The organism is Sporosarcina sp. USHLN248 (assembly GCF_037144575.1).
Classification (GTDB): domain Bacteria; phylum Bacillota; class Bacilli; order Bacillales_A; family Planococcaceae; genus Sporosarcina; species Sporosarcina contaminans.
This window is the reverse complement of record NZ_JBBCZC010000004.1, coordinates 57672-115342: the sequence shown is the minus strand read 5'-3', so window position 1 is coordinate 115342 and position 57671 is coordinate 57672. Positions and strand designations below refer to the sequence as shown.

Annotated in this window: 46 protein-coding genes (1 of these 46 only partly in view); all 46 read right to left on the bottom strand. The window is 41.5% G+C overall.

Annotated elements, in window-relative coordinates; genetic code table 11:
- A protein-coding gene (gene miaA, locus WFH04_RS02860) for a tRNA (adenosine(37)-N6)-dimethylallyltransferase MiaA (RefSeq protein WP_336822545.1) crosses the window boundary here: on the bottom strand, nt 1–250 show its 5' end (the start). The gene continues 701 nt to the left of window position 1, outside the view; the window shows 250 of its 951 coding nt (coding positions 1–250); its start codon is at nt 248–250; the stop codon falls past the left edge of the window.
- On the bottom strand, nt 247–1161 hold the full coding sequence (locus tag WFH04_RS02855) for an alpha/beta fold hydrolase (protein WP_336822544.1): 915 nt from the start codon (nt 1159–1161) through the stop codon (nt 247–249). The genes miaA and WFH04_RS02855 overlap by 4 nt, the downstream gene beginning before the upstream one ends.
- A gap of 8 nt (nt 1162–1169) precedes the next feature.
- Nucleotides 1170–2804, bottom strand: coding sequence for a glycerol-3-phosphate dehydrogenase/oxidase (locus WFH04_RS02850; RefSeq protein ID WP_336822543.1), 1635 nt, complete (start codon nt 2802–2804; stop codon nt 1170–1172).
- Nucleotides 2805–2818: 14 nt separating this feature from the next.
- On the bottom strand, nt 2819–4315 hold the full coding sequence (glpK, locus tag WFH04_RS02845) for a glycerol kinase GlpK (RefSeq protein WP_336822542.1): 1497 nt from the start codon (nt 4313–4315) through the stop codon (nt 2819–2821).
- A gap of 28 nt (nt 4316–4343) precedes the next feature.
- A complete protein-coding gene (gene mutL, locus WFH04_RS02840; protein ID WP_336822541.1) occupies nt 4344–6215 on the bottom strand; it encodes a DNA mismatch repair endonuclease MutL in 1872 nt (623 codons plus the stop codon).
- Between the two features lie 24 nt (nt 6216–6239).
- Nucleotides 6240–8810: a DNA mismatch repair protein MutS gene (gene mutS / locus WFH04_RS02835; RefSeq protein WP_336822540.1), complete on the bottom strand. Its 2571-nt coding sequence runs from the start codon at nt 8808–8810 to the stop codon at nt 6240–6242.
- A 183-nt stretch (nt 8811–8993) separates the two neighbouring features.
- Complete coding sequence (gene cotE / locus WFH04_RS02830) at nt 8994–9542, bottom strand: outer spore coat protein CotE (RefSeq protein ID WP_381479823.1); 549 nt, start codon at nt 9540–9542, stop codon at nt 8994–8996.
- A gap of 189 nt (nt 9543–9731) precedes the next feature.
- Nucleotides 9732–10166, bottom strand: coding sequence for a YlbF/YmcA family competence regulator (locus tag WFH04_RS02825; RefSeq protein ID WP_336822539.1), 435 nt, complete (start codon nt 10164–10166; stop codon nt 9732–9734).
- Nucleotides 10166–11716, bottom strand: a complete 1551-nt coding sequence (miaB, locus tag WFH04_RS02820; RefSeq protein WP_336822538.1) for a tRNA (N6-isopentenyl adenosine(37)-C2)-methylthiotransferase MiaB — start codon at nt 11714–11716, stop codon at nt 10166–10168. Before miaB ends, WFH04_RS02825 begins: the two co-directional genes overlap by 1 nt.
- Before the next feature lie 359 nt (nt 11717–12075).
- The gene (locus WFH04_RS02815; RefSeq protein ID WP_207961955.1) at nt 12076–12345 is read right to left on the bottom strand and encodes a stage V sporulation protein S; all 270 of its coding nucleotides are present in this window, start codon (nt 12343–12345) and stop codon (nt 12076–12078) included.
- A gap of 88 nt (nt 12346–12433) precedes the next feature.
- The gene (locus WFH04_RS02810; RefSeq protein WP_336822537.1) at nt 12434–13231 is read right to left on the bottom strand and encodes a TIGR00282 family metallophosphoesterase; all 798 of its coding nucleotides are present in this window, start codon (nt 13229–13231) and stop codon (nt 12434–12436) included.
- A gap of 160 nt (nt 13232–13391) precedes the next feature.
- Nucleotides 13392–14948, bottom strand: coding sequence for a ribonuclease Y (rny, locus tag WFH04_RS02805; protein WP_336822536.1), 1557 nt, complete (start codon nt 14946–14948; stop codon nt 13392–13394).
- Between the two features lie 276 nt (nt 14949–15224).
- Nucleotides 15225–16289, bottom strand: a complete 1065-nt coding sequence (recA, locus tag WFH04_RS02800; RefSeq protein WP_336822535.1) for a recombinase RecA — start codon at nt 16287–16289, stop codon at nt 15225–15227.
- Nucleotides 16290–16468: 179 nt separating this feature from the next.
- Nucleotides 16469–17722, bottom strand: a complete 1254-nt coding sequence (locus tag WFH04_RS02795; RefSeq protein WP_336822534.1) for a competence/damage-inducible protein A — start codon at nt 17720–17722, stop codon at nt 16469–16471.
- Between the two features lie 2 nt (nt 17723–17724).
- On the bottom strand, nt 17725–18303 hold the full coding sequence (pgsA, locus tag WFH04_RS02790; RefSeq protein WP_336822533.1) for a CDP-diacylglycerol--glycerol-3-phosphate 3-phosphatidyltransferase: 579 nt from the start codon (nt 18301–18303) through the stop codon (nt 17725–17727).
- Between the two features lie 84 nt (nt 18304–18387).
- Complete coding sequence (locus WFH04_RS02785) at nt 18388–19278, bottom strand: helix-turn-helix domain-containing protein (RefSeq protein ID WP_336822532.1); 891 nt, start codon at nt 19276–19278, stop codon at nt 18388–18390.
- A gap of 17 nt (nt 19279–19295) precedes the next feature.
- Nucleotides 19296–20093 (bottom strand): YmfK family protein, encoded by a 798-nt coding sequence (locus tag WFH04_RS02780; RefSeq protein WP_336822531.1) that lies wholly within the window; start codon nt 20091–20093, stop codon nt 19296–19298.
- 244 nt (nt 20094–20337) lie between these two features.
- On the bottom strand, nt 20338–21066 hold the full coding sequence (gene ymfI, locus WFH04_RS02775; protein WP_336822530.1) for an elongation factor P 5-aminopentanone reductase: 729 nt from the start codon (nt 21064–21066) through the stop codon (nt 20338–20340).
- A 2-nt stretch (nt 21067–21068) separates the two neighbouring features.
- Nucleotides 21069–22367, bottom strand: a complete 1299-nt coding sequence (gene yfmH, locus WFH04_RS02770; protein ID WP_336822529.1) for an EF-P 5-aminopentanol modification-associated protein YfmH — start codon at nt 22365–22367, stop codon at nt 21069–21071.
- 4 nt (nt 22368–22371) lie between these two features.
- The gene (yfmF, locus tag WFH04_RS02765) at nt 22372–23637 is read right to left on the bottom strand and encodes an EF-P 5-aminopentanol modification-associated protein YfmF (protein WP_336822528.1); all 1266 of its coding nucleotides are present in this window, start codon (nt 23635–23637) and stop codon (nt 22372–22374) included.
- 173 nt (nt 23638–23810) lie between these two features.
- Nucleotides 23811–24776 carry an ABC transporter permease gene (locus WFH04_RS02760; RefSeq protein ID WP_336822527.1) on the bottom strand — a complete coding sequence of 322 codons (966 nt, stop codon included), beginning with the start codon at nt 24774–24776 and terminating at the stop codon, nt 23811–23813.
- Nucleotide 24777: 1 nt separating this feature from the next.
- Nucleotides 24778–25824: an ABC transporter permease gene (locus tag WFH04_RS02755; protein ID WP_336822526.1), complete on the bottom strand. Its 1047-nt coding sequence runs from the start codon at nt 25822–25824 to the stop codon at nt 24778–24780.
- A complete protein-coding gene (locus tag WFH04_RS02750) occupies nt 25814–27367 on the bottom strand; it encodes an ABC transporter ATP-binding protein (RefSeq protein WP_336822525.1) in 1554 nt (517 codons plus the stop codon). The genes WFH04_RS02755 and WFH04_RS02750 overlap by 11 nt, the downstream gene beginning before the upstream one ends.
- A 165-nt stretch (nt 27368–27532) precedes the next feature.
- Entirely contained in the window at nt 27533–28603 is a 1071-nt protein-coding gene (locus WFH04_RS02745; RefSeq protein ID WP_336822524.1) for a BMP family lipoprotein, read from the bottom strand.
- A 162-nt stretch (nt 28604–28765) separates the two neighbouring features.
- Nucleotides 28766–29494 carry a GntR family transcriptional regulator gene (locus WFH04_RS02740; protein WP_336822578.1) on the bottom strand — a complete coding sequence of 243 codons (729 nt, stop codon included), beginning with the start codon at nt 29492–29494 and terminating at the stop codon, nt 28766–28768.
- Between the two features lie 321 nt (nt 29495–29815).
- On the bottom strand, nt 29816–32155 hold the full coding sequence (locus tag WFH04_RS02735) for a DNA translocase FtsK (RefSeq protein WP_336822523.1): 2340 nt from the start codon (nt 32153–32155) through the stop codon (nt 29816–29818).
- A 955-nt stretch (nt 32156–33110) separates the two neighbouring features.
- Nucleotides 33111–34778 carry a ribonuclease J gene (locus tag WFH04_RS02730; RefSeq protein WP_336822522.1) on the bottom strand — a complete coding sequence of 556 codons (1668 nt, stop codon included), beginning with the start codon at nt 34776–34778 and terminating at the stop codon, nt 33111–33113.
- Nucleotides 34779–35766: 988 nt separating this feature from the next.
- The gene (gene dapA / locus WFH04_RS02725) at nt 35767–36657 is read right to left on the bottom strand and encodes a 4-hydroxy-tetrahydrodipicolinate synthase (protein ID WP_336822521.1); all 891 of its coding nucleotides are present in this window, start codon (nt 36655–36657) and stop codon (nt 35767–35769) included.
- A gap of 67 nt (nt 36658–36724) precedes the next feature.
- On the bottom strand, nt 36725–37759 hold the full coding sequence (locus WFH04_RS02720) for an aspartate-semialdehyde dehydrogenase (protein ID WP_336822520.1): 1035 nt from the start codon (nt 37757–37759) through the stop codon (nt 36725–36727).
- Between the two features lie 157 nt (nt 37760–37916).
- Nucleotides 37917–38507, bottom strand: a complete 591-nt coding sequence (locus WFH04_RS02715) for a dipicolinate synthase subunit B (protein WP_336822519.1) — start codon at nt 38505–38507, stop codon at nt 37917–37919.
- A gap of 19 nt (nt 38508–38526) precedes the next feature.
- A complete protein-coding gene (locus WFH04_RS02710; protein WP_336822518.1) occupies nt 38527–39306 on the bottom strand; it encodes a dipicolinate synthase subunit A in 780 nt (259 codons plus the stop codon).
- Nucleotides 39293–39568: a YlmC/YmxH family sporulation protein gene (locus WFH04_RS02705; RefSeq protein ID WP_336822517.1), complete on the bottom strand. Its 276-nt coding sequence runs from the start codon at nt 39566–39568 to the stop codon at nt 39293–39295. Before WFH04_RS02705 ends, WFH04_RS02710 begins: the two co-directional genes overlap by 14 nt.
- A gap of 95 nt (nt 39569–39663) precedes the next feature.
- A complete protein-coding gene (locus tag WFH04_RS02700) occupies nt 39664–40887 on the bottom strand; it encodes a M16 family metallopeptidase (RefSeq protein ID WP_336822516.1) in 1224 nt (407 codons plus the stop codon).
- A 261-nt stretch (nt 40888–41148) separates the two neighbouring features.
- The gene (pnp, locus tag WFH04_RS02695) at nt 41149–43269 is read right to left on the bottom strand and encodes a polyribonucleotide nucleotidyltransferase (RefSeq protein WP_336822515.1); all 2121 of its coding nucleotides are present in this window, start codon (nt 43267–43269) and stop codon (nt 41149–41151) included.
- A gap of 331 nt (nt 43270–43600) precedes the next feature.
- Nucleotides 43601–43870, bottom strand: a complete 270-nt coding sequence (gene rpsO, locus WFH04_RS02690; protein ID WP_239429857.1) for a 30S ribosomal protein S15 — start codon at nt 43868–43870, stop codon at nt 43601–43603.
- Nucleotides 43871–44004: 134 nt separating this feature from the next.
- Nucleotides 44005–44949, bottom strand: coding sequence for a riboflavin biosynthesis protein RibF (gene ribF / locus WFH04_RS02685; protein ID WP_336822514.1), 945 nt, complete (start codon nt 44947–44949; stop codon nt 44005–44007).
- Between the two features lie 84 nt (nt 44950–45033).
- On the bottom strand, nt 45034–45948 hold the full coding sequence (gene truB / locus WFH04_RS02680) for a tRNA pseudouridine(55) synthase TruB (RefSeq protein WP_336822513.1): 915 nt from the start codon (nt 45946–45948) through the stop codon (nt 45034–45036).
- A 69-nt stretch (nt 45949–46017) separates the two neighbouring features.
- Entirely contained in the window at nt 46018–46365 is a 348-nt protein-coding gene (gene rbfA, locus WFH04_RS02675; protein ID WP_336822512.1) for a 30S ribosome-binding factor RbfA, read from the bottom strand.
- 21 nt (nt 46366–46386) lie between these two features.
- A complete protein-coding gene (locus tag WFH04_RS02670) occupies nt 46387–46665 on the bottom strand; it encodes a DUF503 domain-containing protein (RefSeq protein WP_336822511.1) in 279 nt (92 codons plus the stop codon).
- Nucleotides 46662–49013: a translation initiation factor IF-2 gene (infB, locus tag WFH04_RS02665; protein WP_336822510.1), complete on the bottom strand. Its 2352-nt coding sequence runs from the start codon at nt 49011–49013 to the stop codon at nt 46662–46664. Before infB ends, WFH04_RS02670 begins: the two co-directional genes overlap by 4 nt.
- Nucleotides 48961–49338, bottom strand: a complete 378-nt coding sequence (locus WFH04_RS02660) for a YlxQ family RNA-binding protein (protein WP_336822509.1) — start codon at nt 49336–49338, stop codon at nt 48961–48963. Before WFH04_RS02660 ends, infB begins: the two co-directional genes overlap by 53 nt.
- Nucleotides 49335–49613 carry an RNase P modulator RnpM gene (rnpM, locus tag WFH04_RS02655; protein WP_336822508.1) on the bottom strand — a complete coding sequence of 93 codons (279 nt, stop codon included), beginning with the start codon at nt 49611–49613 and terminating at the stop codon, nt 49335–49337. Before rnpM ends, WFH04_RS02660 begins: the two co-directional genes overlap by 4 nt.
- A 19-nt stretch (nt 49614–49632) precedes the next feature.
- Nucleotides 49633–50859, bottom strand: coding sequence for a transcription termination factor NusA (gene nusA / locus WFH04_RS02650; RefSeq protein ID WP_336822507.1), 1227 nt, complete (start codon nt 50857–50859; stop codon nt 49633–49635).
- A 22-nt stretch (nt 50860–50881) separates the two neighbouring features.
- Nucleotides 50882–51358 carry a ribosome maturation factor RimP gene (gene rimP, locus WFH04_RS02645; protein ID WP_336822506.1) on the bottom strand — a complete coding sequence of 159 codons (477 nt, stop codon included), beginning with the start codon at nt 51356–51358 and terminating at the stop codon, nt 50882–50884.
- A gap of 169 nt (nt 51359–51527) precedes the next feature.
- Entirely contained in the window at nt 51528–55844 is a 4317-nt protein-coding gene (locus tag WFH04_RS02640) for a PolC-type DNA polymerase III (RefSeq protein ID WP_336822505.1), read from the bottom strand.
- Between the two features lie 99 nt (nt 55845–55943).
- Nucleotides 55944–57647 carry a proline--tRNA ligase gene (locus WFH04_RS02635; protein ID WP_336822504.1) on the bottom strand — a complete coding sequence of 568 codons (1704 nt, stop codon included), beginning with the start codon at nt 57645–57647 and terminating at the stop codon, nt 55944–55946.
- Between the last annotated feature and the right edge of the window lie 24 nt (nt 57648–57671).

Sequence of the window (57671 nt, the reverse complement as noted above, 5' to 3'; positions counted from 1 at the left end):
TTACATTCTCTTGATATTCCGCAACCGAAAAAGCCTCTGTCGCCTCTTTTATATCGAAAAGATAATGTGGAACCCCCTGTTTTTCTTCTTCAGTTATTTTAGCGGTGCCGATATTCAGTCCTTTATAGACTTGCATAGCATCTCCATTAATGATTTCTCCGCCAATTCTCTTAGACAAGTCAACGCTCAATGCCGTTTTCCCAGATGCTGTCGGACCGACTATGGCGATGACGAAAGGTGATGTAGTCATTTTCTCTCTATCCATTTCTTAATAAACTCAAAAACTTCTTGCCGATTCGTTTCGTGCAGCATTTCATGGCGCCCTCCAGCATAAAGCATGACAGTGACATCCTTCAATCCTGCTTGATCATATTGATCCGCTACTTTGTATATCCCTTTGCCAAATCCTCCTACAGGATCATCTTCTCCTGATAATAAAAGAATCGGCAAGTCTTTTGGCATATACTCTATGTTTTTCATCATATGGATTGTGCCAATTCCTTCAAATAGATTGATGAAAAATTGCGTCGTTGGCACGAAGCCGCAAAGCGGGTCTTCAATATATTTTCCGACGGACGCCTTATCTCTTGATAGCCAATCAAATGGTGTTTCAGCATTTTTAACAGTCTTGCTATAATTGCCAAAGACGAGCGAATTCAATAGTACATCAGGCTTGTCTGCACCACTCATTTTCCTTCTCAACATCGCTAGCGCTTTTCCTGCTTTACGGCTCCATTTTGGATCATTTCCAGTGCCCGAGCAAATAAGCATATCCAACTTATCTCCGAATAATTGTGCATAGCGGCGAGCAATGAATGACCCCATACTATGGCCGAATAAAATAAATCGGTTTGCAGGGATGATTGTTTTAAAATGCTCAATAATTTCATTTCCATCTTCTACAATACGATCAAACCCTATGTTATCGCCAAAATGCCCCAAATTTCCAGCTTTTAATGCGGTTTGTCCATGGCCTCTATGATCATGTCCTGAAACTGCATAACCGTTTGAGCATAAATATTCCATGAATGGCTCATAACGGCCGATATGTTCTGCCATACCGTGAAAAATATGCACATGTCCGATTAGCTCTTTTTTCGGTTTCATCCAAACAGCATGAATGGTACAGCCATCTGACATTCGTATATTGACTTCATTCAATCGTCCGCTCACTCCTTCCCTTCCGCTATCTGGATTTGGAAATCCAATTCAGTTGCATAGCGCTTCTTTTCCTCTTCAGAGTAAGAAAGAAGATTTGCCATATAATTGATAACAGCCTCTTTATATTGCTTTACATGATCAATTTCAAAATATAATGCACCTTTTCGGCGAATGAGGTAGTCTGCTGGTGTTACAACCGCTTCATAGTGGATTCCATACATAATTTCCGCTCTCCATGAAAGTGGCAAATCAGATTTTTCCACGGATAGGGCATGTGCATAGTTAAATAAAATATCAACGTTCGTACCATAAGTAGATGAAAGCTTTCGACCTTCCTCTTTCGACAGTGAAAAAAGTCCGGCCTCATTCGTTTTACTATCCAAGAAACTTTGGAAATGTTCCTCATTGTCAAACTCTCCACCCGATAACCGTAATTGCTCTGTCACACACGGGTTAAATGATTGCGATGGAAAACGATCGACAATACGGTCAACAACATGCTCAGCCATTTTTCGATAGCCTGTCAGTTTCCCCCCGGCAATTGTAAGAAGACCTGTATCCGCTTCCCAAATTTCATCTTTTCTTGAGATTTCGGAAGCATCTTTTCCTTCTTCATAGATTAGCGGCCTAACTCCCGCCCATGTCGACTCTACATCTTCTCTCTTCACTATCGTCGAAGGGAACATATAACGCAATGCTTCCAGCAAATAGTCAATATCCTCGGAAGTTGCAACCGGCCGTGCAGGATCGCCATCATAAAAAGTGTCAGTTGTTCCGATATAGGCCTTTTTCCCTCTTGGAATGGCGAAGATCATCCTACCATCAGGCGCATCGAAATAGACTGCTTGACGCAAAGGGAATTTTATCCGATCAATAACGATATGAACACCTTTCGTCAAACGCAAAGTTTTGTCGTTGGACATTTCGTCTTTTTTCCGTACTTCATCTACCCATGGGCCAGAAGCATTGACGACAACTGTCGCATCAATTGAAAACATTTCGCCATTCAGCATATCCTTTACAAGCGCACCAACAACCTTGCCGTTATAATAGTTGAATTGCTCCATCTTCGCGTAATTTAAACAGAGTGCCCCTTTTTGAACGGCTTTCTTCATTGTTTCAATTGTTAAACGTGCGTCATCTGTTCTATACTCCACATAATGCCCGCCGCCTAATAAGCCTTCTCTTTTCAATAACGGCTCCATTTCAAGTGTTTCCTCAGCAGTCAACATTTCACGACGTTCTTCTTTTCTCACACCAGCCAACTTATCGTAAACAAATAACCCGGCAGCTGTCGTCAATTTTCCGAAAGTGCCTCCTTTATGAAAAGGGAGCAGCATGCGTTCAGGTTCAGTTACATGTAGTGCGTTATGATAAACAATATCCCGTTCCTTGCCGGTTTCGGATACAATTTTCAATTCGAACTGCTTCAAGTACCGCAATCCTCCGTGAACTAATTTCGTCGATCGGCTGGAAGTTCCTGCTGCGAAATCTTGCATATCAATTAAAGCGACGGACAGCCCTCTCGTAACGGCATCCAGTGCAATTCCTGCCCCGGTAATTCCTCCACCGATCACCAATAGATCAAATTGGTAGTCGCGCATAAATTGTTTTACTTTTGGCCTTGTAATTGATGACAACATTGTACGCCCTCCTTCTAATCCATTTTAAAGACACGCGCCGCTTCCACTGCTTTTTTCCAACCTGCATAAAGTCCATCCCTTACACTGCAATCCATCGAAGGAGAGTATGTTTTTTCCTTGGACCATAATGCTTGGATTTCTTCCAACGAACTATAGAAATTCGTAGCAAGGCCAGCTAAATAGGCAGCTCCTAAAGCCGTCGTTTCCAAATAAGCGGATTGCTCCACATCAATTTGCAATAGATCGCTTTGAAATTGCATAAGAAAGGAGTTGGCAACCGCGCCACCATCAACTCGTAACACTTCAATTTTCTTTCCTGCATCCTTTTCCATCGTCATTAATACATCTTTCGACTGGTATGCCAAGGATTCTAATGTCGCACGAATGAAATGCTCTTTCTTCGTACCGCGGGTCAATCCGAAAACCGCTCCTCGTGTATCGGAATCCCAATAAGGGGTTCCAAGACCGACAAAAGCTGGGACGACATAAACACCATCAGTTGATGGAATGCGTTCCGCATACATTTCTGAGTCTTTAGCATGCTGCAACATTCGCATACCATCTCGTAACCATTGAATTGCTGAGCCCGCGATGAACACACTACCTTCCAATGCGTAAGTTACTTTCCCATTTAAACCGTAGGCTATCGTTGTCAATAAACCATTTTCAGATTGAATAGGTTGCTCCCCTGTATTCATTAACATGAAGCAGCCTGTTCCATAAGTATTTTTAGCCATACCCTCTTGAAAACATGCTTGGCCGAATAATGCGCATTGCTGATCCCCCGCCGCACCAGCAATTGGAACCGATGCACCAAAAAATACTGACGGATCGGTATGGGCATAAACTTCGGATGACATGCGGACTTCGGGAAGCATGCCCATCGGTATAGACAGCAAATCACAAAGCTCCTTATCCCATTTCAACTCATGGATATTAAATAGCATTGTCCTCGAAGCATTGGAATAATCCGTTACATGGACTTTGCCATTCGATAATTTCCATATTAAAAACGAGTCGATCGTTCCAAAAAGCAAATCGCCTTTTTCAGCTTTTTCTTTCGCGCCTTCCACATGGCTGAGGATCCATTTTAATTTAGTTGCTGAGAAGTATGGATCAAGTTGCAATCCTGTTTTATTGCGTATTGTTTCTTCATGCCCGCCATCTCGCAATTCATCGACGATTTGCTGTGTTTGCCTTGACTGCCAAACGATCGCGTGATAGACCGGCTGCCCTGTACGCTTATCCCAAACGACCGTCGTTTCTCGCTGATTAGTAATGCCGATGCCTGCAATGTCCTCAGGCTGGTAGCCTCCTTCTGTCAATACGGAAGCAATAACAGACAGTACTGATCCCCAAATTTCATTGGCGTTATGTTCAACCCAGCCAGGCTTCGGAAATAATTGAGTAAATTCTCGTTGTGAAGTTCGGACCATTTTTCCTTCTTTATCAAAAAGGATTGCTCTTGTGCTTGTCGTTCCTTGGTCAATCGATAGAATAAATTTCCCCACTCCATCTTCACTCCCTATCCTTTTGCGTTTACATAACGCGTTTAAACATCTTTTCAATTTCATATGTTGAAAAATGAATGAGTACAGGTCTGCCATGTGGACATGTATACGGGTTTTCAGCTTTGGATAAATCCGACAACAGCCTTTCCATATCGGCAATCGTTAAATAGTGATTCGCTTTGATGGACTTTTTGCAGCTCATCATAATTGCTGTCTCTTCCCGGAGTTTCCCAATATCGATTTTCTTTACATCCAACACTTGCTCGATCAATTCTTCAATAATTGCAGTTTCTTCTCCTTTTGGGAACCAAACAGGATGCTCCTTCACCGTATACGAAGAAGGGCCGAACTCTTCCAAATAAACTCCTACATCATTCAACTTTTCCATATTCTCTTCAATTATCGCTTTGTCATTTCCTGCATAATGGAAAATAAGAGGCATCATTAGCATTTGACGTTCACTCTCATCCGCTTTACCCAATTTATCTCTGAAATATTCATATTTTATCCGCTCTTGTGCAGCGTGTTGATCGATCATATAAAAACCATCTTCATTTTGTGCAATAATATACGTTCCATGGACTTGTCCGACTGGAACTAAAGAAGGAAAATCATTTGCTGCTTCTTCTTCAATTTCTTCCTGCACAATTTCTATTGGTTCTTTCTCTTCATATACATATTCCGGCTGCACTTGCTGCGGTTCTTCTTGAATAACCGGTTCTACATTGTTGTACATACGCTCATCCAATTTCTTTTCCGCTTGAACGATTAGTGCTTCATTCTTTTCCTGCGGTTTTGGAGCTGCGCTTCTGAATGTGTTTGATGGTGCTGTTTGTTTCATTTCGTTCCATATCGTTCTTTGCTCGGACATTATTTTTGGTGCAGGTTCTCGCTTTATTGCATCAGGAATAATGACCGTTTTTTTAATCGCCTCGTTGACAGCCGTTTTAATGAGATTCAGCAACTCCCCCTCTTTACTCATTCGAATATGTTGTTTTGCAGGGTGAACATTGACATCTGTTAAAAAAGGATCTGCCGTTACGTTAATGACGGATATGGGGTATCGGCCGATTGGCAAATACGTATGCATGCCATCTAACACAGCTTGATTGACAGCATAGCTTTTCACCCATCTGCCATTCACAATTAGTGTAATGTAGTTTTTGGATGCCCTTGTCATTTCCGGCAATGTAATGAAGCCATCTATTGCATAATCGGCATTCTCTCCTTGGAATGGGACCATTTTACGAGCAACCGCCATTCCATATATATCCGATAGTACTCGACGCTGATCGCCTGTACCGGCAGTTTGCAAGATGACTTGATCATGATGGGATAATTTAAAGGCGATATGCGGATGGCTAAGGGCCAATCGGTTTACGATATCTATCGAATGACCTAATTCGGTTTGAATCGTTTTCATATATTTTAGCCTTGCAGGAGTATTATAGAATAGCTGTGAAATTGTCATATCAGTGCCTTTCCTAAAAGCGGCATGTTCTTGCTTTGTCACCGCTCCTCCGTCAATTTGGACCCGCGTCCCTTCGTGTTCTCCATCTGACGTCCACAATTCCACTTTTGAAACGGAGGCGATACTCGCTAACGCTTCTCCGCGAAAACCTAACGTGCGGATTCTGAAAAGATCATGTTCATTTGATAGCTTGCTCGTTGCATGGCGTTCAAAGGCACGTGTTGCGTCTGTTTTCGACATTCCTTTTCCATTGTCCGTAACTCTGATCGAGGTTAGTCCTGCTTCTTTCAGCGATATTTCGATCGATGTGCTCTCCGCATCAATCGAATTCTCTATTAACTCCTTTACGATAGAAGCAGGTCTTTCCACTACTTCTCCTGCCGCTATTTTATTGGATAGCGCATCGTCCATTACGGAAATGACATCCATTGAAATACCTCCTTCCCCGAATTATTATTTTACTTCTTGTTTATCTTTCAGTTTCATTTTCCAGTTATAAATGGTTTGCATTGCTTGCATTGGAGTCATATTCATTAAATCAATTTGTTCGATTTCATTGATGACTTCCAATTGCGTTTCAGATGCTTCTACTATTTGTTCTTGTCCGTCAAAAAATGATAATTGCTCGGCACCGTGGTCTGACATCACTTCTAATTCTTTACTTTCGAATGTAACGAGCAGTCGTTTTGCCCGCTCGATAATCGGTTGCGGCAAGTTGGCTAATTCAGCGACGTGGATTCCATAGCTTTTATCTGCCGCCCCTGCCATTACTTTATGTAAAAACACGACTTTTCCATCTTGTTCGATAGCGGCGACATGGACATTGGTCAGTTTTTTCAGCTCTGTATCTAAATGGGTCAGTTCATGATAGTGCGTGCTGAATAATGTATTCGCACCGATTTCGTCATGGATGTATTCCATCATTGCTTGTGCCAGTGACATTCCGTCATATGTCGAGGTTCCTCTTCCGATTTCATCGAACAGCAATAGACTATTTGCCGTTGCGTTGGCGATTGCATATCTTGATTCCATCATTTCCATCATGAAAGTACTTTGTCCTGAAGCTAAATCATCAGCAGCTCCGATGCGGGTGAAAATTTGATCGGTTATCGGTAACAATGCTGATTCACAAGGAACAAAGCATCCAATTTGGGCCATAATAACCGTTAATGCGACTTGGCGCATGAATGTACTTTTACCTGACATATTTGGACCGGTAATTAACAGCATATTCCCATCTTCGGTCAAACTACAAGAATTCGGAACGTACAAAGAATGATCCATCATTTTTTCCACTACAGGATGTCTGCCATTTTTTATTTCAAGTGCATGTCCCTTATGGAATTTTGGTCTGACAAACTGGTACTTTTCTGATACTGTAGCGAATGATAGAAGGACATCCAATTCCGAAAGAACACTTGATAGCTGCTGCACTGTGCGGATATGTGCTTTCATTTCATCCCGAACTGAACAGAATAACGCATATTCCAATTCTTGGCTGGCTGCATCTGCATTCAAGATCAAATCTTCCTTCTCTTTCAGCTCCGGAGTAATATAGCGTTCTGCATTTGCCAATGTCTGCTTGCGCTCATAGCGTGACAAATCCGCTAAATGGATATTCGATTTCGTTATCTCTATATAATAACCAAAAATGCGGTTATAGCCGATTTTCAAATTTTTAATACCGGTTCTTTGACGTTCATTTTGCTCCAATTCAGCAAGCCATTCTTTCCCATGCTTTGATGCTTCTCTATATTGATCTAACTGGGCATCGAAACCATCTTTAATAATTCCTCCTTCTTTCACAGAAAGGGGAGGCATTTCCGCGATCGATTTCTCTAATAAATCAAGTGCGGTTTCGCAGCAATCAATCTTATTTGCAAAATGAGTTAAGTTTCTTGACTTTGATTGCTGAAGGGCTTGTTTGATTGCTGGCACTTTTCGCAATGAATTTCTTAATTGCGATAGGTCCCGTCCACTGGCGCTTCCCATAGAAATCCTACCCGACAGACGCTCTAAATCGTACACTTCTTTTAAATTTTCTTTTAGCTCTTCCCTTAAGAAATAATCATCAATTAAATCCTCTACTATATTCAGTCTTTCTTCAATTGCATTTTGATTCGAAAGTGGTTGATGAATATAGCTTTTCATTTTCCTTGCACCCATTGCGGTTACCGTTTCATCCAACAACCAGTAAAGTGTTCCTTCCTTGCCTCCCGTACGAATCGATTGGACCAATTCCAAATTTCTCATAGAGTTAGCATCGATTGACAGTTTTCCTGACTTTTGAATGTACTCAAATGGCTGTAAATGATCTAACGCAGACTTTTGTGTCCTTTTCAAATAGGCGATTAGCATTTCACAGGATTCTCGTATGGAAGGGGGCAGCTGTTCTGTAAGCTCGGCGGAAAGTTGCTCCCCTTCTCCTTCTTCGATAGAAAGGACGATATTTCGTTTGCTCATACTGTCGCTCAATACAATATGAAGCCGCTCACGCACGACTAATTCCCTCATCGAAAGGGCTTCGACTTCACTAATTAGCGTCCTCTCGTCTCCTGTAACGATTTCGACTTTCCCTTCCCCTGTCGATAAATCTACATACGATAAAGCGAAACGATTAGCTTCAATTTGATCGACCGCTCCGATGAAGTGATTTGTGCGTGTATCTATGCTCTTTCCTTCCGTAATGGTACCGGGTGTAATTATTTTTACAACCTCTCGCTTAACGATTCCTTTTGCTACTTTCGGATCCTCTGTCTGTTCGCAAATTGCTACTTTATGTCCTTTGCGAACGAGTGTTTCAATATATCCTTCAGCTGAATGAAAAGGAACGCCGCACATCGGAATTTTTTCCGCTCCACCGCCGTCCCTGCTTGTCAATGTTATTTCCAAAATATTTGCCGCTTCGACAGCATCCGTAAAAAACATTTCATAAAAATCACCTAACCTGAAAAAAAGGAAGGCGTCTTTATATTCGGCTTTTACTTGCAAATATTGCTGTATCATTGGTGTATATGTAGTCATGCTCCAACCTCACTGCATTTCATTATTTTCTCTTATTATAGCAAAACCGTTCCTATCAAAGTAGTGAATCGGTTAGACAGATTACGCCACTGTTTCCATCTTTCTTTACTTCCATTGTCCAAAAGTGAAAAATGGTAGGATTTCATTTTTGCCGATAAGAAAAAGCCGGTTGCTCCTCCCGGCTTAAAACGGACCTGATCCTTTGTCTCTTCCTTGTTCGTGATGATGGTGCTTCTCATCTTTCTCCTCATCTCGGTTATGTGAAGAGCTTTCATCTCGTAGTGGCCATTCCTCTTCAAAATGATGTGGATGTACAGAAATGCAAACTTTCGTTTCACCGACTACTTCTGCGATTAATTCCCTTTCTACTTTAATGACAAACTTCTCCCCGCAATCGGAAATAAGTGCTTCTGTGCAGTTTGGATGCTGTGCGACATTGACAATGATTTCTTCGTGTCCAGATGTCGGTTCATCACGATAATGAAGCCGGATCCGATCTTTGTAAGGTACCGATTCCGAATAGACGGAGGTTTTAGAATGATCGTGGTGGGAATACCAAACATTGACATCGAACTTCCCGGTCACTTCAATGTATCGGCCAACCTTTTTTGCCTGATGGGTATGGTTGATGACCCAGCAACCCAATATGCTGGAAGGCTTATTCGGCGGCTTTAAGGATACCGTTGACTCGGTCCGTTTTTTTCCTTTTGCGATGACTGCCTTCGTAACAATTTGTCGTAAGTTTTTCAGTTTTTTTCCTCCTTCATTGACTTCTATTTATCCTATGCAACAAGAGCCCAGAAAGTGAAAAAAAACAGCAATGAATTTAATTGTTTCAAATATCACTATTTATGATTTCAATTTTGCAACATAAAAAGCTCAGAAGGGGGGATCCTCTGAGCTTTTTATGTTGTAGTATGATTACGATAAAGATTTACGTTGCGTATTTTCAACGTAAGATCCTGTTTCGCCTTTAAGAACGTTGCCGCCAGTCGATTCAATAATTTCATCTGTTACGCTGTTTGCAATCGTCGTGGAAACTAATTGCAACAAATCATTTACTTCTACCTGAGATTGCTTGAATTCTTGTACAATTGGAACTTCATCAATTTCCTCTTGGATTTTTTCTATTTTTCCTTCGATAATTGCAAGTGCTCTTTCCTTTTCATATGCTTGGAAATTCACCGCTTGTGTTTGCAATGATTTCAAGCTCGCAATTTTTTCACGGATTTTTTGATTTTCGTTGATTTGCGCTTCCGCACGCTTAAAGAATTCAACTTGCTCCGTGTTAGCGATCATATGTGCAATTTCTCGCGCTTTAGCAATGATCTCATCTTTTGTATATAGTTTTTCCATTATGACATCACCTTATCCTCTTCTACGACGCCAATGTATTCGCCGTCGAGTGACCATGTTTTGGCCTCTGTTATTTTTACCTCTACTATTTCTCCGATAACGGATCGCGGAGCTTTAAAATTAACAAGTTTGTTTTTCTCAGTGTATCCAGATAACACTTCAGGATTTCTTTTGCTCTCGCCTTCGACTAATACTTTCACGATTTTTCCTTTGTATGGTTTCATCGCTTCTGCTGACATTTCATTTACTAATGCGTTGAGTCGTTGAAGTCTTTCCTTTTTCACTTCCATTGGAATATTATCGACCATTTTTGCTGCAGGCGTTCCTTCCCGTGGAGAGTAAATATAAGTGTAAGCCATTTCAAATCCGACTTCCTTATATAGGGACATCGTTTCTTCAAATTGTTCTTCTGTCTCATTTGGGAACCCAACGATAATATCTGTTGTTAACGTAACATTCGGTATTGCAGCTTTAATTTTGCGTACAAGTTCCAAATAGGATTCACGGGTATACTTCCGTGCCATAATTTTTAAAATGTCGCTTGAGCCGGATTGAACTGGCAAATGAATATGGTCGAGCAAATTTCCGCCTTTCGCCAATACTTCAATTAAATGATCGTCAAAATCTCTTGGATGACTTGTCGTGAAACGAATTCTTGGAATATTGATTTTACGAAGATCGTCCATTAAGTCACCTAAACGGTAGTCGATGTCTTCAAAGTCTTTACCGTATGCGTTGACATTTTGGCCTAACAGCATAATTTCCTTATAGCCTTGGGCTGCTAACTGACGCACTTCTTGGATAATGTCATGTGGGCGTCTGCTTCGTTCTTTCCCCCGGGTATACGGGACGATGCAATACGTACAGAACTTATCGCAACCATACATAATGTTTACCCAAGCTTTTATATTGCCGTGTCGCACTTTTGGAAGATTTTCAATAATATCGCCTTCCTTCGACCATACTTCGACTACCATTTCTTTCGATAAATATGCTTCATGAAGAATGTTCGGCAAGCGATGAATATTATGGGTTCCGAAAATCATATCGACTTGATCATATGTTTTCAAAATTTTGTTAACGACAGATTCTTCTTGAGACATGCAACCGCATACTCCGATGAGCAAATCTGGCTTTTCCAATTTCAACGGCTTTAAATGACCTAATTCCCCGAACACTTTGTTCTCAGCATTTTCACGGATGGCACATGTGTTTAACAAAATGACATCTGCATCGTCAACAGTATCCGTCGGTTCATAGCCTAAACCGATAAAAATGCCGGCCATTACTTCTGTATCATGCTCGTTCATTTGACAGCCGTACGTTCTTATGTAAAATTTTCTTCCATTTCCCATACCAAGGAAACGTTCCTCAATTCGGAAATCATCATGATAAGCAATTTCCTCTTTACCTCTTTTTTTCGCTTCTTTTAAAGAGGGTGGAGTATAAACCGTTTCAAAATATTTGCTATAGTCTTTTTCCACTTTATTTGCAGGCTTTTCGATGCCCGGCTTTATAAGACCTGCTTGCAGGCGTTGTTCTTCATTCATAAGATCTTTCCCCTTTCTTTCAAAACACTCGGGAATTGAACAGACTGATTTCATTATACATGAAGTCTCTTTGACTTTGTAGTAACACGTTCTTTATATTTCGGCAACTATGTGACCGAATTGTTGACAAACACTCACATACGGTGTTGAGACCAGCAAGACGCTGGGCATACAACCGTTGTGCAGGAAGCAGCGGCCTTCTGTTGCCTTTCCTTCGTTCCTTGTCCGGCAAGCGTTTTCAAGCCAAGCTGGGCAAAGATCTAATTCATGAAAAAAATAAAAAGACTGTAGACAAAGTAAAAAAATACTTTGTCTACAGTCTGATACTCCGGAATAGCCGAAGTCCTTTTGTTGCATTCTTATTGCCGAATGCGTTTTTCTACTAACAGCTTTAATGCTGTACGACCTTCTCCGTTAATCTGGATATCGGTGAATGCGGGGGCGCATACGAGATCCCCGCCGCTCGGAGCTACAAAGCCACGGGCGATTGCTACTGCTTTGATCGCCTGGTTCAAAGCGCCTGCTCCCACCGCCTGCATTTCAGCGTAGCCTTGGTCTCGAATGACGGCTACGAGTGCACCTGCAACTGAATTGGGATTCGAGCGGGATGATACTTTCAATGGACTCACCATGTTTCCTCCTTATTTTTACGATGTCTATGGAATGAACATATCCATAGACCATCCTATGAAAAAGAGGCGTTGATTAGACTCAACTTCATCCTTCAAATCTATGGTCTTCGTTAATCAAAATTCGTTCAATTGACTTCGCTTTACCATTTAGGTCATCTATCTCGACAATTAAGCCGCTTAGCTGCGCACGGCCTTTTTTTGGCACTTCAAATCGGACGGGCATATTCGTTTTGAAACGATAAATGACGTCTTCTTTTTTCATGCCTAATACTTCATCATAAGGACCTGTCATCCCTGCGTCTGTTAAGTAAGCTGTGCCATTCGGCAAAATGCGCTCATCAGCAGTTTGTACATGTGTATGTGTGCCGACTACTACTGACGCTTTGCCGTCTAAATGCCATCCCATCGCAATTTTTTCGCTCGTTGCTTCAGCATGGAAATCAACAAACACAAGAGGCGATATTTTTTTCGCTTCTTCAATTAAAAGATCTGCTTTTTCGAACGGATCAGCATGGGGAGGAAGAAATGTGCGGCCGTGTAAATTAATTACGGACATTGTAATGCCGTTTTTTGTAATCGTCGTCATGCCTTTTCCCGGGGCTTCTTCAGAAAAATTTGCAGGACGTATTAAGTATTCTGTTTCATCGATGAAATCGTAAATCTCTTTTTGATCCCAAGTATGATTGCCCATTGTAACGATGTCTACCCCAGCGCGCAATAGATCGTCAAAAATGGCTCTCGTAATACCTCTTCCAGATGCTGCATTCTCCCCATTCGCAATAATAACATCTGCTGCATACTTTCTTTTCAACCGAGGCAAATAGTCATACAACATATTTCTACCGATTGACCCTACAATATCACCTATAAATAAAACTTTCATTGAAATACCTCTTTCTATTTTTCGATCTTGAACTTTGGTACATTTATTCCTATTGTAATTTTATCACTGGATTGAGTATGTATAAAATATATGGGATTCCTGTTTTGATGAGAGACAAAAGAAAATGATCCCTATCTTGCTAAGCAGGGATCATTTTTTCTTATTTCGCGTATTCAACTGCACGGGTTTCACGAATGACAGTCACCTTGATATGTCCAGGATAATCGAGTTCTTCCTCGATCCGTTTCCGTATATCCCGGGCCAATCTGTGTGCGGTAATGTCATCGATCTGGTCTGGACGGACAATGATCCGTACTTCCCGGCCCGCTTGGATGGCATATGATTTTTCAACGCCTTCATATGACTCTGAAATTTCTTCGAGTTTTTGCAATCTGCGGATGTAGTTTTCCAATGTTTCACTACGTGCGCCTGGTCTTGCAGCAGATAAGGCATCTGCCGCTGCCACCAATACAGCAATGACTGATGTTGCCTCTTCATCGCCGTGATGGGATGCAATACTATTAATGACGACAGGATGCTCTTTGTATTTCGTAGCTAATTCAACCCCGATTTGGACGTGGCTGCCTTCTACTTCATGATCGATCGCTTTACCGATATCATGCAATAAACCTGCACGTCTCGCCAAAGTTACGTCCTCTCCAACTTCCGCAGCCAAGAGTCCTGCAAGATACGCAACTTCCACAGAGTGTTTCAAGACATTTTGTCCATAACTTGTGCGGAAATGCAATCTACCCAAGATCTTGATCAAGTCCGGATGGAGATTGTGGACACCGACATCAAATGTCGTCTGCTCACCTTTTTCCCGGATTAATTCGTCCACTTCGCGCCTTGCCTTATCAACCATTTCTTCTATGCGTGCAGGGTGTATCCTGCCATCTTGAACAAGCTTTTCAAGTGCAAGACGTGCAGTTTCCCGGCGGACCGGATCGAAACCTGATAGGATAACAGCTTCTGGAGTATCATCTATTATAAGATCAATTCCCGTCAATGTTTCCAATGTCCGGATGTTGCGACCTTCCCTTCCGATAATTCTTCCTTTCATCTCATCGTTAGGTAAGTTTACAACGGATACGGTTGTTTCTGCGACATGGTCTGCTGCGAAACGCTGTAATGCAAGGGAAAGGATTTCACGTGCTTTCTTTTCGGATTCCTCTTTCGCCCGCTGTTCAGACTCTTTCGTCATAACGGCGATATCAGTGGAAAGTTCTAATTCTACTTCGTCTAAGATGATTCGTTTTGCTTCATCTCTCGTAAGTGCTGATATTCTTTCCAATTCTGTCTGTTGCGTGGCTACAAGCTCTTCCGCCTTGCGTTCCATCTGTTCAATATGCTGTTGTCTGCTGGAAAGCGCGTCTTCTTTGCGTTCCAGTCCTGCTTCTCTTTTGTTGAGAGCATCATCCTTGCGGTCAAGATTTTCTTCCCGTTGCAAAAGTCGATTTTCTTGCTTTTGAAGCTCCGACCTTCTTTCACGGATTTCCGCTTCCGCTTCAATTCTCAGTTTGTGATTTTCATCTTTCGCTTCTAACAGTGCTTCTTTCTTCAAAGCCTCCGCTTCACGTTTCGCATCTTCGACGATTTGTTCTGCAGAGTTTTTAGCACCCGTCACTCTTGATTCATTCACCTTTTTGATAACAAAATAGATAACAACTGCACCGACGATCAGACCGAGCAAAGCGGAGATGATGATTTTTAGCATCCTTGTCACCTCCTCCTGCTATTCTTTTCGTTTTCAGTCGGCTCGTATATCAACATTCAACATACTGCCATAATGATTTCATTGGTGTGAAATTATACAATTCTAATTGTATAGATGTAAAATTGACATGTCAAGGATTCAAAAGCTCTATGAACGCTTGAGCGGTAACATTTGGTCACTTCATGCTGATTATTCTAAAAAGAGTTATAGAGCGAATAAAAATGGTAGAAAAAAGCCGATCCCTCCGTAAGGAAAGATCGGCAATTCATTCAATCATTATTTCTCTTCTTCTAAGAATAAAGCCAACTCTTCTTCTTCTTCATCTTCATCATGTCCGGCAATTACATAGTTTGCACTTGCCAATCCATAAGAATCACGAATTTTGTTTGAAATTTCTGCACGGATATCCGGATTTTCCTTCAAGAACTGTTTCGCATTCTCACGGCCCTGTCCTAATCTTTCGCCTTCATAAGAGTACCATGCGCCGCTCTTTTGCACGACTTCAAGCTCAGCGCCTAAATCGACAATTTCCCCTTCTTTTGAAATTCCTTCTCCATACATAATATCAACTTCTGCCGTGCGGAACGGAGGAGCAACCTTGTTTTTCACAACACGGATTCTCGTTTTGTTACCCGTGATGTCGTTGCCCTGCTTAATCGCTTCACCGCGGCGTACTTCCAAACGGACAGAAGAATAGAATTTCAATGCGCGCCCGCCCGGAGTTACTTCAGGATTACCGAACATAACACCGACCTTTTCACGGATTTGGTTAATGAATACAGCAATTGTTTTAGACTTATTAATAGCGCCTGAAAGTTTCCGCAAGGCTTGCGACATTAGACGAGCTTGCAATCCGACATGGGCGTCACCCATTTCTCCTTCAATTTCCGCTTTCGGCACGAGTGCCGCAACAGAGTCGACAACAATTATATCAATCGCTCCGCTTCGCACTAACGCTTCAGCGATTTCCAATGCTTGTTCCCCAGTATCCGGCTGGGATAATAGCAATTCGTCAATATTGACGCCTAATTTTTGCGCATAAACAGGGTCAAGAGCATGCTCTGCATCAATGAATGCTGCTTGTCCTCCAGAGGCTTGCACTTCTGCAATTGCATGCAAAGCTACTGTTGTTTTACCAGAACTTTCTGGTCCATATATTTCAATAACTCTTCCTCGCGGGTATCCACCAACACCTAAAGCTGCATCAAGTGCAAGTGAACCAGACGAAGAAGTGGCGATTTCACGGTCGGTCTTTTCCCCCAATTTCATGACGGACCCTTTGCCAAATTGCTTTTCAATTTGTTTCAACGCTTGGTCCAAAGCTATTTTGCGATCGCTCAAAAATAATTCCTCCCTTAACAGGTATGTTCTTTTTCTTCCTGTCTCTACTATACTCCTTTTATGAGAAATATACAATCAAAAAGCGAACGCTCATTCGAATTTTTTATCGAAACTGTAAATATAATTGAGAATAGAAGAGGAAATGTAGGTTTAAATGAGAACAAGGGGCAAAAATAAAATTATTTTTGCCCCTCGTTTTCCGAGATTGATTTGATTAAATAGTAGAGAGCGAAGTTTGCCGCCCTTCTTCGATTAGTATTTCTTGTACCCGAAAGCTCAAGTTTGAAAGTCTTCACTTCTCCCTTATGTGTTTCAATGCCGATCCATACAGTACCCATCGGCTTTTGATCGTGAGGATCTGGTCCGGCTACCCCTGTCAACCCAACACCAATATCCGAATTAAATTTCAGTTTCACCTGCTGGGCAAGAGCCGCAGCGCACTCCTTGCTAACAACTCCATATTTCTCAATCAGTTCTTTTGGAACGTGTAATTGACGTTGCTTTTCTTCCTCGTTGTAAACGACTGTCCCGCCTTTTAATGAAGCGCTTATACCTGCCTGTTCAGACAACTCTGACATAAATAAGCCAGCGGTTAAGCTTTCCGCTGCAGAGATTGTTAAGGATTGCTGTAAAAGCAATTCTGCCGCTTTCGAAGATAACGTATCTTCATCTATCCCATAGATGAATTCCCCTACAAGTGCACGAATCTCTGCTTCTACCGGAGCAATCAAATTTTGCGCCGCTTCCGTAGAATTAGCCTTTGCCGTAATTCGGAGCGTAACAGCATCTCTTGAAGCTAATGGAGCTACTGTCGGATTTGTTTGCCTTTCTATAATGTCTTGCACACGGTGTTCAAGTTCTGCTTCTCCTATACCGTAAAACTTTAATACTTTTGAAGCAATGACTTCGCGTATTCCAACAGCGCCTACTATATAAGGAATCGCTTCATTTATAAACATAGGCTCCATTTCATGTGGAGGGCCGGGCAATAAAATATATCGCTTGCCTTCCTTTTCAATTGCCATGCCCGGGGCCATCCCATTGCGATTTTCCAAAACTGTCGCACCATCTATAATGAGCGCTTGCTTTTTATTATTTTCGGTCATCGTTCGCTTCGTACGTTTAAAATATGCCTCGATATTTTCCAACGCTTTTCTATCCATTATGAGCGAGGAGGAAAGCCTTTTGGCGATCGTCTCTTTTGTTAAATCGTCTTTCGTCGGTCCAAGGCCTCCTGAAAAAATAATGAGATCTGCACGTTGCTGAGCAATTGAAATCGCTTCGTCCAACCTTTTTGGATTATCTCCAACCACTGTATGATAATAAACATCTATACCGACTTCAGCCAAGTTCTTTGCAATGAAAGTAGCATTCGTATTCGTAATTTGTCCTAATAGCAATTCAGATCCGACCGCTATAATTTCAGCTTTCATATTTACATCGACTCCAATAATACATGTCTATTTTTATAGAAATAATCGATCCCTGACCAAATTGTATAGAATAGTGCAATGTACAACATAATTAAGCCGAAAGGTATACCAAATGCTTCAAAAAAGATATTGTTCATAAGGAGTGAAGCGATTGCAACTAATTGAGTAGCAGTTTTAATTTTGCCTAATTGATTTGCTGCGACAACCTCTCCGCCCCCAGCTAAAATTAAACGCAAGCCCGTTACCGCAAACTCTCTGCTAATAATTATAATGACAACCCACGACGGTGCAGCGCCTAATTCGACTAAAATAACCAATGCGGCTGATACCAATAACTTATCAGCAAGCGGATCAAGAAATTTCCCCATATTCGTAATCAAATTATGCTTCCTTGCCAAATGACCATCAAACCAATCAGTAGCTGCTGCAATTATGAAAAGAAGCGCTCCAATTAAATGCTCTACAGATAGCTCTGTGCCGCCAATATACAACGTCCCCATTTTGAAATCGACAATCATGAAAATGATAAAAATGGGGATAAGGAGAATTCGTGATACAGTGATTTTGTTTGGTAAATTCAATCTTCTCACCTATCCTTCAAACAATGTGAAATGAGTTTCATATGTACAGTGAATGAAAATAGTCATCCATTCAGATGACTATTTTCATTTCTTGTATTCAATAATAATATTTTGTGTAATTGCATTAGAATTATATTCCAATTTCTCGTCGTTAACAAAAATATTGGTGCTATTCGTTCTACCTACACGGATCCTAACGAATTCCACGTCAGAAACATCTAAATCGACAGACTGTCCAGCAGTCAAAACTGTAGCGCCTGGAGTTCGTTCTTTTCTCGACTCATCGGTAACGCCGATCCAAGAATCGCCCGTCGTTTCTATACGAAGTTGGAATGTATCTGCATCTGACAATGTATATATTGAGTCTTCCCCTGAAGTATTTACAAATGTGAGCGATTGTTCAACTTCCTCCTCATCAGGAGTTACATCATCTTCAGGTTTCTCATCATCCACTTGTTCTTTCGTGTCTTTGTCTTCCTCTTCATCGATTACAGGATTCGGTTTGCTTGAAGAATCATTGCTATCCATAGTAACTTTAGGATCCGGCTCGATGACACCATCCATTCCCGTTTTTTTCGATAGACCGTATTGCCATAAAACCCACATAACGACTATGATGACGATAATAAAAAGTGCGACAATGACTTTGGGAATCGCCTCATTTAGACGACTGTTCGTCTTTAAACCACGTTTTCTTGTCATCGGTTGTGATATTTGAGGCGTTTCTTCCTCAATTTGATCGTGCACGGCTGTTTCCCTATACAATGCAAGCATTTCGTCAGCATCCAACTCAACTGCCTCTGCATATTGCTTTATGAAGGCACGTACATAGAACGCTCCTGGCATCATGCTGTAGTCTTCATTTTCAATACCGGAAAGGTACCGTTTCTGAATTTTAGTTATTGATTGTAAATCATCTAATGAATATCCTTTTGCTGTTCTCGCCTCTTTAAGACGAGCACCTAATCCGGTCAATTATTATCACCTGCCTGTTAGAAATTGAACATGCCAAATCCGCCCATCGAGCCCGAATCGGACATCATATGGTTTTTCTCCATCATTTCATATGTAATTTCCTGATCTGGATCGGTTCTTAACTCGATAATATAATCAAAATCATCCATGTCGTATTCTGAATGCTGGACAAACATGTCCGGGTGCTCTACGACTTTAATCGAAGGCATCCGCATCATTTCGCGAACGAGCTGCATATGCCTCTCGTCCCCAGCCTTACGGGTTACTATTCCATCTAAGATGAAAATATTATCTTTGGAGAACTCGTCCCCCGCCAAATTACTCCTTACCGTTTGCTTAATCATCGTTGAAGATAGAAAGATCCACTTCTTATTTGCACAAACACTTGCTGCGACGACAGATTCCGTCTTGCCGACACGAGGCATACCACGGATCCCAATTAGCTTATGGCCTTCCTGCTTAAATAGCTCAGCCATGAAATCAACTAAAACTCCTAATTCACTGCGTAGAAACCTGAACGTCTTTCGATCATCGATATCGCGCTGAATATATCGGCCATGCCTAACGGCTAAAATGTCGCGCAATTTGGGTTCACGGATTTTCTTTACTTGTATCGTTTCCATTGTGGATGCAATCAATTCAAAACGCCTGATTTGATCATCGTTTTCGGTCCGCACTAACATGCCTCGATGCCCACCATCTACACCATTGATTGTAACGATGTTAACATGCAACATGCCTAATAAGGATGCGATATCCCCTAACAGACCCGGTCGATTCACTTGAATTTCGTATTCAACGTACCATTCACCCATGTCGACACACCCTTTCGATCTCTTGTCATTTATGTAAAGAAATCAAGATGAATTATATGAGCGCAAATGCAAGAAAAACATTAACGGTATAGTATATTTCATAGAAATGAGGAGTCTTCCATATGATAGGACGCATAAGAGACAACTTAGTTCTATAATAGCGGATTCCTTATGCGATGAAAAGGAAAAAAGGAAAAGGGAAGGGCCCTCTTCCCTAAAATAAGATGTCTTGCATAAAAACAAATCAAATATACCATCCGCCGTTCAGCTTAATAATTTCTCCAGTCATGTAATCTGCATTTCCACTAATCAAAAATTGGACTAAATCTGCTACTTGTTCAGGAGTGCCAGTTTTTTGGAGTGGAATTTGATCAATGACTATTTGCTTATCCTCTTCAGAAAACTCGTCATTCATCGTTGTTTCGATCCAACCTGGCGCAATTGCATTAACTCTCGTGCCATTATAGGCCGCTTCTTTGGCATACGCCTTTACGAAAGCATGCTGGGCCCCTTTAACTGCAGAGTACATTACTTCTCCGGCTGCACCTGTGTTCCCCCAAATGGAACCAATGAATACAACATACGATACGTCATGACTTCGAAGCTGTGGTGAAACGAGGCCGATGAAAGCAGCAGGGTTTTGCATATGCACTCGCCATAACGCTTCCATTTCTTCAATGGATGTGTCCGTCAATAGCTTCATCACTGCTTGCCCTGAAGATACAATGACGGCTTGAACATGCCCGACCAATGCATATAATTTCTCCGCTCCATCTTCAGAAAGGAAATTGGCTTGTATTGCTTTAAACTCACTCGTAGGATAAAGAGCAGATAATTCCGCCTGCAGCTCGAACACTTGATCAGCATTCCGATTATAATGCAAATAAAGCGACCAACCTTCTTTGGCAAGACGACGGCTAATCGCCATCCCTATACCTCCAGAAGCGCCTAAAACGACAGCATACCGCTTCATTGTTACTCTCCTTTTGAAGGTGGGACTACTTTCATCACTGTATAGCCTTCTTCCGATGAAATCGTTTCAAATGCTGCTTTCAAATCTTCCAGTGACAACTGCTCAAGAGTAGGCACTACATCAAATAAATTCATTTTATTGAAATTATATTGAGTAAACTGATTGGCGATGAATTCAATTGAATTTAATGAGCGCATGAATTGTCCAATCCTTCTTTTACGCGCACGGTCGAGATCTTCACTACGAATTGTCCAGCCTTGGATTTGATCTGAAAGTGTTTTACGAATTGCTGCTTCCAATTCAGCAGGATGATCAGTATCTGAACCCACCATAGCAAATCCATAACCTTTTTCCAATGAAACATCATATTGATAAGTTTCATCAATTAAATTAGCCTCATATGCTTCTTTGTAGAAAACGGAAGACCTACCAAAAAGAATATCAAGGACAAGGTTTAGCGCCAATTCCTGTTTCAGCAATTCATCCCCTTCGATATCCACTCGGTTACATTTCATGCCAAAATTGAGTTTTGGGCGCAATACATCCATTTCAACCGTACTTTCGGCGATATGAGCAGTCGAAGGCTCTTCAGGGAACTTTCTTTGTATTTCTTCAGGCTCAGAAAATTCCTTCCCATTTTGATCCTCTTTAATGAAATTCATCATTTCCTCCGGATCAACTGCTCCGATGACAAATACAGTCATATTGGAAGGATGGTAAAATGTTTCATAGCATTCATACAAATGATCTGCAGTAATCTCTTGGATCGTATCAACCGTTCCGGCAATATCAATATTGACCGGATAATTTTCGTATAAATTTTGGATTGCTCCGAAATAATTCCGCCAATCGGGATTGTCGTCATACATCATAATTTCTTGTGCAATAATTCCTTTTTCCTTTTCAGTTTTCTGCTCTGTAAAATAAGGCTCTTGAACGAAATCCAATAATACCTTTGTATTTTCGTATAACTTTTCAGTAGTAGAAAACAGATAAGATGTTCTTGTAAAAGAGGTAAACGCATTTGCAGAAGCCCCTAACATACTGAACTTCTGAAAAACGTCCCCTTCCTCTTTGTCAAACATTTTATGCTCCAAGAAATGGGCGATGCCGTCGGGAACCGTGACAAATTCATCTTTTCCTCTCGGAATGAAAGTCCGATCGATTGAACCATATTTCGTTGTAAATGTGACATACGTTTTAGAGAATCCTTTTTTCGGAAGTATATATACATTTAACCCATTCTCCAACCGTTCATGGAAAAGTGATTCCTGCAAATTATCAAATACGATTTTCTCCATCTCTTTACGCCTCTCTTTCCGATAGCAAGTAGACGATCTCTAATTCAAGCTGTGAAGCCATTTCTTTTACATCTTCTATCGTGACGGATCGCCATTTTTCAATCAATTGTTCTGCTGTGAAATTTTCACTTAGCCGCTTATATTGATCGTATACTTCAATTTGGCTCCTCGCAGAATCGAATGCACTGCGTATGCTATTCGATAAAAGTCCAACCGTTTGATCCAACTCCATTTGAGTAACGTCGCCGTTACGTAGCGCATCTATTTGTTCTCCGATTAACTTCACTGCTTTTTCCTCAAGCTCCGGATCAATTCCCGCCAAAACATACATAATTCCATAGTGGGATGAGTAGATGCTATTAATTGTATAAGCCATACTTTCTTTTTCACGGACATTCATGAATAATTTACTATGCGCAAAACCGCCTAATACGCCACTTGTAACGACCATCTTTGCATAATCGGGATGATCGAAGGTGATCGGAGTGCTGTAGCCGACTTGCAGCTTCCCTTGCTTCATGTCCTGCTTTTCAAATACTTGCTGTACGTCCCCTTTTTCATGCTGCACAACATTACTTTTTCGTTCAGCAACCTCTCTTGCTTGAAATGGAAATAGCGATTTTATTTTTTCAATAAACTCCTCTTCCTGTATATCCCCAACTACATAAATATCAATTTCGTCTTCATTCAACATGCTTTCATATGTAGAAAGCAGCGCTTCCCTAGTAAGGCTACGGACATCCTCTTCCGTGCCGTTTGACGAAATCGAAGCCGGGTGGTTCGGTCGCATTAATTCGAGCATCCGCTTTTGTGCATACCTTGTTTTATCATCATAAACAGAACGAATACGCTCTATGACAGTTCGCTTTTCACGCTCGACAACGGAAGGTTCAAAAGCGCCATCGACAAAATTCGGACTGAATACGACTGTATGCATTAGCTGCAACGCCTCGTCAAATACACCTTCCGTCGTTAAATACTCATCATTTACACATTCCATATTCAAAGAAACGATATGAGAGTGGCCACGCTTCCCATTATCCATATAAAAGACAGTGCCATATAGCTCATCCAACGCTTTTCTCAATTCGCTTTGTGTACGGTATTTCCCATTTGAGTCTTGAAGTACATTTGATAAGACCGTTCTGTAGGCCGCTGCCTTTTCATTTAGTTCAGACTTCCATTTAATTGACATCGTTATCGTTTTAAATTGCTCAGTTTTGCGTAAGTAAACGGTTACTCCCTTTTGCAGCTCCACTTTTTTGAACATATGAGCACCTCTTTTTTTCCTTATTATACGAACACTCTTCTTCACTATACATTTCTTAACAATGAGATGGCAAAATATAAGCATTTTCGAATAAAATCTTGTACTTTCCAGTAATATACAAGAAAAGCTGCTCAACAACGTGAAAAAGTTGTCGAACAGCTTTCATTAAATCATTAACGGCTTCCTTTAATATATGGAGTCCCACTCGCTTTCGGTGCATTTGCTTTGCCAATAAATCCTGCAAGCGCCAAGATTGTTAAGACATAAGGAAGTATGTGGAAATAGACAGTCGGAATTTTTTGTATGAAATCCACTTCGATGGAACCTGCCGTAATCGCCAATGCTTGCGCAAATCCGAAGAATAGCGCTGCTGCCATTGCTCCGATCGGATGCCATTTTCCAAAAATCATTGCAGCCAATGCCATAAATCCTTGACCATTAACTGTTGCATGTCCGAAGTCTCCTGTCATCGTCTGCGAATAAACCGCTCCACCGATACCAGCAAGACCACCAGAAATAATAACTGCCAAATAGCGCACTCTATTGACGTTGATCCCCATTGTATCTGCAGCCATCGGGTGTTCACCGACTGAACGTAAGCGCAATCCGAATGGTGTTTTATAAATAATGAACCAAGCTACAATTGCAACCGCTATAGCTAAAACTGAGGTTCCGTACACCGATTTGAAGAACATTGGACCAATGACCGGAATATCTTGCAGCAAAGGAATGTTGACGCGCGGAATCTTTTGTTGAATAAAATCCGTTTGTCCTTTTCCGAAAATCATTTTCACAGAGAACAATGCTACAGCAAGCCCTAACATGTTAATTGCGACACCGGAAACGACTTGGTCAGCACGGAATGAAATCGATGCTACCGCATGCATCATGGAGAATATCGCTGAAACAATCATTGCTACTAAAAGTGCAATCCAGGGCGTCCAGCTACCAAACACATCAACATAAAATAAATTGAACACGATTCCGATGAATGCTCCCATGATCATCAAGCCTTCAAGGCCGATGTTGACGACACCAGATCGTTCAGAGAATACGCCTCCAATTGCCGTGAAAATTAAAGGGGCGGCATATGCGATTGACGTTGGAATCATAAAATAAAGGACTTCTAAAAACGACATATCATTTCGCCTCCTTTTTCGAATTCAAGCGCTGCAATCCGACACGGATTATATATCCCGAGGCAACGAAGAATATGATAAGCGCTATGACGATCGATACAATTTCTAATGGAATACCAGCTTCGTTCGGCATATTGTTTGCACCGTATTTCAAAGAACCGAATAGCGATGCACCGAAAATGACGCCTAACGGTGAATTGGCACCTAATAGTGCAACCGCTATGCCGTCAAAACCGATTCCTGTGAAGCCGGCACGAGACGACATATTCCCAAATGTACCTAAAGCTTCCATTGAACCAGCTAGGCCGGCAAATGCTCCTGATATGACCATTGACAATATAATATTTTTATTTACGTTCATACCTGCATATTGAGAAGCATGATCATTAAAACCAACTGATTTCAGCTCGAACCCAGTTTTTGTTTTTTCAAGAATAAACCACATAACGACAACCATTGCAAGCGCAACAAAGATTCCATAATGCAGCGTTGAATAATCCGTTAAATTGGATAGAAAATCAGATCTTAGTGAAGCTGTTGGCTGAATTTTATCTGTTTTAAATCCACCATCTGAAACCGTTTTGATTAGTGCATTGACAACGTGAAGCGCAATATAGTTCATCATAATCGTTACGATTACTTCATGGACACGCAATGTCGCTTTTAATACCCCAGGGATAAGTCCCCATAACGCACCAGCCGCCGCGGCTGCCAATAATGATAACGGCAAATGAATAAACATTGGCAGTTCAAATGCCATACCGACATAAGCAGCAGCAAACCATCCGACGATCAACTGTCCTTCTACACCAATATTGAACAAGCCTGTTCGATATGCGAACGCTACCGCGAGTCCCGCAAGTATATAAGGACTAATTTGGCGTATCGTTTCACCAATTGCATAGACATCCCCGAATATTCCATTCCAAAGCGCAGCGTAACCACTCATCGGATCAAAACCACTAAATAGCATAACAATTGCGCCTACCAATAGCCCTAAGATGATCGAAATGATCGGCACTAAAATATTGATGACCTTATTCGACATTTCGATCTACACCTTCTTTCATCTGTCCCTTTTCTTTTATTGAATGGCCTGCCATCAATAGTCCTAACTCTTGCTCGTTTGTTTCAGCAGGGATGACGGTATCGACGATATGTCCATCATGGATTACTGCAATCCGATCCGAAACATTCATCACTTCATCCAACTCAAACGAAATTAGAAAAACCGCTTTTCCATTATCCCGTTGTTCGATTAAACGTTTATGAATGAATTCAATTGCCCCTACGTCTAATCCACGTGTAGGCAATGCTGCTATGAGCAAATCAGGACCTCGGGAAATTTCACGGCCAATAATCAATTTCTGCTGATTTCCACCTGAAAGAGCCCTTGCCAATTCGTGTTCTCCTTGGGTTCTCACATCGTACTCTTCGATGATTTCTTTCGCTTTTTTCGAAATGACTTGATAATTCATGATGCCATTTTTCGAATAGGGCTCGCGATAGTATTCCTGCAATGCCGCATTATAGCCCACTGAAAAATCAAGTACTAAACCATGCTTATGACGATCTTGTGGGATATGACCCAATCCGGACTCTGTAATTTGACGCGGCTTTTTGCCTGTAATATCTATATTGTTCAATGTGATTTTTCCACTTTTCACTTTTCTAAGCCCAGCAATTGCTTCAATCAGCTCCGATTGACCATTGCCGTCAATTCCTGCAAGACCGACAATTTCTCCGCGGCGAACAGAAAGATTCAATTTCTTCACTCTATCTATGCCTCTGTTGTCCGTAACTACTAAATTCTCAATCTGCAAAACTTCTTCTGTCGGATTTGGAGGTTGCTTCTCTGTTTTGAATGTAACTTGTCTTCCGACCATCAAAGTTGCTAACTCTTCTGGATTTGATTCAGAAGTGATGACCGTTCCGATTCCTTTTCCTTTTCGAATTACAGTGACACGGTCCGAAACATCCATAATTTCTTGTAGCTTATGCGTTATAAGGATGATCGATTTCCCTTCAGTAATCAGTTTTTTCATAATTGCTATCAGTTCTTGAATTTCCTGTGGGGTTAATGAAGCAGTCGGTTCATCGAAAATAAGAATTTCTGCACCACGGTATAGTGTTTTTAAAATTTCTACACGTTGCTGCATTCCGACAGAGATATCTTCGATTTTTGCATACGGATCGACATTTAAACCATAAAGCTTTGATATTTCAGCAACTTTTTTCGCTGCGGCTTTAATTTTTACCGTTCCCATTTTCGCCGGCTCACTGCCTAAAATGATGTTTTCTGTAACCGTCAAATTTTCTACCAGCATAAAGTGTTGGTGAACCATTCCGATGCCTAAATCATTCGCAACGTTTGGATTCGAAATATCGACTTTCTTTCCGTGAACGCGAATTTCCCCTCCATCAGGCTGGTAAAGACCAAACAAAACGTTCATCATCGTTGATTTCCCAGCACCATTTTCACCTAATAGTGCATGGATTTCTCCCTTTTTCAACTGCAAGGTAATATTGTCATTCGCATAAAAGTTACCGAATTTTTTGGAAACATTTAGCATCTCGATGACATATTCCAATGGATTCACTTCCTAACGTCAATATTTCATTTCATAATTTGAAAAAATTAATACAATAAAAGATTATTCGTATGAAAAATCTTTTACTCTATTAATTTAGAAGGTGGAGCAATTCATAAAGAAAGGCCGGACGAACCGGCCCTTATAAAGATTGTGAACTGTTTCTTATTTAGCAAATTCAGGAACTTCAATTTCACCGTTGATTACTTTTTGCTTATATTCTTCGATTTGGTCCAAAACTTCTTGTGGAATCGCACCGCGAGAATCAGCAAGGGCTACACCATCATCAGCAAGACCGAATACTAATGTTTCTCCGCCAGGGAATTTCCCATCTTTCGCCAACTTAGAAATTTCTTGAACTGCATTGTCAACGCGTTTTAGCATAGAAGTAAGCGTGATGTTTTCACCGCCAACTTGACCTTCGTCATACTGGTCGGAGTCAACCCCGATTACCCAAACATTTGCATCTTTGTCTGCTTCTTTACGTTCCTTAGCTTCTGCAAATACACCATTACCAGTACCGCCAGCAGCATGGAAAATGATGTCCACACCTGAAGAGTACATGCGTCCTGCTTCTGCTTTACCAAGTTCTGCTTTGTCGAATGCGCCTGTATACTTCACATCTACTTTAATGTCAGGTTTAACCGCAGCGACACCAGCAACGAAGCCAGCCTCGAAACGCTCGATTACCGGAATCTCAATACCGCCTACGAAGCCGATTTTATCAGTTTTCGTCATTAACGCAGCTGCTACTCCAGCAAGGAATGCACCTTCCTGTTCTTTGAACAAAACGTTCGCAACGTTCGGCTGGTCAACTTCACCATCGATGATTGCATAGTTTGTATCTTTTTGCTGAGATGCAACTGTATCGATTGCATCCTCCATTAAGTAACCTACTCCGTAAACTAAGTCGAAATCACGGCGAGTAAGCGCATTCAAGTTCGGAATGTAGTCTGAATCGTCTTTCGATTGAAGGTAAGCGTATCCGCCATCTCCTTCAGACAAGTTGTTCTCTTCTCCGAATTTTTGAATCCCTTCCCAAGCTGATTGGTTGAAGGATTTGTCGTCAACACCGCCAACATCCGTCACCATCGCAACAGAAAAATCAGATGTGTTGCCGCCATCTGAAGATGAAGAACCTTCTTTGTCTTTTTCTTTGTCCGTTCCACATGCACCAAGTAATGTACCAGCTGCAAGAACCAATGATAACGCAAGTCCATATTTACGTTTGCTCACTGTTTGGACCCTCCCTATTTTTTTATAATTTGGTATAAAAATGACGTAGATACGTCTATTAAAGATTGTTTAAAAAGCACTGACAATTTTCAAAAACATATGATGATGCTTTACTATCTCACCATTCATAGCCTTATAGTATGTGTACTTTTCAAACACATCTTATACCCTTTTTCGTACAACATGAAAACTGAATTTATCGGCCCTGAAATAGTTTTTAGAATAAAGAACCATTTCACCATCCGCACTATAATGACACTGAAGCAAGACTAATAGCGGAACATCGACACCGCATCTAAGAATTGCGGATGCTTCGTCATCATAGCCGACAGGCTCGATATTTGCGACTGCTTGTACTATGCGGATATCACCTGTCTTTTCAATCGAATCGAAAATCGATTCATTTAACAGGACATCTGCGCCTGAAGGAAGATTTTTCGAGAGTACATGATCGATGCAGTAAACGACTGGTTCACCGTCTGCAGTTCTGACTCTCTTAATTGTAACAAGACTATCATTAGCCGTGCAATCAAATTTCGCAATCATTTCATCATTCGGACAATCTTCATGGACTTCCATAAAAATTGTGCCCGGCACCATTCCTGCATCACGAATCATTGATGAGACACTGGATAATTGCTCAATTCCCGAAGAGAATAATGGCTTTGGATTCACAAACGTACCAACGCCATGCTTACGGATAATAATCTTATCTTCTTCCAAAACGCGCAAAGCTTCTCGCAATGTTGCACGGCTTACCCCTAACATGCGAGCTAATTCAAACTCTGAAGGGAACTTCTCATTTTCCTTGAAGATACCAGACTCAATATCCGCTTTGAGCCTTTCAATCACCTGCACATATAAATGCCGTTGATCTGTCTTCACCGTCAATGCAATCCCCCCTTTAAAACAATTACGTCCTAACATAATTGCATCAGATAATCGAGCCGACATTATGTCGTTTTTCCTTGACCTACGTTCTTTGCAAAATGAAGATGCATCTTGAATATCACGTAGGTAGCTTACACATCGATTCGTAAATGAGCCATACTGATTTAAAACTTCTCATTTTTTACTGAATCATATTCCAGATGTTGGACATCTGATGTGTAACATTACTACTAATCATCCATACTATATCATCTTCATCCTGCAAAATAAATAGCGTAATTTCAAATCAGACAAATCAAAATAAAAAATGTGCGATTTTCGTCACGCTCTTATTGAGTTTTCGGCTTCTTCCCTGGTTAATAATACCTGTCTCGGCTTACTACCTTCAGGCGGCCCAACAACTCCCCTTGCCTCCATCTGGTCGACGATGCGCGCTGCTCTTGAATAGCCGATCCTAAATCTTCGCTGAAGCATAGAGACTGAAGCTGTCTGCATTTCCAACACTAATTGGACCGCATCATCATACAATTCATCCGTTTCTTCATATGCCGGCGCATCTTCAACTTCAGAAGGAATCATTTCTTCTTGGTATTGTGCCTTCTGCTGTTCAATTACAAAATCTACTACTGCCTCAACTTCGTTGTCCGAAACAAACGCACCTTGAATCCTTACCGGCTTCGAAGCACCTGCAGGTAAAAAGAGCATATCCCCTCTTCCTAATAGTTTTTCAGCACCCGAGCCATCCAAAATCGTGCGTGAATCTACCGCCGATGAAACTGCGAATGCAATCCTTGAAGGTATATTCGCTTTAATAATACCTGTAATTACATCTACGCTCGGTCTTTGCGTTGCAATTATTAAATGAATTCCTGCGGCTCTCGCCATTTGAGCCAACCGAGTAATGGAATCCTCAACATCGCTTGAAGCAACCATCATTAAATCAGCAAGCTCATCGACGATCACTACGATGTATGGCATGCGTGGATGTTTTTCATCATTTTCTTCATTCCACTGTTCAATATGATCGTTATACCCTTCTATATTGCGGGTTCCCGTATGGGAGAAAAGTTCATATCGCCGTTCCATTTCGGCTACTACTTTTTTTAGCGCCTGCGACGCCTTTCTCGGGTCAGTCACAACAGGGGCCAATAAATGCGGAACTCCATTGTACACATTGAGCTCTACCATTTTCGGATCGATCATCATCATTTTTACTTCATGCGGTTTCGCTCTCAATAAAATACTGACGATGATGCCATTTATGCACACACTTTTCCCGCTTCCAGTCGATCCTGCTACTAAAACGTGCGGCATTTTATTTAATTCTGCCATCATCGCTTTCCCAGTGACATCTCTTCCAAGGGCAATCATTAATTTCGAATTCGGCTTATTATTTTCTTTCGCTTCAATTACTTCTCTTAGACTGACTACTGCTACCGAATGATTCGGTACTTCAATTCCTACTGCAGATTTACCAGGTATCGGCGCTTCGATCCGAATATCACTTGCAGCTAAAGCTAATGCAATATCGTCGGACAAGCTGACGATCCTACTCACCTTAACACCAGTATCGGGAAGTACTTCATATTTTGTAACTGCTGGCCCTAAGTGGACTTGTGTCACTCTTGCCTTAACACCAAAGCTTAAAAAAGTCCTTTCTAACTTTTGTGCATTCGCTTGTATTGAATCATATTCTGCAGACTGATCATTTGCCGGCGTATCACGCAGCAATGATGCGGGAGGCAATACGTATGAAGTATTTTCTTCTTCTCCTGAAACTCCTGTATACTCAGGATTCGCCTTCTCTTCTACTTCTTCCTTCGCAAATTCGGTTTCAGCAACTGCCGCTTGTTCATCCGATGACTTTTTTTCAATTTGCTCATTGAATGCAGAAATGATCGGTTGTGAAATCACCTCTTCATGATCTTCTACCATGACAGGTTGCTCTTCTTGTTGTTCCGATGCTTTCAGCTTAGAACGATTAGATCTCGACATTTTATGATTGCTTTTAATAGGGGCTTTTTTCGGTTCTTTTTTGCTGATCAATCCTTTCATTGATTCAACAGCTTTAGGATAATATTCTAAAATGTATGGTACGAACGCTTTTCCAGTTAACAATACGATTCCAATTAATAGCAAAAGAACACCAGCGACAGTCGCGCCAGCTGAATCGAATAAAGAATGGAAGAGAGCAAATAGCAAGGCGCCTACCATTCCGCCACCTAATGTACTATTCCTATTCGCGATGCCTCCATTTGTCACTAACACTTTCCACGTTTCCTTAAACGATGAATTCGACATGAGCACTTTACTTTCATAAAGCTCTTTGAATAAATAAATATGGCTGAAAAGAAGTAGACTTGCGAGTATAAACAAACTGCCTCCTACAATTCTGTTCGTCCATCCAATCGCTTTCCGTTTCACCATGAATAGCAATGCCTGTACGATTAATAAAAAAGCGATCGCTCCATGCCAATTACCTAATAATAGTCTAGCAAAAGAAGAAAGACCTCTACCGACGATGCCAAATTCAAAAATGATAATAATTGCTAAACCAATCATCGTTAAACCGCCAACTTCATAAACGAGCGGGGAAACCCCTATATCCTTTTTCTTTTTAGCGGCTACCTTCTTCTTTTTCTTCTTCGTTTTTTTCGACATGTTTTCTCCTCCTTTCAGAAAAAGGATTTCCCGCCGTTCGGTCGGCATGGAAATCCTTTTCTCATGTTTTACGTTTGTTGCTTCCATCCTCCACAGGCCAGACGATTGAATCACTTAGGCGTACACGAAGCAGGTCATGCAGTCGTTGCCGCGGGACGCGGTGGTTTTAGTCGCCTGCTCCTGTCGCAACTAACCGCCGCCTTCCGATTTTGGGGTCATCCAGCTACAGGAGGCAACTGTTCGGGTCGCTTGGGCCTGCACGATGCAGGTCATGCAGTCGTTGTCGCAGGACGCGACGATTTTAGACTGCCTTCCTTTCATAAGGCAAAAAGCGCCTTATGTTCAAGCCTTCCAGCGCCTGTCGAGGCTTAACGGCGTTCTCCGCTTTTGTTTCATCCAGACTCCGAGGGGCAGCTCCTTGGGTCGTTTCAGATAGGAAGCTAAGGCAAAAAGCGCCTTAGTTTCCTATCTTCCGACATACAGGACGTATTAGTGCCGACGTTGCCGCAGGACGCGGCGCTCTTAGTCGGCCAACGCCTGTCGGAGCTAAACGCCCCTCTCCGCTTTTGTTTCATCCAGACTCCGAACGCCAGCCTCTCGGGTCGCTTCAGTCTTGAAACATAAGGCAAAAAGCGCCTTATGTTCAAGCCTTCCAGCGCCTGTCGAGGCTTAACGGCGTTCTCCACTCTTGTTTCATCCAGACTCCAAGGGGCAGCTCCTTGGGTCGTTTCAAATAGGAAGCTAAGGCAAAAAGCGCCTTAGTTTCCTATCTTCCGACATACAGGACGTATTAGTGCCGACGTTGCCGCAGGACGCGGCGCTCTTAGTCGGCCAACGCCTGTCGGAGCTAAACGCCCCCTCCGCTTTTGTTTCATCCAGACTCCGGGCGGCAACCCCTCTATGTTCAAGCCTTCCAGCGCCTGTCGAGGCTTAACGGCGTTCTCCGCTCTTGTTTTTAATATTCCATAATAATCGGGATGATCATTGGTCTTCTTTTTGTTTGTTGGAATAGATAGGAGCTGAGTGTGTCTCTGATCTCTTGCTTTATGTTTGTCCATTCAAACGTATCTTTATTCACATGTTTCTCGACAATCTTTCGGACTAACTTTTTGGATTCATCCAAAAGCTCCTCTGATTCTCTTACGTAGACAAAACCTCTGGAGACAATTTCCGGACCTGCTGCAATTCGTTTTTGCTTACGGCTTAGCGTAATGACGACAGTGAATATGCCATCTTGGGAGAGCAGTTTCCGGTCGCGCAATACGATATTGCCAACGTCACCGACACCAATTCCATCGATCAACACATTACCTGCCTGTACCCGGCCACTCATTCTCATCTTATTATTTTTATATTCAACAATGTCGCCTTTGTCCGCGATGAAAATCTGGGATTTATGCAATCCTATTTGCTGTGCCACCTTAGAATGAGCGATCAGCATTTTATATTCCCCTTGAATCGGAATAAAATAGTCAGGCTTCATCAGGTTGAGCATTAGCTTAAGATCCTCTTGGCTGCCATGTCCTGATACATGCACATTACGCGATGAAGTCATGACATTCGCTCCCGCTTTTGCAAGTTCGTTCGCAACTTGGTACATGGATACTTCCATACCTGGAGACGGCGTAAATGTAATTAAAACAGTATCCGTTTCTTTGATTTGAATATCTTTATGGAATTTATCGACGATCTTTTCAAGTGCATCAAGAGGCTCGCCTTTATTGCCTGTAACGATAATAACAATTTCTTCATCTTGATATTTCCCAATTTGTTTAACAGGTATAACCATCTCTTCGTCAACTTCCAAATAGCCTAATCGCATTCCAACTTCAAAATAGCTTTCTAGACTTTTTCCGACGACAGCAACTTTCTTGTTCGTTTCTTTTGCTTTATCAAACACTTGTTGAATACGTATGAAGTTTGATGCATACAGTGCAACAAGGATTCTACCTTCAGCGCTATAGAAAGTTTTCGATAGCTGTTTTTCGATGACAGATTCAGAAGTGGTATATCCAGGTCGTTCTGCTTCTGTTGAATCAGAAAGAAGGAGGAAAACGCCTTCCTCTCCTAAGGCAGCCATTTTGGCCAAATCAGGGCGGTACTTTCCTTTAGCAGATTGGTCAAATTTAAATTCACCAGTATGGACAATTGCTCCTTCGCTCGTATGGAACACAATTCCTAACGAGTCCGGAATGCTATGTGTCGTATGGAAAAACGTCACATGCGTACGTTTAAAATTCATCCTGCTTTTATTCGTAACTTCAAAAAATTTCACATTTGAAGGGGCAGGCATCGCTTTCAAATGTTCTTTTGCTAACGCTAATGTCAATTTCGAACCATATACGGGCGCTTGCACTTTTTGCAGTAAGTAGGCAATTGCGCCAATTGCATCTTCGTGACCATGCGTCAAAAAGATTCCTTTTACACGGTCTTTATTTTCTTCGATATACGTCATATCCGGTATAACGATGTCAATCCCTAACATCTCTCCTTCGGGAAACATAAGACCGGCATCGACAATAAACATTTCATCGTCAATCTCGATGACATACATTGCCTTTCCGATCTCTCCTACCCCGCCTAATGGGATTACTTTAATCAGTTCGTTTTTTGTTTTTGTCACATTGTTTCCTCCTATACTTTGTTCAAGAAGACTCGTGTTGAATATAGTAACGGTCTATGTATGCATACGTAAAGAATGGCGATAACCGATCTATTTTTCATCATCGCCTTTACTATTTCAATTCTGTTTATTCAACACAAATCTCCCACCCTGCACGTGTCGAGATGAGTGTGAATGCAGTTTGTACTATTTTTGTCTTTTTAACAATCAATTATTTTCTTTCCATTATGAATTCCCGTCCACAACACTATGATTCATTATACGGGAGATTACCCGTTCTATACAAACAAAAAAAGCGGCAAGTTTACCTACCGGGTTCGATACACGGGGAGAAAACGATAAATTGCATAGCAAATAGGGACACAATTCACATTTGGATTGCCTTCCCATTTTTGTTGTTATACTAATTTTAAAAACAATTTTTGTAGAAAATAACAATAGAATAGAATTACAATTAACAACAGCTCATAGCTTTTGCGATGTTATGGGTTTGTTATTTTGAGGTTGTAAGAGTGTTTTGGAATTACTAAATACAATGCTGAGAGCAAATGATATTGTGTTAAAATAAAGATACAAGAGGACGGCTAATTCAACAAACCCAGCCAGTTTGATGGAATGACTGATTCCTGTCGGAAGGAGATATTCATTGGATGTCATTTATTTTATACTTGCGTATATAGGTTCTTTTGGGTATGCCTATCTTGGGTATTATTTTTTGTCTTAACCTTGTTGAAGTGATTAAGAAAATTAAAAATGAACAGCCAACTGTTGCTAATACTTTTTGGTTGACTGCTTCATTCATTTTAATCGTATGGATTATAGCTTTATTTCCTACTGCAACCTAATGCTGAATAATAAAAATGCTCAGGCCTAAAAGCCTGGGCATTTTTATATAAACTGTCAATTCGTTTGCTAATCATACGCTCATTCAGTCGTTTACTGGGGCTTTTTCCCATCAACCGAATCCGTTAAAGTTTATCGGCCATTATTAATGCTCCAACTTCATTTGTTTTTGAAAAGCATCCCAAACTTGATCAAATTCAGCTGCCCCTTCTCCATTAGACATTAAAGGGAGTCGGACACCTCCAGTTTCGATACCGATTTTTTGAAGTGCATATTTGATCGGTATAGGATTAGGGGCAGAAAAGACGGCATGAAACAACGGCAGCAATATTCGATGAATCTTAGCTGCTTCCTTCGTATTTCCGCTTTTAAAAGCATTGATCATTTGTTGCATTTCATTGCCAACTACATGGGAAGCTACAGAAATGACACCTTCTCCTCCAATGGAAAGCAATGGTAATGTCAAAGCATCATCCCCACTATATACTTTAAAACCACTATCCGTTTTCGTAATAATTTCTGCCATCTGATCAAGACTGCCGCTTGCTTCTTTCACAGCCCGAATATTTTTCAATTTAGAAAGTGCAATGACCGTTTCGGGAAGCATATTGACTGCCGATCTTCCAGGTATGTTATAAAGGAGCAACGGAAGTTCCGTTTCCTTTGCTATATGTGAGAAATGAGCATACATTCCTTTTTGGTCTGGCTTATTGTAATACGGCGTCACTAGCATAATGCCGTCCGCTCCAAGTGATTCGGCAGTTTTCGTTAATTTTATCGTTTCTGCCGTATTAAATGTTCCAGTTCCTGCAATTACCGGAATACGGCCATTGACGATTTCAATCGCGGATGCAAACAAAACCGCCTTTTCGGCATGATTTAACGTAGGTGATTCACCTGTAGTTCCACAAACGATAAGTGAATCTGTTCCACTACCGATTAAATGTTCAATCAGCTTCTCTAATAAGTCTCGGTCGATGCTACCTTCTTCTGAAAAAGGCGTGACCATAGCTGTACCTATTTGCCCAAGTTCCAATCTGACCATTCCTTTTCAATGTAGTGAAGGCGCACGCCTATTCGACCTCATGCAACCAAGCTCTTTTTTACGATTGGACCAATTGCTCCGCGATTTGCACTGAGTTCAAAGCAGCGCCCTTTAATAAATTATCGGATACGATCCACATATGGAACCCTTTATTCTGTTGTGGATCTTTTCGAATCCGGCCGACGAAAACTTCATCTTTCCCTTCGGCATATAATGGCATTGGATACGATTGGCTTGACGGGTCATCTTGAACTATTACTCCCTTGGCATTTTCCATTGCGGATTTTAGTTCTTCAACCGTTATACCTTCTTCCTCTAATTCAACATAAACTGACTCGGAATGCCCTGTGACGACAGGTAAACGGACACATGTTGCCGTAACAGACATTTGATCATCACCGAAAATCTTTTTCGTTTCATTCATCATTTTTAACTCTTCCAGTGTAAACCCTGACTCATCGAACAGATCAATTTGTGGAATTGCGTTAAAAGCGATTGGATAATGGCGTTCAGCGGAAGCACTTGGCAGCAGTTCCGCTTGAATATTTGCACGGTCGTTAAATTGTCCGCTCTGCTTTTCCAATTCCTCTATCGCTTCTGCTCCTGCACCGGAGACCGCCTGATAAGTTGATACAATAATTCTGCTAATGCCGAATTTTTCTTTTAAAGGTTGCAGCGCGGCTACCATTTGAATGGTCGAGCAATTCGGGTTAGCAATAATGCCGGCATGTTCTTGAAGAACATGTGCATTCACTTCAGGTACAACGAGCGGAATATCTTTATCCATTCGGAAAGCACTCGTATTATCAATCACGACCGCCCCGCGTTTGACAGCTTCGTGTGCAAACATTTTTGAGATAGCTCCCCCTGCACTGAAGAAAGCAATGTCCACATTTTCAAACGACTCCGGCACAGTTTCTTCTACGACGTATGATTTTCCTCCAGCGACAATTTCTGTGCCAGCTGAGCGTTTGGAAGCTAACATCTTTATTGACTTTACAGGAAAATTCCGTTCAATTAATTTCTCAAGAATTTTAGTTCCTACAGCTCCTGTAGCTCCGACGATTGCAACATTTAGATTCTCTTTCTTCATCTCTATCTCCCTTTCAATTGGTTCATATGCGGATAAAAATACATGATAACAAGAATTTATGCAGATTCTTTTTAAAGGTTAATGCACTTTTTCCATTGAACCTATAGTGTTCATTGGAGGAATTATAACATATAAAAAAAGTCTGTGCTTTGTATTTTTACTTTGCTTCATGAATAATTAAAATTGGCTGAAGTTGTTGTTTTTTGAGGGCTGCCGCTGCTGCTGGCACCATTAAGGAAAAATCGGAGATTAATGAGTTCGGTTTTTTATGTGGGTCATCCTGTCCGAAAGGGATAAAGAAAATATTTTTTGTGTTTAGAAGCTTCATGAGATTCATTCCGTTTAATCCTAAAGCATCGTTTGTAGATATGCCAATTAACACCGGATTGCCATTGCGCAGCGTCGCTTTTGCCGCCATTAAAACAGGCGAGTCAGTTGCAGCGTTCGCAAATTTGCTCATGGAATTTCCGGTCATCGGAGCGATGATCATAATATCGACAGGTGTGGAAGGGCCGAATGGCTCAGCTCCAACAATTGTCGAAATGACCTTTTCTCCTGTCGCCTTTTCAATTCTTTCAATCCATTCCTCTCCAGTTCCAAATCTGGTAGCCGCGGTCAAAACGGAATGGGTAATGACCGGTACAACAGTAGCACCATTTTCTTGCAGCGAACTGATGACCGGCAAAATTTGATCATACGTGCAGTGGGATGCTGTAATGCCTAATCCAACGCGTTTCCCTTGTAACATTTTATATAGAGTTCCCCTCTCATCCACTATTCATCCTCAGAATCGCTTTTGTCAAAGCCCTCGCGGCATCGACAGGAAAGTGTTTCCCAGGCAATCCGAGATGTATTGTATAGTATTCATCCGGGGAATTGTCCTTTAGGCATCCGGGCGCCGATGATAGGTCAAATATACGTAATGTGGAGCCTTCTTCAACCTCTAACCATTTTGCTGGAATCGTATTTATTAATATGCCATCTGATCTAAATGGTTCTTCAGCAAGACGCTCCGTTCCATACCGGAACGCCTCGGCCTCTCCTAATTGTTCATCTGATCGAACAAGAATTGTTACCGATCCGCCAAGTGAAGTGAGGACTTCTGCTGTCATTTTACCAACCCGTCCGAAGCCGGCAATATAAAAATGCGTCCCTGCGATAGCACTTTTCGTATCCGTAAAATATTCCTGTATAAATGCTTCTGCTGTCAATCGTGCATTTTCCCAAATGAATCGAACTTCTTTTAAGTAATGAAAAATTTCAAAACCTGCCAGCCTATAAGGAGAAAGCCAGTCATCCGAGGTGACACCGACATAAAGCTTTGCAGTCTTGTTCAATAATTCTATAGGGATTTGTGAGTTCATTTGCAGTATAGGAAAGACGAGATGATCTGGTTTTACTTCCTTCAAAAGCTTTTGTAGTTCCTCTGACATTTCATCTCCATTGTAGTGATAAGAAGGGTATCCAATTTCGTTCATAATGCTGTTTCCTTCAAGCATTCGCTGATCTGTGCCGATGAATAGCCAGTTCCCTTTAATTGTCGTCAAGATCGAAATCCCCCAAACTATGTGTTTTCCCGAACAAAATACGATGTTCCCCAATCAACACAATCTCACTCCAAGGAATAAATTCAACAGACTCCTGCTCGCGGTTTCTGAAAGGCAGACGGCTGAATTTCTTTTTCACCTCAAAACCGATAATTTCGCCGGTTTTACGGTTGAAAATCAAATCTGTGTCTGCCAAAAAACCGTATCGAACCCCTTCTTCCACTTGGATAAGCTCTTTTAGTGCCATTTCGGATAATAGCATCCCTTTCCCCTTTCAACCGTTTTTTCCATTCTATGAATCGAGATAATGAAAACTGTCTGAAACAGTACAGTACAATGGAATAATGCCGTTCATACTTACGGTGCAATTATAGAAACCGCCCGATCCTTTCGGAACATTTCATAAGCCATCTTACCGACATCGGCAAGATTCACCCGGTCGATCAGTTCCACGACTTCACGAACTGATTTGTGTTCTCCTAAAATTAGTTCGTTTCTTCCATTTCTATGCATTATTGCTTCTGAACTTTCTAAACCTAAGATAAAGCTTCCTTTTAACTGTTCTTTTGCGTTGGACAATTCCTCTTCCGTCACGCCATCCCTTTGAGTATCCATAACAATTCGGTCGATTGACTCCATCATTTTATCTACGTTTTCAGGATTCGTTCCAGCGTAAATGACGAAGGAACCGATAGATGTGTAGGAAGAATAATAAGAGAATACTGTATAAGCTAACCCCTTGTCTTCTCTAATCTCTTGGAACAGCCTGGATGACATTGTTCCTCCAACGATGCTATCGAGCAAAATGAGATCGTGCAGCTTTTCATCTTTAATTGACAAACCTGGATAACCAATGCTAATATGCGCCTGCTCAATTTCTTTTCTTTTCGAAGTAATTCCGCTATGAAAGTTCGGTATACGAACAGCTTCGTTTGAATTGTTTTGCTTTTGATGTGCATCTGTTGAACCAAAAAGTGATTCAATCCTCTTTAACAAACGATCGTCGTAATTGCCTGCTATTGAAATAACAATCTTATCAGGTGTATAGTGTCGTTCCATGAAATTTTTTATTGAATTACGGTCAAATGAACCAATTGTCTCAGCTGTGCCGCCAATAGACTTTCCAATCGGATGATCTGCATACATTTGTGTCCAAAGTCTTTCATCTACATCGTCATCAGGGGTATCTTCAATCGACGCAATTTCTTCTAAGATGACCGATTTCTCTTTTTCTATTTCCACCTCATCAAAGTTGGAATGAAACAGCATATCCGATAGGATGTCGATTGCCTGTTCTGCATGATAGTCCAATACCGTTGTGTAAAAACAGGTCATCTCTTTTGCTGTATAAGCGTTCAAATCACCGCCCATGCGATCAAATTGCTCAGCAATCATTTTTGCACTGCGTGTTGAAGTACCCTTAAATAGCATATGTTCGATGAAATGGGATAGTCCCCATTCCGCTTCCGTTTCATTTACAGAACCTGCTTTAACGTATATACCGATAGCGACTGAACGAACATATGGCATTTTTTCCAAGACGACTCTTACGCCATTTTGACAAGTATATTTATGAATCATTTCAATTTCCCCCCGACTTTGTCCAAATAGATCATGAGCATGCACTGAAATAAGCATTCAATTGATCATCGAGTGGTTCGAACTTTACGCAAACCATTGCTTTGCAAATCAAGTATAGTGTTTCTTTTTTCAGCCTATTCCGCTCAATTAAATAAAAAATAGTTTAGCGCAACTCATGTAAAAGAAGTGACTTTCGCGATTAAGCTAAAAAAAGCCGCCATCTTCGCAATCGCAAAGAGGGGCTTTCCAATACAAGCTATATTACTTTCCTTCTTTTTCCGCCGCTTCTTTTTGTTCTTTAAGCACTACTTTACGAGAAAGATTTACGCGGCCTTGATTGTCGATTTCAATAACTTTCACAAGTAATTCATCACCCATTTTAAGGACATCTTCTACTGCTTTCGTACGTTCTTCTTGAATTTCTGAAATATGAAGAAGTCCGTCTTTGCCAGGGAAGATTTCAAGGAATGCACCGAATTTTTCAATACGTTTCACTTTCCCTAAATAGTATTCCCCAACTTTCGCTTCACGGACGATGTCTTCAATCATTTTCTTCGCCTTCTCGTTCATTTCCGAATCCGGGGAAGAAATATAAATCGTACCGTCTTGTTCCGTATCGATTTTAACATTCGTTTCTTCAATGATTTTATTAATCACTTTTCCGCCTGGTCCGATAACATCACGGATTTTATCCGGATTAATGCGAATCATAATGATCTTTGGCGCATATTTCGAAAGCTGTCCACGAGGTGTTGATATTGTAGAAAGCATATGGTTTAAAATTTTCATTCTGCCGACTTTCGCCTGTGCCAACGCTTCTTCCAATATTTGCTTCGACAAACCTTCGATTTTAATATCCATTTGTAATGCTGTAATGCCTTTTTCTGTACCGGCAACTTTGAAGTCCATATCGCCTAAATGGTCTTCCATTCCTTGGATATCTGAAAGGATTGAATAATTTTCTTCACGTTTTACAAGACCCATCGCAATACCTGCAACTGGTGCCTTGATCGGAATTCCTGCATCCATCATAGCCATTGTCGAAGCACAGATCGAAGCTTGTGACGATGATCCATTGGATTCTAAAACTTCTGCAACTAAACGGATTGTGTATGGGAACTCTTTCTCATCAGGAATAACAGCTTCTAATGCTCGTTCTCCTAAAGCACCGTGTCCAATTTCGCGGCGGCCAGGTCCACGGATCGGTCCAGTTTCACCAACACTGAAATTCGGGAAATTATAATGATGCATAAAACGTTTGGATTCTTCCAAGCCTAAGCCATCAATGATTTGAACTTCGCCAAGGGCGCCTAATGTACATACGCTAAGTGCTTGTGTTTGTCCTCGCGTAAAGAGCCCTGATCCATGCGTGCGCTGCAAAATTCCTACTTCAGAAGAGAGTGGCCTAATTTCGTCCAAGCCACGGCCATCCGGACGAATTTTTTCATCGGTAATCAATCGGCGGACTTCTTCTTTTACTAGGTGATCCAATATGCTTTTCACTTGTTTAACAGTCTCTTCATCCGTATCGTCATTTGTATATTTCTCAATGACTTGTTCCTTCACCGCATTGATTGCATCTTCACGTGCATGTTTTTCTTCAGTTTGAATTGCTTTAATTAGATCTGCTTCACAATCAGATTTAATTTCCTCTAAAAGCTCCTTGTCCAATTCAAATAATTCAATTTCCATTTTCTCCTTGCCAACTTCTGCGACAATTTGTTCTTGGAATTCAATGAGCTTAATAATTTGTTCGTGGCCAAACATGATTGCTTCCAGCATTGTGGCCTCTTCAACTTCTTTTGCACCTGCTTCAACCATATTAATGGCATCTTTTGTGCCAGCTACAACCAAATCCAACTCGCTCACTTCAAGCTGTTCAGGTGTTGGGTTGATAATAAATTGACCATCGATTCTACCGATTTGAACTCCAGCAATCGGACCTTCGAATGGAATATCTGAAATTGACAATGCAAGCGACGATCCAAGCATCGCTGCCATTTCAGAAGAGCAGTTTTGATCGACAGACATCACAAGTGAAATCACTTGTACATCATTGCGGAATCCGTCAGCAAATAATGGGCGAATCGGACGGTCGATCAAACGGCTTGTCAATACGGCTTTTTCGGATGGACGGCCTTCACGTTTAATGAAACCTCCTGGAATTTTTCCTACCGCATATAGACGTTCCTCATAGTTAACTGTCAATGGGAAGAAATCAAGCGCTTTTGGATTTTTCGAGGCGGTCGCCGTAGATAATACCGTCGTTTCACCATAGCGCACTAATACAGCCCCGTTTGCTTGTTTGGCAAGCTGGCCAGTTTCGATTGTAAGCGGTCTTCCCGCCCAATCAAATGTATACACCTTTTTCTGTTCTGTCATTGTGGTACTCCTCTCTAATAAACGTAATTCGGCAAAGCCTCCTTTTTCAAGGTTCGGCTATATTCCAAACAACTACAATTCAGCCCATATCCTATCAAAGGCCGAAAAGATGGTGAACCCGACGGATGGACTGCATATGAAGTATGTATTAACTAGTAGTGTATCAAAAAAGCAAAGGTTATGCGAAATATATCTTTAAGTTTTTAAAAGGCGGCGCTGAATGAGTGGAATGGCAAAAGATTGGTTTTCGCCGCTACTGTTAACCATTCATGGACCGGTTATTGCAAACATTAAAAAGAGCGGGCAAAGCCCGCTCCTCGTATACATCTTATTAACGGCGAAGGCCGAGTTTTGCAATAAGATCACGGTAACGTTGAACATCAGTTTCACGTAGGTACTTAAGAAGTCTACGACGTGTACCGACCATTTTGTAAAGACCACGACGAGAGTGGTGATCTTTCTTATGCGTACGTAGATGATTGTTCAAGTTGTTGATCTCTTCCGTAAGGATAGCGATCTGTACTTCAGCAGATCCTGTGTCGTTTTCATGCGTTTTGAATTCATTAATCAATTCATGTTTACGCTCTTGAGTAATTGCCATCCTTTTTCACCTCCTAAAAAATAAATATCCCCAAATCCCTAGCAATCGTTGGTGATTCGGCTTGCCAAGGAAAGGTTTGTGTTTTTTCACTGCTTCATCATATCATGTGCTTTGAGGATATGCAACAATGAGCATCATTCTACCCTCAACAAATTTATAGCGGTTTGTTTGTCTTTGCCAATTTGATTGATTAAATCATCGACCGAATTGAATTTTTGCTCTTGGCGAATCGAAGCTATCCATTCGACTGCTGCTTCTTTGTCATATAAGTCCCCTTCAAAGCCGATTAAATGGACTTCCACACTCTTTTTCGCTTTTTTAGGGTCATGGAAAGTTGGTTTCACTCCAACATTGCAAACACCATCATATTTTTTGCCATCTACAATCATTCTAACAGCATAAACTCCGTTTACTGGAAGAATGGTTTCATCGTCTACTTGAATGTTGGCAGTCGGAAAGCCTAACAGACGTCCTCTTTTTTCACCATGGACGACTATGCCTGACGTTCTGAACGGACGGCCCAAAAGACGCTTCGTCTCTTCCACATTTCCTTCAGCAAGCAATTGTCGAATACGTGTGGACGAAATTTTATCGTCGGCGTCTGTTACTTTTTCGACGGTAGTTGTATCGTAAAAACCATCTGAAAGTTTCTTCATCGTTTCCATCGTACCTGAGCCTTTGGATCCGAATGTAAAATCGAAACCGGCTGAAACATGTTTGACATTTAGACCTTTTATAAATAGCTCTACGAACTTTTCGGGCGTCAGTGATGCAAGCTCCCAATCGAATTTTACAACAAATAGCGTATCTATGCCTATCGATTGCAAAACACGTACTTTCTCGGGAAACTGCGTTATATATCCAACTTTATTTTTACCCCCGCCAAATAAATGAGAAGGATGGGGATCGAAAGTCATCACTGCAGATTTCATATTCAGCTCCTCCGCTTTATCTTTGGCTGCTCTAATAACGGTTTGATGACCTTTATGCAAGCCGTCAAAAAAACCGATAGCCATTGAAAAAGGGCCTGCAGAATCGACTGTCATATGATCGGGATATTGCAATCTGTAAATTTCCATTGGATTCTCCCTTTCTCTTCATGCATTTGCCTCTGTCGCAAAATACTTTATGAACAGGAGGCATCTATTATTCAGACGCGGAAACTAAAATGACCGGTTAGGAAACATCTTTTCTGGCTTCATAAGCCCCGGTTTTGAAGGATGGGGTTTATAAAGAGCGATCGCTTTATCGCCTTTTGTAAAAGTAATCATGTCAACTTCTCTCAGTGCGGGATGCTGCGGAAGCACTTGCCCGTTTTTAACTTTTTCAAATAAGGAATCATCTACATCAATGAACTGGAAATCGCCTAGTGCATCTTCTAATGGCCTCAGAAAGTGGTCAATCTCACTATTTTCTACTTTTTCCTTCACTTCATCTAAAGTTAAGCATTGCTCTTTGCGAAAGTTGCCAGAGGCAGTGCGTACCAATTTTTTCATGTGAGCCGGATAGCCCAATAACTCCCCAATCTGGACAGATAATGTACGAATATAAGTCCCTTTGCCGCAAGAAACCCGAATTTGAAAATCAATTTCTTCTCCTTCGAATGACTCGCCTACTTCTTCTAAAATAATGCGATGAATTGTCACTTTACGATTTGGTCGTTCAATTTCCATTCCTTTTCTTGCATATTCATACAATCTTTTTCCATTCACTTTCACTGCAGAGAACATTGGAGGCACTTGAATAATTTCACCTGTTAAAGTGATAAGCGCTTTTTCTATTTCTTTTCTCGTAATTTTTTTATTTGAAAAATCTTGGGCGATGATTGCTCCGTCTGCATCTTCTGTTTCAGTCGCTTTTCCGATTGAAACGGTCGCTACATATTCCTTCCCAGCGTCCGTTATATATTCAGCAACCTTTGTCGCCTGCCCGATACAAATTGGCAATACACCTTCTACATTCGGATCCAATGTACCGGTATGGCCAATTTTTTTCGTTCCTAAGATTTTTCTCAGTTTAAAAACGCAATCATGTGAAGTCATACCTTTTTGTTTCCACAAAGGAAGAATGCCGTCCATATTGTTCCTCCTACCTTATGTAAAATAGAGGAAGTCGAAACGTCCGATTGGACTACGACTTCCTCTTCATCAATCTTCTTCTTTGTGCACTTGGCGAAGAAGCGACTCGATTCGATTGCCGTATTCAACTGAATCATCGAATGCGAATTCCAACTCAGGTGTTTTACGAAGGCGGATTCTTTGGCCGATTTCAGAACGGATAAAACCCTTCGCTTTCGTTAAGCCCGATAATGTCGCTTCTTTCTCTGATTCATTGCCCAATACGGAAATGAATATAGTTGCTTGCTGCAAATCCCCTGTCACTTCGACATCTGTTACCGTAACGAAGCCGATTCGAGGATCTTTTAATTTTTGACCGATAATGCCGCCTAATTCTTTTTTCATTTGTTCAGCGACACGGTTTGCACGCATTGACATGGATGTCACCCCGATTCTGTCTCAATAATAATCAAGAAGCATATCTGTCATTTCCCATTCAGGATTCGATTCTAAAAATCGGATAGCCCTTCGCGTCTCCCCTTCAGCCGCATCCTTAGAAGAGGCGACTGAAACGAGCGCAATCGTAGCTCTTTGCCATAAGTCCTGATGATCTACTTCAGCAATGGAAACATTGAATTCGTTCTTCACCCGATCCATCATCCGTTTTAGTATGGATCTTTTTCCTTTAAGAGAATGGACATCCGGAATAAAAAACGTGCATTCCGCATAGACAATCATGCCCGTTTAATTTCCTCCATAACGAATGCCTCAATGATATCGCCTTCTTTAATATCGTTGAAGTTCTTAATCGTTATACCACATTCATAGCCTTTTGCAACTTCTTTTGCATCGTCTTTGAATCGTTTAAGCGTATCCAATTCACCTTCGAAGACAACGATATTGTCTCGAATGACACGGACCCCTGAATCGCGTGTAATTTTCCCGTCCGTAACATAGCTACCTGCAATCGTACCTATTTTCGATACTTTAAATGTTTCGCGGACTTCTGCTTGGCCAATCACTTTCTCTTCATACTCCGGATCCAATAAACCTTTCATCGCTGATTCGATTTCTTCGATCACTTTGTAGATGACACGGTGCAGACGGATATCGACGCCTTCCTCTTCTGCTGCGCGCTTCGCATTGACATCAGGACGTACATTGAAGCCAATGACAATTGCATTTGATGCAGCTGCAAGTGAAATATCGGATTCATTGATTGCGCCTGCTCCTGTATGAATGATCTTGACATTTACACCTTCGACTTCGATTTTCATAAGGGATGCAGCCATAGCCTCGACCGTACCTTGAACGTCCGCTTTAACGATCAAGTTCAGTTCTTTCATTTCCCCTTGTTTCATCTGGTCGAATAGATTATCAAGTGTAACTCGTGTTTTTTCCACTCGTTGCTCTTGTAATGCTTCTCCTGCTCTTGCTTCACCGATTTGACGTGCTGTTTTTTCATCTTCGAAAACGACGAAACGGTCTCCGGCTTGCGGTACATCACTTAAGCCCGTAATCTCAACAGGGGTAGATGGACCAGCCTCTTTTACTCTGCGACCGATATCGTTAATCATTGCACGCACTCTACCATACGTATTTCCTACAACGATCGGATCTCCAACGCGAAGAGTTCCATCTTGCACTAATAGTGTCGCAACAGAACCGCGTCCGCGATCAAGTTGCGCTTCGATTACAGTTCCGCGGGCATTGATGTCTTTTCTAGCCTTTAACTCCCCAACCTCTGCAACTAAAAGAACCATTTCCAACAGCTGGTCGATTCCTTCACCTTTTAACGCAGAAATAGGTACGAAAATTGTATCGCCGCCCCAGTCTTCTGCAACAAGACCTTGTTCAGTCAATTCCTGCATGACACGGTCCGGATTGGCGGTCGGTTTATCCATTTTGTTTACAGCAACAATAATCGGCACTTCTGCTGCTTTTGCATGGTTGATCGCTTCGATCGTTTGAGGCATGACCCCGTCATCGGCAGCTACGACTAAAATTGTAAGATCTGTAACCTTTGCTCCACGTGCACGCATTGTTGTAAACGCAGCATGTCCCGGTGTATCAAGGAAAGTGATTTTTTTGCCCTCGACTTCGATTTGATAGGCACCGATATGTTGAGTAATGCCCCCTGCTTCGCCTTGCGTTACTTTCGTATCACGGATAGAATCCAACAATGTTGTTTTACCATGGTCGACGTGGCCCATAATGGTTACGACTGGAGGACGTTCCGTTAGTTCCGCATCTTGTTCTTCTGATTCCTCAAAATATATTTCAAGATCTGTTACATCGATGCGAACTTCCTCTTCGACTTCAACTCCATAGTCGGCACAGATCAATTCAATAGCATCTTTATCCAATTCTTGGTTAATTGTTGCCATGACACCAAGCATAAATAGTTTTTTAATGATCTCCGATGGTTCCTTGCCTAACTTGTTTGCAAGTTCTCCGACGGATAGCGATTCGTAAAATGTAATTTTTTCTGGTAGTGGCTTTTCCACTTTCGGCATTGGATTTGCCGGACGATGTCTTCTACGCCCTTGGTTAATGCCTCTTGCTGGTGGTCTTCCTCCACGTCCACCACCATTCGGTCGGTTTCCTTGACGTTGACCTTGAGCTTGTCGATTGCCGCCGCCCTGGCCTGTTCGTTGTTGTCCACCTTGTGCTGGACGATTTCCTCCACTTTGTTGGCCGCCCTGTGCTGGGCGATTGTTAGCTTGCTGTCCTTGCGCCGGGCGGTTACTTCCGCCTTGTTGGCCTTGTGCTGGACGATTGCCATTGCTATGATTTTGGCGCTGCTGACCTTGTGAAGCTTTATTGCCTCCTTGGCCTTGTTGTTTATTCCTTTGTCCGCCTTGACCGTTTCCTTGGCGTTTGTTGTCATTGGAAGGTTTTCGATCCTGTTGCTGATTGTGCGAACCAGTTTTTCCAAAACGCTGATTTAATTTTGAGACAGCGTCTGTATCCAACATAGACATATGGTTTGTAACTTTCACATTCATTTTTCCAAGCTCTTCAATAACTTCCTTACTCGTCCGATTCGCTTGTTTCGCGTATTCGTGTACACGTATTTTCGTCATTAGCCCACCCCCGGTTATATTCGTTGAGGAGCCCGGACAGCTTTTTTGCGAATCCACTATCCGTTAACGCGAGTACAACCCGCGACTCTTTTCCGATTGCATGGCCGAGAGCATCTCTGCTCCCGAACACATGCTTCTCAACGTTATATGTGTTGCATTTATCATTTAATTTCTTTTCCGTATTCTTTGAAGCATCTTCAGAAACTATGACAAGACGGGCATTGCCCGAACGGATTTCTTTCACTACCAAATCCTCGCCGGTAATGATTTTCCTTGCTCTTGCTGCCATTCCTAACAATTGGAATATTTCTTGTGGATGATTCATTTCAATGCCTCACGACGGATTGCGTGGAGAAGATCATCGTACACTTCATTTGGCACTGAGACGCCTAATTGGGTTTCGATCGATTTTTGGCGCTTTGCTGTTTCAACAGCGGCTTCGGTTTTCGAAACATATGTCCCTCGGCCAGATTTTTTTCCAGTCAAATCGACAGAAACTTCTCCTTCTTTAGTGCGGACGATCCGGATCATGTCTTTTTTCGGCAACATTTCACCTGTTGCCGCACATTTGCGCAAAGGGACTTTCTTTTTGCTTGTCATGGGCAATCATCCTTTCAGCTCAATTGTCTTCTGTATCAGAGTATAAATCGAATTCTTCCAACTTATTTTCTTCCGATTTCAGTTCTTCATCTTCTTCAAAATAAGGAGTTTCCTCATAATTATCGTCTCCATCTTCCTCAATGCTATATACATCGTTTTCATACAACAATGCATGATCTGCATTTTCGAGTGACGGAGGGTAAATGCCTAATTCTCGCGCGTCAGTTTCGCTCTTAATGTCGATTTTCCAGCCGGTCAGTTTCGCTGCAAGCCTTGCATTCTGTCCGCGTTTCCCGATTGCTAAGGAAAGCTGATAATCCGGAACAACGACTGTTGTAGAACGCTCTTCTTCATTCACTTCAACATATAGTACTTTTGAAGGGCTTAAAGCATTTGCTACAAAAACAACTGGATCTTCAGACCATTCGACAATATCGATTTTTTCGCCGTTTAATTCGTTTGAAATCGTTTGGACACGCGCTCCTCTTGCACCTACACAAGAGCCAACCGGATCGACTTCCTCGTTTGCCGTGTAAACAGATATTTTGGAACGATCGCCTGCTTCGCGGGCAATCGATTTGATTTCTACGACGCCATCATAAATTTCAGGAACTTCCATTTCAAACAGCCTGCGCAATAAACCTGGATGTGTTCTCGAAACGAATACTTGAGGTCCCCGGGACGTATTTTCAACCTTCGTAATGTAAACTTTAATGCGATCATGTGGCTTATAGGTTTCACTGCTAATTTGTTCACCGATTGGCAGTACAGCTTCAACCTTACCGAGACCGACATATAAATTTCTTGGATCCAGTCGTTCAACAATACCGTTTACGATATCGTCTTCACGGTCGACGTACTCGTTATAAATCAATCCTCGCTCGGCTTCACGAACTCGCTGTGTAACAACTTGCTTTGCAGTCTGGGCCGCGATTCTGCCAAAGTCTCTTGGTGTAACCTCTTCTTCAACAATGTCGCCGACCTCATAGGCCGGGTTAATTGCAATAGCATCTTCAAGTGCAATTTGCAGCCTTTCATCTTCCACTTCTTCCACTACATCTTTACGAGAATAAACTTTCATTGTTCCTTTATCCAAGTTTAAATCAACGCGCACATTTTGCGCCTGATTGAAATTGCGTTTGTAGGCGGTAACAAGTGCTGCCTCAATCGCCTCGACAAGCACATCCCTTGAAATGCCCTTCTGTTTTTCAAGGGCAGTCAACGCATCGAGTAGATCGCTACTCATAATTAATCACTCCTATATTCAATTATGCAGAAAAATCAATTGCCAATCGCGCAAACGCAATTTTTTCCTTATCAATGGAAATGGTCAATTTGCGGGTTTTAATCCGAATTTCCATTTCAATGGCGTCATGTCCATACGACAATAAGTATCCTTCGAACTCCTTCATCCCGTCGATCGGTTCATATGTTTTTATAAAAACGTATTGGCCGATCGCCTTCTGAAAATCCGCTTCTTTCTTCAAGGGACGTTCAGCACCCGGCGATGATACCTCGAGGAAATAATTTTGAGGGATTGGGTCCGTCCGATCCAACTCCTCACTTAATCTCTCGCTCACTTGCGCACACTGTTCGATGTCGATGTTCCCTTCAGGTGTATCGACATAAACTCTTAAAAACCAATCTTTTCCTTCTTTTAAAAATTCAACATCTACTAATTCCAACTCGAGTTCGTTCACTATCGGACTGACGAGTTTTTCAACTTCTTCTGTAATTTTACTCATCATTACCCTCCCGAAATTTGATTGAAGCTTCTGGCTTGTAGCTATCATTTCCGTACAAACAACAGAAAAGAGCGGGAAGGCACCCACTCTTTTTACGCAAAACTTATAGCAAAAGTTGCTACAATTGTACCATTCATATACGATCATTGCAACTGTAATGCTTTTTAGTCTAAAACAGCGACAATTGATTTGTATCAGGCATTCCTTCGAGACAGCCTAAATTGTCCATATATTCTACAACAGTTTTAGACACTCTGCCCCTTTGCTGGAAATCTTCTTTTGATAAGAAAATGCCGTCTTTCCTTGCTTCAACAATCGTTTTTGCTACGTTTGTACCTAACGAAGGAATCGCATTGAAAGGAGGGATGAGCTGATTACCTTCGATAATGAATTTCGTTGCGTCCGATTTGTATAAATCAGGCTTCGCAAATGAAAAACCTCGTTCACACATTTCCAACGATATTTCAAGTACAGTCAATAAGCTTTTCTCTTTTGGTGATGCTTCAAGTCCTTTATCGTTGATCTCTTTAATTTTCGCCCTGATGGATGCAGAACCGTTCGTCATCGTCACCAAATCAAAATCAGTCGCTCTGACCGAAAAATAAGCCGCATAATACATGATCGGATAATGCACTTTGAAATAGGCAATCCTCAATGCCATAAGTACATATGCAGCAGCATGGGCTTTCGGGAACATGTACTTAATCTTTTTACATGAATCGATATACCATGCAGGTACGTTATTCGCTTTCATTTCCTCTTCAAATTCAGGCGTCAAACCTTTTCCTTTCCGCACAGACTCCATAATCTTAAACGCGATTGCTGGCTTGAGCCCTTGATAAATCAAATACACCATAATATCATCACGACAGCCAATAACATCCGACAGTTCACAAATCTTATTTTGAATCAGCTCTTGTGCGTTTCCAAGCCATACATCCGTTCCGTGTGACAATCCTGAAATTTGGATTAGCTCGGAAAATGTCGACGGTTTCGTTTCCTCTAACATTTGGCGTACGAAGCGAGTGCCGAATTCAGGTACGCCTAATGTCCCCGTCTTACAATCTATTTGTTCTTCCGTAACACCTAAAGATGAAGTCCCACTAAAGAGCGCCATAACACCTTCATCGTCAGGAGGAATTGTTTTTGGATCAATTCCTGATAAATCTTCCAACATTTTAATCATTGTCGGATCATCATGGCCTAATATATCCAATTTCAAAAGGTTGTTGTCGATTGAGTGAAAATCAAAATGAGTCGTCCTCCAACTTGAGTTGACATCATCCGCAGGGAACTGGATGGGTGAAAAATCAAAGATTTCCATATGATCTGGAACTACAATAATACCACCTGGGTGTTGTCCCGTATTGCGCTTCACGCCTGTGCAGCCTTGAACTAATCGATCGATTTCTGCGCCGCGCAAATGCAAATTATTATCGTTCATATAACCTCTCACATAACCATAGGCTGTTTTCTCTGCAACAGTCCCAATCGTACCCGCCCGATATACATAATCTTCACCGAAAAGAACTTTCGTATAATTATGAGCATGCGCTTGGTAATCACCGCTGAAATTCAAATCGATATCCGGCACTTTATCGCCGTCAAAACCGAGGAACGTTTCGAATGGAATGTCTTGTCCATCTTTTTTATACATCGTCCCACAAGATGGGCAAGCCTTGTTCGGCAAGTCAAAACCAGAACCGACGGAACCATCGTCAAAAAACTCCGATGTTTTGCATGATGGGCAAACGTAATGCGGCGGCATTGGATTAACTTCGGTAATTTCCATCATTGTAGCAACTAAAGATGAACCGACGGATCCCCTTGAACCAACTAAGTAGCCATCATCTAAAGATTTTTTTACTAACTTATGAGAGATAAGGTAAATAACCGCGAAACCATTATCGATAATTGATTTTAATTCTTTCTCCAATCTCGCTTCAATAATTTCCGGAAGCTGTTCACCGTAGATTGAACGTGCCATCGTATACGTTAAATTACGTACTTCGTCATCCGCCCCTTCGATTGCTGGCGTGTAAAGATCATCTTTAATAACTTTCACATCGCCGATTCGATCAGCAATCGCTTGCGGATTATCGATAACAATTTGTTGTGCGACTTCTTCGCCTAAAAATGAAAATTCCTCTAACATATCGTCTGTCGTCCTAAAATGGACAGCAGGCAATTGGTGGCGGTTCAATGGGTTAGCCCCACCTTGCGATCTGACAAGTACTTGACGATACATCGCATCCGTCTCGTCAATATAATGGACATTGCCAGTCGCACAAACCGGCAATCCGGTTTTCTTGCCTAATTTAATCATTTTACGCATAATATCTTCCAAATTCCATTCATCTCTCACTAGTTCCATTTCAATTAAGTGAGAATAAACTGGTTTTGGATGGAGTTCAAGATAATCATAAAACTTCGCAATTTCTTCGACTTCGTCGATCGATTTTTGCATTAATCCTTCAAACACTTCGCCTTTGTCACAGCCTGAACCAACTAATATGCCTTTCCGATGTTTGATGAGCAAGGATCTTGGAATTCTCGGAACTCTATAGAAATAGTCCATATGGGAGTATGACACTAATTTAAATAGATTTTTCAATCCTTCATCATCAGTTGCCAATAATGTACAGTGAGATGGTCTTGATCGCTTATACGCATCCCCTTCTCCGATATGGCGATTGAAATCATCCAACCATTCAATGCCCTTCTCCTTCGCATCTTTCATAAGCCTTACGAATAGGTGGGCTGTCGCCTCGGTATCATAAATCGCACGGTGATGCTGCGTTAACTCAATGTCAAATTTCTTCGCTAACGTATTCAATCTATGATTGCGCATCTCCGGATATAGGAATCTCGCCAATTCCAACGTATCAATTGTTGGATAGTTCCGATCATGTACACCCGCTCTTTTGCTCGCCTCATAGAAAAAGCCCATATCAAATGACGCATTATGTGCAACCATAATGGAGTCGCCAATAAATTCTTTAAAGTCCTTTATAACTTCAGATACTTCTGGCGCGTCTTTTACCATATCATCGGTTATCCCTGTCAATTCAGTCGTCGTTGAAGATAGCGGATGATGGGGATTAGCAAATCGCTCAAACCGCTCTTTGATTTCTCCATTAACTACTTTTACTGCTGCCAACTCAATGATCGTATCATACACCGCTGAAAGCCCAGTCGTCTCGACGTCAAACACGACAAAAGTATCTTCTTCCAGTTCTCGATGCTCTTCATCATAAACGATTGGAACACCATCATCGACTAAATTTGCCTCCATGCCAAATAACACTTTAATGCCATTTTTCTTCCCTGCAGCGTATGCTTCAGGGAAAGATTGCACATTTGCGTGATCGGTAATCGCAATTGCAGGGTGTCCCCATTTGGCAGCTTGTGCCACTAAAGCCGATGCAGAGGTAACCGCATCCATCTGGCTCATGTTTGTATGCGCATGAAGCTCAATTCTCTTTCGATCTTCCGGTGCTTTATCTTGCCTGATGATCGGCTTAACTTCCATAATGTCTTGTGCCATCATAATAAGATCTCTTACAAATGTATCATTTTGAATACTACCTCGCGCTTTCACCCACGCGCCCTTCTTCAATGTTTTCATAAGCTCTGCATCTTCGTTATCTCTTGAAAACATTTTCACTAAAATTGAATCTGTATAGTCGGTCACTTTTGCAGTCAGCAATGAGCGTCCACTTCTTAGCTCTCTTACTTCAACGTCAAATACATAACCTTCAATTGTCACTCTTCTCTCTTCATCCTGTATCGATTGAATGTCTATGATCTGTTCATCCGACTTAATCGGAATGCCTAAAACGAAACGCCGATCGCCAAGCTCTCCATTCTCTTTCTTTGTTTCTCGCTGTTGCAAGTTGGCAAGAGCCTGTTTTGCAAACTCTTCCTCTTCTGCTTGCCGCTGCGCTAAAAATGCGAGCCGTTCAGCTTCTTCTTGGTCGTTGTTATTTTCCGCGATCGAAAAATCGAAGGCAATTTGCGGGAATCCGAATGATTGGTACACTTCAGATAAAAGTTTTGCATATTTATTTTTTAATGTTTGTTGCTCAAAATCATTGGAACAGCTAAGGGTAACCTTCTCAGGTCCTGTCACCAAAGGTTTTTGACCTATTAATCTATCTCGAATAGGCGGTGACATATCCCTCAACTCTTCTATGACAAATGGCCAATAGCTTATAAATTGTTCTGCATCTAAACGATCCTCATTTGAGCTGATTTGAATTCGAACAGTTGCAATTGCGGCAAAAGCATCGTGTAACCTTTGGCGGAAAACTTTATAAACGTCGTAAGGCAAAGGACGTTGCAATTTAATGGTGAATAGCCAAAGACGCGATTTCCGATGCACATCGACCCGTTCTAATGTTCCTTGCTCAAAATGGATGACATGTTGATCGTCCGTCAATTCAATTTGCTGCAAAAGTGTCAATAATTTCATTTTATCATCCATGATGATCCCCCTGTTCTAACAGTGAAAAGAAGGGAAAAGGCAACTTCATTAGCCCTTCCCCTGCGCTTTTTTTAATGAATGAAGAAGAGTCCTTTTACCTTATTCCCGGAAATAAGATTGCAGCTTTTCCGTAATTTCTTCCTTTTGCCACTCGACTGTTTCACCAGTATCTCTGAATTTCACTTCGATCATTCCTTCAGAAGCCCGTTTCCCAACGACTAATCGAATTGGCAACCCGATTAGGTCAGCGTCACTGAACTTTACACCGGCCCGCTCATCGCGGTCATCGTGCAAAAGATTGTATCGATATGAAGTTAATAGATGGTATAACTCTTCGGATAACTGTTTTTGTACTTCATCATTCATATTAATCGTCAATAGATGTATATCATACGGCGCAAGTTTTTTCGGCCATTTAATGCCGTTCGCATCATTGAATTGTTCAACAAGAGCTGAAAATATGCGAGAAATGTAGATTCGATAAGAACCAGTCACGAAAGGCTGTTCTTTTCCTTCTTCATTTACATATGAAGCATTCAATGCTTCACTATAAATCGTTCCTAATTTCGAAACACGCCCTACGTCGATGCCTTTGGCAAATCGAATTGTTCCTTTTCCATCAGGAGAAGGGTCACCCTCTTGAATAATCCTTAAATCTGCATATTGATCTACCGCATAATCACGTTCTGCATTGACATTTACCAAGTGGACATCATTTATGTTTGCGCCACAAATTCCATTAACGATTGAAGCAACAGCATTGTCTGCATATACTTTCAAATCTATCGGCAATTTCACTGGACCAATGGAACCGACATTGCATGAGAGAATCGTTGCTACCTCTTCTTCGGAAGCCATTTCAATTTTGCTTGAACTGACTACGCTACGCAACTTTTCCATATTAAGCTCATGGTCGCCCCGGATTAAAACAGCTACTAATCCATCCTCCGTTTTGACGATGAGCGTCTTAATAATTTTTGAGGACGGTACATTTAAAAATGCAGCAACTTCTTTAATCGTCCGTAAATCTTTCGTGTCGACCTGTTCAATCTCTTTTTGGAGCTCTGTCGATTTTTTGTAGTCAATGTTTACTTCAGCGGTTTCAATAGTAGCAGCGTAAGATGATGAATCGCTATATGCGATAATTTCTTCCCCCGCATCCGATATAGAGAAAAATTGATGCACAGGTTCCTGATTCATCCCATCACCTAAGGATACCACTTCTCGAACTTGCAAATTTAGCCTTGCAAATATATTGGCATATGCTTGTCTCATCTCATCATATTTCATTTGCAAGCTTTCATTAGAAGTATGGAACGAGTATGCATCTTTCACAATGTCTTCCCTGCTTCGCAATAAACCGTGTCGTGGGCGTTGTTCATCAATAAATTTGGAAGCAATCTGAAATACTGTTAAAGGCAATTTCTTATAAGAATTCACTTCAGCAGATATAAGCGAGGTGATTAACTCTTCCTGCGATGGACCAACTGCGAATTGCCTTCCATTATGATCTTGCACTTTAAAAAGTTCTTTTTCCGAAGTTGACCATCTTCCTGTCTGCTCCAACAAAGAAGATGATTGCATAATCGGCATTGCCAATTCAACCGCTTCTAATTTTTCCATTTCTTCCTGAATAACCGCTTCAATTTTACGAATTACCTTTTTCGCCAATGGAAGAAGATGATAAATACCACTTGCATGTTGCCGTATGTATCCTGCCCTTAACAAAAGCTGATGGGAAGCAATTTCAGTATCTGTAGGCGTTTCTCTCATAGTAGGTATAAATGTTTTTGATTGTTTCATTTATATTACCACCTCGTTTTCAAA

Excerpts from the sequence above, each read along its gene's own strand:
- WFH04_RS02850 (WP_336822543.1), bottom strand. The coding sequence starts at position 2,804 with ATGTTGTCATCAATTACAAGGCCAAAAGTAAAACAATTTATGCGCGAC.
- mutL (WP_336822541.1), bottom strand. The coding sequence starts at position 6,215 with ATGGATGTCATTTCCGTAATGGACGATGCGCTATCCAATAAAATAGCG.
- mutS (WP_336822540.1), bottom strand. The coding sequence starts at position 8,810 with ATGACTACATATACACCAATGATACAGCAATATTTGCAAGTAAAAGCC.
- WFH04_RS02825 (WP_336822539.1), bottom strand. The coding sequence starts at position 10,166 with ATGGAAAAACTATATACAAAAGATGAGATCATTGCTAAAGCGCGAGAA.
- miaB (WP_336822538.1), bottom strand. The coding sequence starts at position 11,716 with ATGAATGAAGAACAACGCCTGCAAGCAGGTCTTATAAAGCCGGGCATC.
- WFH04_RS02810 (WP_336822537.1), bottom strand. The coding sequence starts at position 13,231 with ATGAAAGTTTTATTTATAGGTGATATTGTAGGGTCAATCGGTAGAAAT.
- rny (WP_336822536.1), bottom strand. The coding sequence starts at position 14,948 with ATGCTAAAAATCATCATCTCCGCTTTGCTCGGTCTGATCGTCGGTGCA.
- WFH04_RS02795 (WP_336822534.1), bottom strand. The coding sequence starts at position 17,722 with ATGAAAGCTGAAATTATAGCGGTCGGATCTGAATTGCTATTAGGACAA.
- WFH04_RS02780 (WP_336822531.1), bottom strand. The coding sequence starts at position 20,093 with ATGGGTGAATGGTACGTTGAATACGAAATTCAAGTGAATCGACCGGGT.
- ymfI (WP_336822530.1), bottom strand. The coding sequence starts at position 21,066 with ATGAAGCGGTATGCTGTCGTTTTAGGCGCTTCTGGAGGTATAGGGATG.
- yfmH (WP_336822529.1), bottom strand. The coding sequence starts at position 22,367 with ATGGAGAAAATCGTATTTGATAATTTGCAGGAATCACTTTTCCATGAA.
- yfmF (WP_336822528.1), bottom strand. The coding sequence starts at position 23,637 with ATGTTCAAAAAAGTGGAGCTGCAAAAGGGAGTAACCGTTTACTTACGC.
- WFH04_RS02760 (WP_336822527.1), bottom strand. The coding sequence starts at position 24,776 with ATGTCGTTTTTAGAAGTCCTTTATTTTATGATTCCAACGTCAATCGCA.
- WFH04_RS02755 (WP_336822526.1), bottom strand. The coding sequence starts at position 25,824 with ATGTCGAATAAGGTCATCAATATTTTAGTGCCGATCATTTCGATCATC.
- WFH04_RS02735 (WP_336822523.1), bottom strand. The coding sequence starts at position 32,155 with ATGTCGAAAAAAACGAAGAAGAAAAAGAAGAAGGTAGCCGCTAAAAAG.
- WFH04_RS02720 (WP_336822520.1), bottom strand. The coding sequence starts at position 37,759 with ATGAAGAAAGAGAATCTAAATGTTGCAATCGTCGGAGCTACAGGAGCT.
- WFH04_RS02715 (WP_336822519.1), bottom strand. The coding sequence starts at position 38,507 with ATGTTACAAGGGAAACGCGTTGGATTAGGCATTACAGCATCCCACTGC.
- WFH04_RS02705 (WP_336822517.1), bottom strand. The coding sequence starts at position 39,568 with ATGCTATTATCCGAAATGGCACTAAAAGAGCTTATCCAAGTGGAAGAA.
- WFH04_RS02700 (WP_336822516.1), bottom strand. The coding sequence starts at position 40,887 with ATGATTCATAAATATACTTGTCAAAATGGCGTAAGAGTCGTCTTGGAA.
- pnp (WP_336822515.1), bottom strand. The coding sequence starts at position 43,269 with ATGACAGAACAGAAAAAGGTGTATACATTTGATTGGGCGGGAAGACCG.
- rpsO (WP_239429857.1), bottom strand. The coding sequence starts at position 43,870 with ATGGCAATTACTCAAGAGCGTAAACATGAATTGATTAATGAATTCAAA.
- ribF (WP_336822514.1), bottom strand. The coding sequence starts at position 44,949 with ATGGAAATTTACAGATTGCAATATCCCGATCATATGACAGTCGATTCT.
- truB (WP_336822513.1), bottom strand. The coding sequence starts at position 45,948 with ATGGACGGCATTCTTCCTTTGTGGAAACAAAAAGGTATGACTTCACAT.
- rbfA (WP_336822512.1), bottom strand. The coding sequence starts at position 46,365 with ATGTCAATGCGTGCAAACCGTGTCGCTGAACAAATGAAAAAAGAATTA.
- WFH04_RS02670 (WP_336822511.1), bottom strand. The coding sequence starts at position 46,665 with ATGATTGTCTATGCGGAATGCACGTTTTTTATTCCGGATGTCCATTCT.
- infB (WP_336822510.1), bottom strand. The coding sequence starts at position 49,013 with ATGACGAAAATACGTGTACACGAATACGCGAAACAAGCGAATCGGACG.
- WFH04_RS02660 (WP_336822509.1), bottom strand. The coding sequence starts at position 49,338 with ATGAATCATCCACAAGAAATATTCCAATTGTTAGGAATGGCAGCAAGA.
- rnpM (WP_336822508.1), bottom strand. The coding sequence starts at position 49,613 with ATGACAAGCAAAAAGAAAGTCCCTTTGCGCAAATGTGCGGCAACAGGT.
- nusA (WP_336822507.1), bottom strand. The coding sequence starts at position 50,859 with ATGAGTAGCGATCTACTCGATGCGTTGACTGCCCTTGAAAAACAGAAG.
- rimP (WP_336822506.1), bottom strand. The coding sequence starts at position 51,358 with ATGAGTAAAATTACAGAAGAAGTTGAAAAACTCGTCAGTCCGATAGTG.
- WFH04_RS02640 (WP_336822505.1), bottom strand. The coding sequence starts at position 55,844 with ATGGATGATAAAATGAAATTATTGACACTTTTGCAGCAAATTGAATTG.
- WFH04_RS02635 (WP_336822504.1), bottom strand. The coding sequence starts at position 57,647 with ATGAAACAATCAAAAACATTTATACCTACTATGAGAGAAACGCCTACA.